General features: G+C 48.0%; 46 protein-coding genes and 1 CRISPR repeat array (1 of these 47 running past the window's edge). Of the genes, 18 read left to right on the top strand and 28 right to left on the bottom strand.

What is annotated here, in order from left to right; all coding sequences use genetic code 11:
• From M0R47_RS05195 to M0R47_RS05150, 10 genes are all read right to left on the bottom strand, one after another.
• Positions 1 to 519, bottom strand: partial view of a PAS domain S-box protein gene (locus M0R47_RS05195; protein WP_292551279.1) — the start only. 1410 nt of this gene lie to the left of the window's left edge; the window shows 519 of its 1929 coding nt (coding positions 1-519); its start codon is at positions 517 to 519; its stop codon lies off the left edge, out of view.
• Between the two features lie 29 nt (positions 520 to 548).
• Positions 549 to 956, bottom strand: a complete 408-nt coding sequence (locus tag M0R47_RS05190) for a PAS domain-containing protein (RefSeq protein WP_292551273.1) — start codon at positions 954 to 956, stop codon at positions 549 to 551.
• Positions 957 to 1263: 307 nt separating this feature from the next.
• Positions 1264 to 2865 (bottom strand): ShlB/FhaC/HecB family hemolysin secretion/activation protein, encoded by a 1602-nt coding sequence (locus M0R47_RS05185; RefSeq protein WP_292551271.1) that lies wholly within the window; start codon positions 2863 to 2865, stop codon positions 1264 to 1266.
• A gap of 75 nt (positions 2866 to 2940) precedes the next feature.
• A complete protein-coding gene (locus M0R47_RS05180; protein ID WP_292551268.1) occupies positions 2941 to 4296 on the bottom strand; it encodes a FecR domain-containing protein in 1356 nt (451 codons plus the stop codon).
• A gap of 32 nt (positions 4297 to 4328) precedes the next feature.
• Positions 4329 to 9038: a filamentous hemagglutinin N-terminal domain-containing protein gene (locus M0R47_RS05175; RefSeq protein WP_292551265.1), complete on the bottom strand. Its 4710-nt coding sequence runs from the start codon at positions 9036 to 9038 to the stop codon at positions 4329 to 4331.
• Between the two features lie 107 nt (positions 9039 to 9145).
• On the bottom strand, positions 9146 to 11380 hold the full coding sequence (locus M0R47_RS05170; protein ID WP_292551262.1) for an adenylate/guanylate cyclase domain-containing protein: 2235 nt from the start codon (positions 11378 to 11380) through the stop codon (positions 9146 to 9148).
• 121 nt (positions 11381 to 11501) lie between these two features.
• Positions 11502 to 13145, bottom strand: coding sequence for an HD family phosphohydrolase (locus tag M0R47_RS05165; protein WP_292551259.1), 1644 nt, complete (start codon positions 13143 to 13145; stop codon positions 11502 to 11504).
• 187 nt (positions 13146 to 13332) lie between these two features.
• Complete coding sequence (locus M0R47_RS05160; RefSeq protein ID WP_292551257.1) at positions 13333 to 14271, bottom strand: histone deacetylase family protein; 939 nt, start codon at positions 14269 to 14271, stop codon at positions 13333 to 13335.
• Positions 14272 to 14351: 80 nt separating this feature from the next.
• Positions 14352 to 15173 carry a winged helix family transcriptional regulator gene (locus M0R47_RS05155; protein ID WP_292551254.1) on the bottom strand — a complete coding sequence of 274 codons (822 nt, stop codon included), beginning with the start codon at positions 15171 to 15173 and terminating at the stop codon, positions 14352 to 14354.
• Between the two features lie 488 nt (positions 15174 to 15661).
• Complete coding sequence (locus M0R47_RS05150; RefSeq protein ID WP_292551252.1) at positions 15662 to 15955, bottom strand: PilZ domain-containing protein; 294 nt, start codon at positions 15953 to 15955, stop codon at positions 15662 to 15664.
• A 545-nt stretch (positions 15956 to 16500) separates the two neighbouring features.
• Between M0R47_RS05150 and M0R47_RS05145 the strand changes: the two genes are divergently transcribed.
• Entirely contained in the window at positions 16501 to 18087 is a 1587-nt protein-coding gene (locus tag M0R47_RS05145; RefSeq protein WP_292551250.1) for a peptide chain release factor 3, read from the top strand.
• Positions 18088 to 18187: 100 nt separating this feature from the next.
• Here M0R47_RS05145 and M0R47_RS05140 read toward each other — a convergent pair whose 3' ends face one another.
• Complete coding sequence (locus tag M0R47_RS05140; protein ID WP_292551247.1) at positions 18188 to 19993, bottom strand: flagellar hook-length control protein FliK; 1806 nt, start codon at positions 19991 to 19993, stop codon at positions 18188 to 18190.
• An 11-nt stretch (positions 19994 to 20004) separates the two neighbouring features.
• Positions 20005 to 20886 carry an HDOD domain-containing protein gene (locus tag M0R47_RS05135; protein ID WP_292551245.1) on the bottom strand — a complete coding sequence of 294 codons (882 nt, stop codon included), beginning with the start codon at positions 20884 to 20886 and terminating at the stop codon, positions 20005 to 20007.
• A 96-nt stretch (positions 20887 to 20982) separates the two neighbouring features.
• On the opposite strand from M0R47_RS05135, the gene prmB reads away from it, so the two are divergent.
• From prmB to lpxK, 6 genes are all read left to right on the top strand, one after another.
• A complete protein-coding gene (prmB, locus tag M0R47_RS05130) occupies positions 20983 to 21912 on the top strand; it encodes a 50S ribosomal protein L3 N(5)-glutamine methyltransferase (RefSeq protein ID WP_292551242.1) in 930 nt (309 codons plus the stop codon).
• Positions 21913 to 21914: 2 nt separating this feature from the next.
• Positions 21915 to 23003, top strand: a complete 1089-nt coding sequence (gene aroC, locus M0R47_RS05125; protein ID WP_292551239.1) for a chorismate synthase — start codon at positions 21915 to 21917, stop codon at positions 23001 to 23003.
• A gap of 115 nt (positions 23004 to 23118) precedes the next feature.
• Positions 23119 to 24279 carry an MFS transporter gene (locus M0R47_RS05120; protein WP_292551236.1) on the top strand — a complete coding sequence of 387 codons (1161 nt, stop codon included), beginning with the start codon at positions 23119 to 23121 and terminating at the stop codon, positions 24277 to 24279.
• 73 nt (positions 24280 to 24352) lie between these two features.
• Complete coding sequence (locus M0R47_RS05115; RefSeq protein WP_292551232.1) at positions 24353 to 24967, top strand: MotA/TolQ/ExbB proton channel family protein; 615 nt, start codon at positions 24353 to 24355, stop codon at positions 24965 to 24967.
• Positions 24967 to 25398: a biopolymer transporter ExbD gene (locus tag M0R47_RS05110; RefSeq protein WP_292551229.1), complete on the top strand. Its 432-nt coding sequence runs from the start codon at positions 24967 to 24969 to the stop codon at positions 25396 to 25398. Before M0R47_RS05115 ends, M0R47_RS05110 begins: the two co-directional genes overlap by 1 nt.
• Before the next feature lies 1 nt (position 25399).
• Positions 25400 to 26398, top strand: coding sequence for a tetraacyldisaccharide 4'-kinase (lpxK, locus tag M0R47_RS05105; RefSeq protein WP_292551227.1), 999 nt, complete (start codon positions 25400 to 25402; stop codon positions 26396 to 26398).
• A gap of 5 nt (positions 26399 to 26403) precedes the next feature.
• Here lpxK and M0R47_RS05100 read toward each other — a convergent pair whose 3' ends face one another.
• The 15 genes from M0R47_RS05100 to M0R47_RS05030 all read right to left on the bottom strand — a co-directional run bounded on the left by M0R47_RS05100 (position 26404) and on the right by M0R47_RS05030 (position 45499).
• Positions 26404 to 26835, bottom strand: a complete 432-nt coding sequence (locus tag M0R47_RS05100; RefSeq protein WP_292551224.1) for a DUF2721 domain-containing protein — start codon at positions 26833 to 26835, stop codon at positions 26404 to 26406.
• Positions 26836 to 28011 (bottom strand): NnrS family protein, encoded by a 1176-nt coding sequence (locus M0R47_RS05095; protein WP_292551222.1) that lies wholly within the window; start codon positions 28009 to 28011, stop codon positions 26836 to 26838. It lies immediately after the preceding gene.
• 53 nt (positions 28012 to 28064) lie between these two features.
• Positions 28065 to 28796: a hypothetical protein gene (locus M0R47_RS05090; protein WP_292551219.1), complete on the bottom strand. Its 732-nt coding sequence runs from the start codon at positions 28794 to 28796 to the stop codon at positions 28065 to 28067.
• Between the two features lie 30 nt (positions 28797 to 28826).
• A complete protein-coding gene (locus tag M0R47_RS05085) occupies positions 28827 to 28997 on the bottom strand; it encodes a rubredoxin (RefSeq protein WP_292551216.1) in 171 nt (56 codons plus the stop codon).
• Positions 28998 to 29055: 58 nt separating this feature from the next.
• Positions 29056 to 30000 (bottom strand): 30S ribosomal protein S6--L-glutamate ligase, encoded by a 945-nt coding sequence (rimK, locus tag M0R47_RS05080; protein ID WP_292551213.1) that lies wholly within the window; start codon positions 29998 to 30000, stop codon positions 29056 to 29058.
• Positions 30001 to 30124: 124 nt separating this feature from the next.
• Positions 30125 to 31114: direct repeats of the CRISPR family, unit length 28 nt; unit sequence TTTCTAAGCTGCCTGTGCGGCAGGGAAC.
• Positions 31115 to 31245: 131 nt separating this feature from the next.
• Positions 31246 to 31830: a type I-F CRISPR-associated endoribonuclease Cas6/Csy4 gene (gene cas6f, locus M0R47_RS05075; RefSeq protein WP_292551210.1), complete on the bottom strand. Its 585-nt coding sequence runs from the start codon at positions 31828 to 31830 to the stop codon at positions 31246 to 31248.
• A 3-nt stretch (positions 31831 to 31833) separates the two neighbouring features.
• Entirely contained in the window at positions 31834 to 32850 is a 1017-nt protein-coding gene (gene csy3 / locus M0R47_RS05070; RefSeq protein ID WP_292551205.1) for a type I-F CRISPR-associated protein Csy3, read from the bottom strand.
• 3 nt (positions 32851 to 32853) lie between these two features.
• Positions 32854 to 33753 (bottom strand): type I-F CRISPR-associated protein Csy2, encoded by a 900-nt coding sequence (gene csy2 / locus M0R47_RS05065; RefSeq protein WP_292551203.1) that lies wholly within the window; start codon positions 33751 to 33753, stop codon positions 32854 to 32856.
• A complete protein-coding gene (locus M0R47_RS05060) occupies positions 33750 to 35150 on the bottom strand; it encodes a type I-F CRISPR-associated protein Csy1 (RefSeq protein ID WP_292551200.1) in 1401 nt (466 codons plus the stop codon). Before M0R47_RS05060 ends, csy2 begins: the two co-directional genes overlap by 4 nt.
• An 11-nt stretch (positions 35151 to 35161) precedes the next feature.
• Complete coding sequence (cas3f, locus tag M0R47_RS05055; RefSeq protein WP_292551197.1) at positions 35162 to 38518, bottom strand: type I-F CRISPR-associated helicase Cas3f; 3357 nt, start codon at positions 38516 to 38518, stop codon at positions 35162 to 35164.
• Positions 38515 to 39462 carry a type I-F CRISPR-associated endonuclease Cas1f gene (cas1f, locus tag M0R47_RS05050; protein WP_292551194.1) on the bottom strand — a complete coding sequence of 316 codons (948 nt, stop codon included), beginning with the start codon at positions 39460 to 39462 and terminating at the stop codon, positions 38515 to 38517. Before cas1f ends, cas3f begins: the two co-directional genes overlap by 4 nt.
• Before the next feature lie 98 nt (positions 39463 to 39560).
• Entirely contained in the window at positions 39561 to 39776 is a 216-nt protein-coding gene (locus tag M0R47_RS05045) for a hypothetical protein (RefSeq protein ID WP_292551191.1), read from the bottom strand.
• 168 nt (positions 39777 to 39944) lie between these two features.
• A complete protein-coding gene (lpdA, locus tag M0R47_RS05040) occupies positions 39945 to 41408 on the bottom strand; it encodes a dihydrolipoyl dehydrogenase (protein WP_292551188.1) in 1464 nt (487 codons plus the stop codon).
• Between the two features lie 4 nt (positions 41409 to 41412).
• The gene (odhB, locus tag M0R47_RS05035; RefSeq protein ID WP_292551185.1) at positions 41413 to 42672 is read right to left on the bottom strand and encodes a 2-oxoglutarate dehydrogenase complex dihydrolipoyllysine-residue succinyltransferase; all 1260 of its coding nucleotides are present in this window, start codon (positions 42670 to 42672) and stop codon (positions 41413 to 41415) included.
• Between the two features lies 1 nt (position 42673).
• On the bottom strand, positions 42674 to 45499 hold the full coding sequence (locus tag M0R47_RS05030; protein WP_292551182.1) for a 2-oxoglutarate dehydrogenase E1 component: 2826 nt from the start codon (positions 45497 to 45499) through the stop codon (positions 42674 to 42676).
• Between the two features lie 157 nt (positions 45500 to 45656).
• Here M0R47_RS05030 and M0R47_RS05025 point away from each other — a divergent pair, with 157 nt between their 5' ends.
• The 11 genes from M0R47_RS05025 (at position 45657) to M0R47_RS04975 (ending at position 57433) form a co-directional block, all read left to right on the top strand.
• Complete coding sequence (locus tag M0R47_RS05025) at positions 45657 to 46418, top strand: DUF2914 domain-containing protein (RefSeq protein WP_292551179.1); 762 nt, start codon at positions 45657 to 45659, stop codon at positions 46416 to 46418.
• An 83-nt stretch (positions 46419 to 46501) separates the two neighbouring features.
• Positions 46502 to 46816 (top strand): H-NS histone family protein, encoded by a 315-nt coding sequence (locus M0R47_RS05020; RefSeq protein ID WP_292551176.1) that lies wholly within the window; start codon positions 46502 to 46504, stop codon positions 46814 to 46816.
• A 638-nt stretch (positions 46817 to 47454) separates the two neighbouring features.
• The gene (locus tag M0R47_RS05015; protein ID WP_292551173.1) at positions 47455 to 48132 is read left to right on the top strand and encodes a cytochrome c oxidase assembly protein; all 678 of its coding nucleotides are present in this window, start codon (positions 47455 to 47457) and stop codon (positions 48130 to 48132) included.
• Positions 48117 to 49271: a c-type cytochrome gene (locus M0R47_RS05010; protein ID WP_292551170.1), complete on the top strand. Its 1155-nt coding sequence runs from the start codon at positions 48117 to 48119 to the stop codon at positions 49269 to 49271. The genes M0R47_RS05015 and M0R47_RS05010 overlap by 16 nt, the downstream gene beginning before the upstream one ends.
• Positions 49268 to 50260: a cytochrome c oxidase subunit II gene (gene coxB, locus M0R47_RS05005; protein WP_292551167.1), complete on the top strand. Its 993-nt coding sequence runs from the start codon at positions 49268 to 49270 to the stop codon at positions 50258 to 50260. Before M0R47_RS05010 ends, coxB begins: the two co-directional genes overlap by 4 nt.
• 5 nt (positions 50261 to 50265) lie before the next feature.
• Positions 50266 to 51321 (top strand): sodium:calcium antiporter, encoded by a 1056-nt coding sequence (locus M0R47_RS05000; RefSeq protein ID WP_292551164.1) that lies wholly within the window; start codon positions 50266 to 50268, stop codon positions 51319 to 51321.
• A complete protein-coding gene (ctaD, locus tag M0R47_RS04995; RefSeq protein ID WP_292551161.1) occupies positions 51321 to 53861 on the top strand; it encodes a cytochrome c oxidase subunit I in 2541 nt (846 codons plus the stop codon). The genes M0R47_RS05000 and ctaD overlap by 1 nt, the downstream gene beginning before the upstream one ends.
• 2 nt (positions 53862 to 53863) lie before the next feature.
• Positions 53864 to 54244, top strand: coding sequence for a hypothetical protein (locus M0R47_RS04990; protein WP_292551158.1), 381 nt, complete (start codon positions 53864 to 53866; stop codon positions 54242 to 54244).
• 402 nt (positions 54245 to 54646) lie between these two features.
• The gene (locus M0R47_RS04985) at positions 54647 to 54880 is read left to right on the top strand and encodes a FeoA family protein (protein WP_292551155.1); all 234 of its coding nucleotides are present in this window, start codon (positions 54647 to 54649) and stop codon (positions 54878 to 54880) included.
• On the top strand, positions 54880 to 57222 hold the full coding sequence (gene feoB, locus M0R47_RS04980; protein WP_292551152.1) for a Fe(2+) transporter permease subunit FeoB: 2343 nt from the start codon (positions 54880 to 54882) through the stop codon (positions 57220 to 57222). The genes M0R47_RS04985 and feoB overlap by 1 nt, the downstream gene beginning before the upstream one ends.
• Positions 57209 to 57433, top strand: a complete 225-nt coding sequence (locus M0R47_RS04975; protein WP_292551149.1) for a FeoC-like transcriptional regulator — start codon at positions 57209 to 57211, stop codon at positions 57431 to 57433. Before feoB ends, M0R47_RS04975 begins: the two co-directional genes overlap by 14 nt.
• 57 nt (positions 57434 to 57490) lie before the next feature.
• Here the strand turns inward: M0R47_RS04975 and M0R47_RS04970 are convergent.
• Positions 57491 to 57671, bottom strand: a 181-nt coding sequence (locus M0R47_RS04970) for a tyrosine-type recombinase/integrase (RefSeq protein WP_292551147.1), incomplete at its 5' end; no start/stop codon positions are given.

Here is a 57671-nt window from a genome sequence, read left to right as displayed (position 1 = left end):
ATGGTTCCATTCGGTAACAATGCCGTATGAATTCATAATGACGATAGCGCTCAAGGAATTTTCAATAATCAAACGGATACGCTTCTCGCTTTCGATAAGCGCATCCTGAAAATGCATCCTGGCAGTAATGTCTCTATCAACTCCTCGCCATTTAATGACTTTGCCCGTTGGGCTGATAATGGGTAAGCCGGTCGATTCGGTCAGTATCTGCCGACCGTCTTTGTGCTGGTAGTGAGACAGCTTCGCATAAAAAGGTTGGTGGCTGCTTGAGTAGCGCTGCTGGTCTACTTTATCCTGGGGCGTTAAAAATTCGGTATAGTGTTTGCCGAGTACCTCATCCGGCCTATAGCCCAGTATCTGAGTAACAGCGTTACTGCTATAGCTATAGTATCCGTCAGGATCTTGCTCCCATAACCATTCGCCGGTCATTTCCGCCATCTGCCGGAAACGTTCTTCACTTTCAACGAACGCCGATTCGGCGCTGAAGCATTCAGAAGAGCTTTCCTGAATCAGTAACACAATGTCGGTTTTGTCAGGTGTCCGGCCGGCTAGGCGGTTAGCGATATTAAGGCCCGAATTTTGTTGTTTGCTTGGGTGACTACTTCAGCGCTAAAGCTTACCGCTCCCAGCTCACGCCCCTCGCCTACATCCCTGTAGGCTAAGCTTACCGTTCTAGGCTCATGCTCCTTGCCTGCATCCCTATAGGCAAAGCTTTGGTTGATGCTTTTATCCACTACATTTGCAAGGGCTGCCTCCCACAGCGGCTTGTCGCTTCCGGCAGCGTAAATAAGGTCAACAGGCTTGCCGATCAGCTCTTGTTCGCTATAGCCTAGAAAAGCGGCAGCGGAAAGGCTGAGTTCTTTAATGTATGGTGCGGCCCCTGAATGATCCAACTCAAGGACAAGAATGTGATGAGAGGGGTGGTGCGTGAATTGGGTAGATTTAATCAAGTTCATCGTCCGCTCAACTGAATTACCGCTAAAGAACAAAATCACTTACTCTGGGCAAGTCCAACTGCCAACTGATGATAGAAAACTCAACATCATTTAGCAATCTATTTAGTGCGGCTGTGCTAGGCGTAGAAGATCTTAGGGTGGCAGCTTCGATGAACTTAAAACCGCCAGCCGCCGCTGATCGGCTGGGCTATGCCGAATCGCGGAGTTTATGGCGGTTTCAAGGGGGCGATCTTTAAGGTAGGCTCAGCAGACACTAATGCCGTACCGAAACGCGGAAGGGAATGAAATTGTGCTGCGCCGTATTCAATCAATACTTAAATACAATATTGGCGTGAATCCGGTTGTTGCCCGCCTTGGTTGTTCCCGCCTCAGCAGTGTCAAGCGCCGTGGCAAAGGCGATATTGCCCATAAAATACTCGCGCCATTGATAGCGCGCACCAATGCCGGTGCCGCTCAGGTTCCAGTCTTTGACTTGTCCCGGCGTTGCGCTTTGCAAGCTACCGTGCCCATAATCGTAAAAGGCAAATAAATTGATTTTTTGCCAAGCGGGCGTAGTGACTTCGAATTTCACAATCTGGCCGCTATCTGCCCCGGTTTCCCGCTGTTCATAGCCTCTGACATCAAAACTGCCGCCAATGCCGAGTTGCTCTCCGGCTATGAGCGGGCTATGACTCTCCTGGCCGCTAAAACTGGTTTGCACCAGCCAGTCTTTAACAAAGACCGAAAAATTGCTGCCAAAGCGCAACAAATCCCAATTTTGCTTGGCATTAAGACGAGCCGCTTGATAGTGTGCCTGGGTATTGTGGCCGCCGAAGTCAGTATTGCCTACCCACTGTATGTAATAACTGGTATGGGTGTTTTGCCAGGGGTATTCGCCTTTATAAAGAATACTAAACGGCGCACTGCGAACATTGGCGCCGACCTGCGTATTCTGAAATTGAATATCATTAATGAAATAGCGGTTATCAATGCCTAAATCCAGGCTGTGCTCGTATTTGCCCAATTTGGGTAAGAATTGCTGGTAATGGATGCCATACATTTCACCCGATCCGGTGACCGTTAGATCGGTCGCTACCGTGCCTGTATTCACCGATGAATTTGCATAATACGCGCTCAGCCAGCCTTTGAGTTTATATATAGGCAAACTGTAGCTACCGCCGTACTGTCGAACGGTGTCGGCATGATCAGGGGAGGTTGAATAACTTCCGTTAACAATATGATCCAATCCCCACAAGTTGCTGTACTGCAATGCGCCGGTCATTCGATAGTCGCCTGAGGTCGGCGTACCGTAATTATTGACAATTAAAGACGCCTGATAAGGCCGGTGCTCGGACACGGCAACATTCGCATCTAATTTATCAGGGCTTTTACTGGGCCTAAAGAGGACTTGCACCTGTTTCGAAGGATGTTTATTGGCTACCTTAATCGCTTCGGACAGCTCCTGCGTATTGGGCGATTCAGACTTACTGAGAACGGGCAGGCTGGCAATAATGTTGTCGCGGGTAAAGTAATTATTGCCTGTCACTTCAGTCTCGCCCAGGCTAAAGGAGATAACTTGCAGTTTTACATCGCCTGTAGACAGCGTTTGTGGAGGCACTATAACGCGATAAAACGGATAGCCCTGTTCCCGAATTATCTGTTCAAGCCCTTTGCTGACTTCCTGCAATTCCTTGAGTGTGTAAGGCTTGTTTTGTAGCGATTTAAAATAGTCGTCAATAAAAGCTTTGGAAAGCGGCGATGAGCCTTCAACTGAGAAATGCTTAACGTTAAACTTGAATTCCGGCGGCGCAGCGGCAGCCAGGCATAAGGCTTGAGGAATTAAGCATAAACCGGTAGTTATTAAAACTGATTTAACCAAGCGGGCACTGAACCAATAAAATCCTTTATTCCTTTTTTGTTGTTTTCTCATGATCTTTTATATTGTGTATCCGAACTATTTTCTGCACTAACCGTGTAAAGGCGTTGAAATATTACGACTTTGCAATCACAAGCAACCTTCAAGTGAGTTGTCAGGTTCATCGCCGTCAAATAAATTTTCCGGACTGTTTTGATTGTTGTTTGGTGTCGTTTCATTTGATTGAATAGGCGATGTCGTAGTTTCGCCATTCTTATTTGTAGAGCCGGTTTCACCTTCTTTTAATTTTGTCGTGTTTTTACTGGAGTTGGAATCAACGGTAGCTCTACCTTTAGTCACGTTAACAGATGTATCTCCTTTGGCCGGCGGCTTTTCTTTAAACACTGATTTAGGATCAGATTTGTTGGTATCCGGTCTGGGTTCATTAGGCTTAGGGGCATTTGGTGGAGTTCGATATACTTGCGGTTGCGAGTTTGCACTAGGTAAGGAGAGGCTAAATCCCTCATTTACATCATGTTCTACCCCGTCGTTGGTTCTGACAAACATGGCATCTTGCCAAGTTGTTTGGTTAAGACTCGTTCCGTCTGTTTCAGTGTCGCCACCGGAACCTCTGATGCCGATAGTGGCAACCGGCGTGTCCAGGCTATAGGCATTATGGTCGTTTTTGCCGATGCTGCCGGTTAGCGCTCGCAGCCCGCCATTGGCCAAACGCAATAAGACCTGATCTTTTTTGCCTTTAATCTGGTAATTATATTGTTTAATATCCAATTCGCTGTTGGCTTGCAGCGTGATTTTTTGCCCATCAGGAAACACTAGGAGCGCATAACTATCTTTTTCGCTCGAAATACTGTCGGAGTTATATAAGGGATTGCCCAGTGACAGGGGGCGTTCTTTTGCATTTTTGTCGGCACGGTTTATGGCGCTCACATCACCTTTAACGTCAACTACACGCGCCACTACGCTCTGTTCGGTTCTCTCCGCATTAGCTGCGGCTTCTTTTTTTCCCTTTTCTTCGCACGCTTGGTCGCAAATGGCTACCGTAAACTCCGATTTTTCGGAGTCGGGCTTAACCGTAGCTGTAGGTGTCTTTATTTGAAAGCGGTCAGGGTTGCCCTTGGCTATGTCACCGGTACTGGCATTGACTCCGCCTTGATGCAGCGCCAACTGTGCGGCTTTGTTGGCAGACTTGCCGTCATAATGATCGATAGTAAAGTTACTGTCCGGGCGAACGGTAACCTTGGCGCCATCGCTAAATTCGATAATGACAAAACTGCGCTCGGTAGTTTGAATATTATCGCCCTGAAAAATTTCCGTGTCTTTACCGAGAATACGAGGCGCAGCCCCGGGCTGTTGCGCGGCGTTGCTGCCTTTTACAAAACTGATATGGCCAACGACTTGAGGATTGGCAAAGGCTGGCAGGGTGACGATAAATAAGCATAGCCATAAGCCATAACTTTTAACAAGTCGTGTTATTTGAATAGGCATGGGGGGTCTACAGAAAGAGGATGAATAGATTATCATTTGGTGCACTGCTTGGAATTTTTGCCTTTTCCTGATGAGTCTGTAGATTCGCCAGCGCTATTGCTCGACTCATCAGCTAACAGTGGCCCACCTAACTGAGGTGTTGTCCCCAGCACTCCGGCAGTAGTTTGACCGATGGAATTTTTAACTGTGTTGACTAAGGTCTCAGTTGTATTGCTCGCGCCTGACGTGCTTGCTCCCGAAGTACCTGTGCCTGCTGTACTCGTGCCGTTATTAAAATATTGCAAATATGAATCTGCATAGCTTCCGCCAAGCGTACCGCCCGTCAGACTAATGCCGTTGGGCGCGGAAATAGGTGCATTAATGGTGAGAGTATCGCCATTATTAGCCGTAAGACCGACACTGCCACCACTGGAAGTAACCGCCCCATTAACGGTAAGGGGAGACATCGCCTTAATCATGATATTACGAGCGGCATTGACGGCCGTTTGTCCAGGGCTAAGGGCCGCCGAGCCCAGCATAAACCCGCCAATATTTTCAACATCAATCCAGCCGTTGGCGGCGTTCAGGTAACTCATTCGGGAAACACCTTCGGAACGTGAATAAATATTGCCCCCGGCACTAATGTCCAGTACGCCGTTATTAAGAGCCAAGTCAGCGAGGTGGACATCCCCGCCGCTGACAATCTTAAGATTGGCGGCCGTAATCGGCGCTGAACTAGCCATTATTGTGCCAATTGATGTGAGGGTAACGTTGCCGCAGTTACCTGTTGCTGAGCAGGTATCGATGCCGACAATGTCGTACTCAAAGTTATAGTAATTATTTGAATGAGTACCGCCGCTCATTTGTACAACGTTGAACCCTTGCCCGTTATTAAAGGTAAAGTTTTGTCCAAGAGTTTCCGCAGCAAGATTGGTGATGTTATTGGCTGCGCTAAGTATGACTTCGCCATTTGCCTCGATCCCCAGATCTTGGACATTAATGGCTGTCGTACTTTGGGTAATACCGCCGTTGCTGATTAAGCCTATGCGAGTCGTTGCCGCATTTCTGTCGGTCAAGGTTGAGACGCCGCTGGTGATGCCGCTAACGAAAATATCCCCTGTGAAATCGCTGCCGATGCCGATTGTAGGCGATAAAATCCGCCACAGCTCGGTTACGCTCAGACAGGTTCCAGGTCCACTGATACATGCCGCACCGACAGTGATTGGGAGATTGTCTGTATAGGGTTGAATGTCTACCAGGCTGCCAATGACCCTACCATGGCCTGCTGCATCCCATACCAGTTTATCTGCTTCCAGTTCCACTTCTGCGGAGCTGGCATTAATGAGACTATTGATGTTTAGGGTAGTGGCCGAAAGATAGATTTCGCCAATTGTCGAAGTAATCCCTCCATTTACCGTAAGAGGCGATGAGGCTCTGATTTCAATATCGTTATATGCGCTGACAGTACCCAAAGTTGTGTCGCTGCTAAAACTCTGAACATCAATAAAGCCGGTAGTTGCACTCAGCTGGCTAATTAAAGGTGCGTTAATATGCAGGCCGCCCGAGCCGGAGATATTGTTATAGGCGCTGATGTTCACATTACCGGCAATGATGTCTGGACTTGTTCCTGAACCGAAAACAGAGCCGCTAAGCGCTTTTAAATTAACCGTGCCCGTACCTGCATTGATTTGCTCGGGTATATGCAGGTCGTCTGAATTTGCGGTTAGCGAAACATTTCCGTTATTGGTAGTAATGCCGCTAACACCATCTACCGTCGTTACCTTAACCATGTTGGCAGAGGTATAAGTAAATTGACCGCCAGGGGTGGTAGCCTTGCCCGAAATTACGCCGGCACCATTAGCTTGGGTTAACGCCACCGCAGCCCCTGTCAAAGTCAGCCCAGGTAAAGGGGCGATTGTTGCCCCAGTTTGCTGGGTAATAGCGCCGCCGGAAGTCAGGTTTAAAGCCTGGGAAATATGGGTCAGTACCAGTGCCGACTTGATGTCGATAGCACCGCTACTGATATCGCCAATGCGCAGAACAGGTGCTGTGATGGTATTTAACTCAGCGTTGCTCAGTTCGAGCGTACTTAATGCATCGCCGGTAGTAGTGGCAGCCAGGTCAATGGCATTGGTGCTTAAGAGACTGACAGAGTTGATGCCATTGATTGTACCTCCCGCCAACGCCATTTTACCGGCCCTGAATATAACATTACCGGCGTTCAAGGCCGCGTTATTGGTGATCATGCCAGCCGATGTGCTCGCGGGAGTGGCAATGTTTGCGTTCCATCCGGCGCCCAAAGTGATATTGCCGTAAGTACTCAGATTACTGATCAGTGTAATTGCGCCCTTCGCCCACCATTCGGTATTACCTGTGTAGGTTGCCGCAGGTATAGTCCAGTCAATGTTGGTCGTTCCGTTGGCGAAGAATTTAGTGTCGGCGAAATTATTTGCCCCGGAAAATGCCAATGTGCCTTGCTGTTCTCTTAATACGATAAGATTATTGGTGCTTACGTTATTGAAAATCACTGTAGGCGAATAGCTTGAAACAGCATTGCCAATCTGAAGCCGGCCAGGGCCGTTGATTGTTGCACCGTCAAACTTGTTTAAGCCGACGTGGTTTTCAGGAATCCAGAGCGTTTTACCACTATCAATATTGATGGTTCCGGTAGCGACATTAAGATGCTGCATGGACAAGCCGTCGTGCAGGTTGAGTATCCCGCCATCGAGTTGTGAGAATTTTGCTTCCCAAGAGGTATTCGAATTGACATTGATCGTGCCGGAATTATTGACAATACCCTCTTGGACGGCCGGGGTGCTGAGGAATGACCAAGTGCCAGTCGTGCCGATGTTCAATACCCCTCCGGCAAGGTTATTAAAAGTCGATGCCGAGGTTAGATAAGGGCGGATGGCTGACTGGCCCAACATATTAATGGTTCCGTTATTTTCCCAGATCTTTCCGCCTGCTAGTTGAGCTTCAAAACCAGTTCCTTGACCATTTAAGTTCAGGGTTGCACCATTCTCTACTATGACCTTTCCATTGCCCGGATTGAACACTGTGATCAGGCTTCCGGTGGTACCGGTGCCGTAAGTTTGTATGGTCGTATTGCTGGAAGAGAGAAATTTAATATCATTGAATGCATTAAAAGTCAGTGTGGTTGATAACGCATCGGCTGAATTTTTGCTTAATACAATCGCGCCATTAGACCCGTCAAATAGAATATTACCGGCTCCGGCTGACCCCGTGTTTGCCGTAGTTAGAGTAACATTGGTATAGCCGCTAAGCGCTTGATTAATCGTATAATCGGATATTATAGAGTTTGCCGAATCCGACGGCGGCGCAAAGGGTGTGACGCTGTAAATATTCGCATCAGCCCCTGAGCTAGTGGCATGAATAATTTGAATGTTGTTCGGGTCAAGTAGCCAAGTGCCTGCTGCGCCATTCGCGGCTGATGCGTTAACACGGATGCCTTCGACATCCAGGTACTGGTGTCCGGAGGTTTCAATGAAGCCGCCATTGCCGGAAAGCGTCCCGCCTTTGGCGCTAACCGAACCATATGCTCGCGTCGTGTTATCCGCCCAAGCGATGACTTTGCCGCCGTTGCCCCGAGTCGTGGCGTCGGCTTTAAGCGTAGTATTCTGGCCCACGTAAGTCATTTTGGCATTATGAACATCAGCATTTTTACCTTGATAATCACCGCCGATTAAAACCTGTCCGCCGCCATTTGCACCGCTGGCGTCAACTTGTGCCTGATCCAGTACGCCAACCTGCTCACCGAGCAGTTCTATGTTGCCGCCTTTACCGGTCTGAGTGGCCTGGGCTTCTATCCTGCCTTCTGCCAATGTGGTGCCGGTCTTGCTGTCGACGTGGATAGTCCCGGCATCGCCCTGGCTGTTATTGGCCGATATAACGCTGCCGGAGGCCAGCGTTATATCCTGTTGCGCGACCAGCTGGACATTGCCTTGTTTATCGATCTGGACACTGTCGGCATTGATTTCGCCGCTGTGTTTGATGGTGCTGGCAAACACGTTGATTGCGCCGCCTTCGGTTAACAGTTTGCCTAGGTTAAGTACGCTATCGGCGGGCGCCTGGATTTGAAAACGAATATCAGGGTCGTCCAGGTTGGTAATGGTCAGCTCCTGCCCGGCCGCCAGGGTAATGGAGCCGCCATCGCTTTTGATAATGCCGTTGTTTTGGATTTGCGGGGCAATCAGAATAATATTGCCGTCTTTTCCGGCACGAATAATGCCTTCGTTAAGGATGTTTCCGGCGTTGGAACCTGCCATGAAATGGTAGTTTCCACTAAGAAAATCCTGGTCGCTCAGGTTAAGACTGGAAGCCACCAAGCCTTGGGTGTCGATCATTGAGCCTGCGCCGAATACGATACCGTTCGGGTTGATCAGGAAGACTTTGCCGTTGGAAGTCAATTGTCCCAAAATTTCACTGGGGTTTTGGCCGATAATGCGGTTGAGCACCGCGCTCTGGCCGTTTTGTTGAATAAACTGGGTCAGTTCATTTTGGGCAATGCTGAAGTTTTGCCAGTTGATAATTGCGTTGGGACTGTTGGTAATGGCCGTCACGCCCGGCGTGGCGGTATCGATGCTGACTTGCCCGCTGACGATTTGCGCACCCTCCGGGTTGGCATAAGAAAAAGCAGGGTAGAGCGCCGCTAAAATAGCCAGGTTGAGTGCGCGACGCAACGGCGGGACTCCGTTAAACAATGACTGATTCAGGGCCGGCTGTTTTTTGCGATAGGCTTTCATTGTAATAAGTCCACTTTAAATTTTGTAATTGTTTTCTTACATTATATCGTCAATTAAACCAATTCCTTAACCCTGACAGCTAAAAATGTGATCTAACTGCCAGAGTGCTACTTACTGGTGTGGGTAAATGCACCATCCCAGTCATTTTCAGGAGGCGATTCAAGGTAATAGGCTATCCGGTCAAGGTAAATCGGGTACAACTTGTCATGTGGATGTTGCTCGGCTAATTGCCCAAAAATAAGTTGAGCCGAGGCCCACTGTTGCTGGCGATAGTCGCGCAGGCCCTGATTTAATAGATTGAGAGTCTGCAATTGTTCGGGGCTGATGTCGGCTGTCACGCCTAACGGCTCATAAATAGCAATGGGCTTGTGTTTGCCCTTGACGCGTACTTTGTCGAGTTCCCGGTAAATAAACTCAGGAGCCGCCTGAAGGGTGCTCTCACTGACTATCATTTTTACGCCGTATTGCTTGGTGAGTCCTTCCAGCCGTGAACCCAAATTGACGGCATCGCCCATCACCGTGTAAGCAATACGAAACTGCGATCCCATATTGCCCACACTCATTTTTCCGGTATTGATGCCTATGCCAATGTCGATTTCCGGCCAGCCTTTGGCTTTAAAGTCCTGCTGGATGGCCGTCAACGCTTGCAAGATTGCCAGGCCTGCCTTTACGGCATAGCCGGCGTGTTGCGGGTTGTGCATCGGCGCACCCCAAAACGCCATGATCGCATCGCCGATATATTTGTCGATGGTGCCTTTTGACTCGTGGATAACGTGGGTTACCGGCGTTAGAATGTCGTTAATCAGCTCGCATAATTCCTGCGGCTCCATGCCTTCGGAAATAGTCGTGAATCCCCTGACATCGGAGAATAGTACTGTCATTTCCCGACTTTCGCCTTTTAGTGAAAATTCTTCATCCGACTGGCTCATTTGCTCGACCAATTCAGGCGGAATGTACTGGCCGAACATGTTGCCCATTTGTTTTTTCTTGCGGCTTTCGAAGAAAAAGCCGAAAAATATCTGGATGCCGTACAGTAATGTCAATAAGGTGATGGGGGTTGCCAGCATGGTATCGATATTCCAAGCCGTCCAGCAGTAAAAATTGAAGGCGATGCCGCCGACAAGTAACGCGCTGAATACAATGGCGGATAAAAACACCGGCAAGCGGGGGAATACCAAGACTGCGATGAGGCAGATGAATAGTAATTCAGCTAATTCAGCCCCAAGGATATTGCTGGGCCTGGATTTGATGGTTTGATCGAGTAAGCCGCTGAGTATATTGGCATGCACTTCTACCCCGGGATAGATATTTTGTACTGGCGTTACTCGTAAGTCGAGCAACCCTGCCGCTGACGTGCCAATAATAACAATCTTGTCTTTTAATTTCTCGACATCGACAACACCATTAAGCACGTCGGTTGCTGAAACATAGGGAAAGCTTCCTTGTCTGCCCCGATAGGGCACCAACAGGGTGCTGCTTTGATCGACCGGGATTTGAAAGCCTTCAATGTCCAGGCCTTCCAGTTGGCTATCGATGTTATCTTTGCCATAGCCATTTCCGGTAATGAATTTTACCTCGGGCTTGCCCAGCAAGGTTCTGTACAATGCCAGCGACAACGCTTCATAAACCTGGTTTTTATAATTAATTAATAGCGGTAATCTACGATAAACCCCGTCCTCGTCAACATTGGGGTTATTGAAAAAACCGCCCGACATTGCCGCTGCTTGCAGTTTCGGCAGGTTAGCGGTATAGCTTTTTTCCTCGAACAGTAAAGGGCTGAACGGGTATTCATCTGCGGCCGCCAAAGGGGCTGGCAACATACCCACCTCCGGCGTCTTTTCGGTTCTATGGCTGGCAAAATAACCCAGCACCACAGGCCGATTTTCGAGACTTTTGGCAAACACGTCATCGTAAGACAATTTCGGACGCACCGTTTCCAGTGTCCATAAGAATTCAGCATCTTTTTGTAGCGGCCCGGCTGCCAGTTTTTCCAATAACTCAACGCCTCCGCTGGTATCCGGTTCTGAGAAAACCACGTCGAAGCCCAACAACTTAACGTTGTAATAATCAAACATCATATCGACCAAATAAGCCAATTTATCCCTGCGCCAAGGCCAGCGGCCTTCTTTGGCAAGACTTTCCTCGTCAATATCAATAATGACAATGCGCGGATCGACGGTGTTAGCAACCGTTGCGCTCAAGCGCAAGTCATACAAGATATTTTCCATGCGCTGTAGGGTTGGAATGTGCAGCCAGTGTGCAATGTGCGCCATGAACAGCAGCGTGATCAGAACACATGCCAGATGACGATAAAATTTAAGCCATTTATTACTGAATTTCATCAGAGAAGCCAAGTTGATCAGGATTAGTGGGGCGTAGGAGCGGGGAGGGGAATATTTAACTGGCGCACGCACAGGGTTATATTGGCGTTTCCTTTCTCCCTGCGGTAATAATTTTTCTTATTTAGTCAACGTCGATTTGGTATGCATCCAGAAACTTTTCGGCATATTTTTTATAGATCTTATGCTCAATAAAGGCATCATAAAGATCGGGATCAATATGCTTATCTTCTTTCATTTTATTTAAGATAGCCAAAGCGTCGGAAAGTTTTTTTCCTGATTTATAAGGCCGGTCTTTTGCGGTTAATGCTTCGAAGACATCGGCAATGGCCATTGCCCGTGCCGGGATGGACATTTGGTCTCGCATAAGCCCCTTCGGATAGCCTTTTCCGTCCATGCGCTCATGGTGACCGCCGGCATACTCGACGACGTTTTGTAAATGCTTGGGGAACTTAATGGCTTCCAGCATGGCGATGGTCACGTTGATATGATTGTTGATGATTTTTCGCTCTTCGGAGGTCAGCGTGCCCCGGAATATGCTTAAGTTGTAGAGTTCTTCATCACTTAATAACGGGACAGCGACATTGTTGGATGTCCAAGTAAGTTTTTGCAGCGATTTGAGGCGGGCAATGTGTTCATCCGACATCGCTTCGCCGCCGGTGTTGCATTCGCGAACAAACGCCATGTCATCATCCAACTGGGCGATATTGGCTTGATAAGCTTGCTCCAACTCGGGCGATGAGGTGTTCTTGTTTTCCAACTCAGCGAGTTGCTGTTTGAGCAGCGCGATTTCCTGATCGCGCTTTAATATTTCAAAACGCGCTTCCACCAAATGAATGCGGTCGAAAATAGCTTCCAGCTTTGTGGCCTTGTCTATGACGTACTCGGGCGTGATAATCTTGCCGCAATCATGTAACCAACTCGCGATTGTAAGTTCGTAGTGATCTGCTTCGCTAAGTTTGAAATCCTGCAAATAGCCGTGATTGGTATCGCTTGCTGCCTGCGCCAGCATTAGCGTCAACTCCGGAACGCGGCGGCAATGTCCGCCGGTGTAAGGAGATTTTTCATCAACTGCGGTCGCTATTAATTTGACCAGCGACTCAAACATGTTTTCCAGGTCGGTAATAAGCTGCTGCTTTGTTAGCACGGTTGCCGCTTGTGAGGCCAATGCTTCAGCAAAACGTTGTGAAACTGAATCGAATTTGATGATTTCTTGGGTTTCAGGATCAATGGCATTGATTAGTTGCAAGATGCCGATGATCTCGCCTTGATGATTAGTCAAGGGAATGGAAAGGAAGGATTTTGAGCGGTAATCGTTTTTTTTGTCGAAAGACTTAGTCCCGGAAAAATCGAAATGAACCGCATCGTAGGCATCATCAATATTGATAGTTTTATTGTTGTGATACGAGTAACAGACGACATTTTTAAGGTTAGGTTGACCATTTTCCAGATAGAGCGGGATATTCGGAATATTAATAGAGTCTCCTCCGCCTCCCAGAAAAATACCAAGGCTGTCGGAACGGATGATTTCTATTTTAATAGAGTCACCGTCGACTCGATATATTGTTCCTCCGTCTGAGTTGGTAATGGATTTTGCTCCCAGCAGAATCTTTTCCAATAATTTCGCAGTATCTTTTTCAGAGGAAAGTGCAATACCAATGTCAGTTAGTTTTTCGACTTGGCTGATAATTTTTTGTAAGTCGGCAGAAAGCCCTTTATCAATAGCATCGATTTTTTTAAACTGGACGGTGTTGTTTAGCGTAGTCATGTAACTAAGTACTGCAATTTAGAAAGTATTGCCTAACTATAGTTCATGTAAGTTGATGACGCAAAAATAGATTATTAATTATCTACGTTAAGTTGATACGTTTAAATGTCCAGATAATCCGGGTAAACGTTTTATATAAAGCTTTGGAGAGAAATGCTGACTTATACAAAATATTAGGGTAATTCGGCTATTTAATGTCCAGACCGGTCATTAATGCCTTAACGTGAATAGCAACGCTGGCAGCTAATGCCTTAAGATTATAGCCTCCTTCTAAAGCTGAAATAATCCGGCCTTTACAGCAACTGTCTGCAATGACCATGAGTTCTTGCGTGACCCATTTAAAATCATCTTCAACCAACCTGATCGAAGCTAACGGATCATCTTTATGTGCATCGAAACCCGCTGAAATCAGCAATAAATCGGGTTTGAAATTTTTCAGCGCAGGCAAAATAAGGCGGTTGTATTTTTGCCTGAACTCTATACCGGAGTCACCCGCCGCCAGCGGCACGTTGATAATATTACCGGCACCGGTTTCAGTAGGATATCCGGTACCCGGATAATGCGGCATTTCATGACTGGAGGCATAAAGCACGTTAGGCTGATGGTAAAAAGCTGCCTGCGTACCGTTGCCATGATGGACATCAAAGTCAACAATAGCGACACGTTCGAGTTGGTAGTGTTGACGCGCGTAATTAGCTGCAATCGCTATATTGTTAAATAGGCAAAATCCCATTGCCTGCTGGGGTTCGGCATGGTGACCGGGTGGGCGTATGGCGCAGAACGCATTGTCAGCCTTGCCGGCCAAGACTTGATCAACTGCATCGCAAACAGCGCCAACTGCACGAAAGGCGGCTAGTCTTGATCCAGAAGACAGCACGGTATCCTGATCATAATGATGTTCGCCTTGTTGGGGGATGGCTTTAAGAATGGCGTCAATATGCGCCTGGGGATGAACCAGTCTGATTTGCTCTTCTGTACCGAGTGGCGGCGAGCGCCGGATTAAAGCCGAGAACTCCGGTGCGGCCAATGCTTTTTCTATACTTCTAAGTCGGTCTGCGCATTCAGGGTGGTCAATACCTGTTTCATGAAAAAGAAAATCAGGGTGGCTGTAATAAAATGTCTTCACAAAGCCTCACTCTGAAATCCGACAGTAAAAAACAATATTATCTTGGACTCATCCTATTCCAAAAGATGGTTGGCCAAACGCTAGTTTACTTTACCAGGCGCAACCACATTCAATTTGTATCCAAAACCTTTTACAGTCAAAATCCATTGAGGGTTATTTGGATCTTCTTCAATTTTTTTTCTTAATAGGTGCATGTACTGATACAGATCCGATTTGGTTGCCCGGTTATTTTCAGGCCAGAGATGGTTGATAATTTCGTGAGTCATAAACACCCGGTCAATATCTTTCGCCAACAATTCAAAAAGTTCATATTCCTTTCGGGTTAAATTCAACAATTTTCCGTTAAACAGGACGGATTTGGAGCGCTGATCGATGTGGAAAGGTTCGATCATGAAACAGTGCTCATTAGAGGATAAATTTTTGATCGGTTGATTATGATAGGCGGCTTCATTTTGCTGCTCAGACGTTATCATCCTGCGATCAATAACGGCTCGTCGTTCATGATTTCTTTTTTCCTGAATAAATCGATGATGGAGTTTGAATTTGTTATGCAAGTAATCTTTTAGTTGATTGACGTCAAGCGGGGCATCTAAAGTTGCGTCTAACCAGCAAGTTACCTCTTTTGGTAGACTGGGAGCTTTATTGCTGTCACGTAAATAACATACCGGAATTTGATGATTAACACTCATGTCCCGAATCAAGTCAAAGTTGTTTTTTTGATCTTGTGCCAAACTGTCAGTAAGAATGACTATGTTTGGCCGTATCTGAATCATTTTATTGATCGATTCCCTGTCTGCGGTCGATTCGAAAAACTTATAACGATGTGCTTGACAATACCCTTTTAATAATCCCTGATGGTAAGGGTCGTCACTAATCAATCCGATCCGGAAATTTGTGTTCATATGGTTCCTCGTAAAATCCATGAAGATGAACAGACGCCAAGTCTGAAGAGACAACAAGAAAATAATTCGTTTATAAAAGACAAAAGTCTTGACACATAAAAGCTACAACAAATTAGCAAGTTACAATAAGATTATCCCGTCACAACTTAATGCATAAGAAGGCTAATTTCCATTAGTAATAGTGCGTATCTATAAATTCACTCATCATAATTCAAGGTTCTTTGTGAATTAATGGCTGTTTTTGGGGTAGCCGTATCGATTACTAATTGCCTGTTAAAAAACGTTATTGTCGGCTAACTTCTATTGGTTGGTCTGTGCTTTCATGTATGGTTGGTTATTGAAGCCATAATTCACAACCATTATTTCTGTAATCCGGTTTGGCGTCTGGATAGGCATTCGAAATATGCTTTGGCATTCGTGAAAAGGGAAGATAGCGGCATTATCCGTCAGTCCCCCTATGCGGCTTGAAGTGTCGTATTGACTTCTAATTACCATTCCAGTGTTGTGAAATTAACGGCAACCTCCCATCCATCAGCGGATTTATTCACACGTACCACTCTGCCTTCACAGCGAATACGAGTCATATTCTTGCCCATTTTTTGCATGAGGATGAAACACCGCAACATTGAATCCGATTCAATTTCATTAGCTGTAGTAAAGCAGACCCCCGCAGTACTCAGATCGCGCGTTATCCCCGTCCCTGAATCAAGTTCAACAGTATAAAAAGTAGGATAGCGTCCGGCTAACCGGTTTTCTTTGATTTGATTCAGGTCTTGTTTCATATCAATAGTGATTCCTTAATATTAAGAAAAAGTCTGCTGCATAATTTCTACGGATAATTAACAACTTATTTATCAATTATAAAAAGCTCATATAGTTACCAAAAGATGGCGCAACAACCCAAAAGGCATCGTTTGTCTGGTTGTTTATGATCCTAAAAATTCGTTAAGAAATTATTAAGAATTAATTAGGATAAAATTAAGAAATTATTAAGAATAAATTAGGATAGAAAATCCTATGCAAGCAATCAATAAGTGCTCTTACCTATCAGATGGCTGCCTTGGACTTCATTAGCAGTCGGTTTATTCGGCATTGAGAAAGACTGAGTCTTACTTATTTTATGTAAATTAGGTAAAATCAGCAGGTTGAAGCTACCTTGTGTTTTTAAGAACCTGCTCAGGTTTAGTTAGATCTACCGGTAATATCTACTACCCGCCAACAGGATTTTTGTACATCATTGATAAAAGCCCTCAATCATCCATTCGTCCCAAGTAACAATGGGTGCTTTTTTGTTGCGTACTTCGCGTACCTATTTTTTCCATAAAACATGTCGATTACTGAAATAAGCTCCGAAACTAAACGCCGTAGAACCTTCGCCATTATCTCTCACCCTGACGCGGGTAAAACCACCATCACTGAAAAACTGTTGCTGTTCGGAGGCGCAATTCAGCTTGCAGGCTCGGTAAAAGGCCGTAAAGCGGCGCGTCATGCAACTTCCGACTGGATGGAAATGGAAAAGGAGCGGGGTATTTCGGTGACCACGTCGGTCATGCAGTTTGAGCATAAAGACAGCATTATCAACCTGCTCGATACGCCGGGTCATGAAGACTTTTCGGAAGATACCTACCGTACCTTGACCGCAGTCGATTCGGCACTGATGGTCATAGACGTTGCCAAAGGCGTTGAAGACAGAACTATCAACTTGATGGAAGTGTGCCGCCTGCGCACTACGCCGATTCTGACCTTTATTAACAAGCTGGACAGGGAAGGGCGGGAACCTATTGAATTAATGGACGAAGTCGAGAATGTCCTGAACATCAAATGCGCACCGATGACCTGGCCCATCGGCATGGGCAAACGCTTTAAGGGGGTTTATCATCTGTATAAGGATGAAATCCATTTGTTCAGCGCCCAGCACGGCGGCAGAATCGCCCAGGCTGAAATTATCAAGGGTTTGGATAATCCAAAGCTGGATGAACTGCTGGACGATCAGGCCCAGGAACTCAGGGATGAAATCGATTTAGTCAAAGGCGCGAGCCATGAGTTCGATCTTGAAGATTACCTGGCCGGCAACCTGACGCCGGTTTTCTTCGGTTCGGCCATCAACAATTTCGGCATTATCGAATTGCTCGATGCATTCGCTGAATACGCCCCGCCACCCAGGCCCCGCGAAGCAGAGCAACGCACGGTGTTACCGGATGAGCCTAACTTTACCGGCTTTGTTTTTAAAGTGCAGGCCAATATGGACCCGTCCCATCGAGACCGGATCGCATTTTTAAGGGTGTGCTCCGGTAAATTCGACAAGGGCATGAAGATTCATCATGTGCGTATCGGCAAAAATATTCAGGTTGCTAACGCGATTACCTTTCAGGCCGACACGAGAAAAAGCGTCGAAGAAGCCTATCCAGGCGACATCATCGGCCTGCATAACCACGGCACCATTCAGGTCGGCGACACCTTTACCCAGGGTGAAACGCTTAAATACGGCGGCATTCCGTATTTTGCGCCGGAATTGTTCCGTCGGGTGGTGTTAAAGGATCCGTTAAGAGCCAAAGCCCTGCAAAAAGGGCTGGTGCAGTTGACCGAGGAAGGCGCCACCCAGTTGTTTAAGCCGTTAAAAAATAATGACCTTATTTTAGGCGCGGTCGGTGTGTTGCAGTTTGATGTCACCGCGTTCAGGCTTAAAAGCGAATATAACGTTGAATGCGTTTATGACGCAATCCCCATCTCAGCCGTGCGTTGGGTAAGCGCGGATAAGCCGGCTAAATTGGAAGAGTTCAAGAAAAAGGCTTTTGACAATCTGGCCGAAGACGGCGGCGGTTACCTGGTTTATGTCGCCAACAGCCGGGTCAATCTGCAACTGACCGAAGAGCGCTGGCCGGATATTAAATTCAGCGCAACGCGGGAGTTGTAAGTTTTTCTAGGAGTCCTTTGGTGTTAACACTGTCGGATGTAGTGGTTCAAACTTATATCTGACAGTTACTGTTTTTTAAAGGGCTTCCACAAAGAAGCCTCTAAGCATTATCGTCAAACAGTTTTTTTTGAACCAATTGATGAGCATGCGTCGATTGCGTTTTTTGAGCTTCATCATGGGCGTCCATGTGCCCTGTTTTAAGGCCTGATTCCTCAAGCTGGTTTTTCAGGTAATCCATATTGTGTTTGATCAACTCTGTCGTTTGCGTGTTCCGGCTTTTAAAAAAGGTATTAATCACATTGTCCCGGTAGGATGCGATGCAATGGATCGTATCCAGTCCCGGCGGCGTAAGGGTGATATTAACCGACCAGTTGCCGTTGCCGGACTGCGCGTTGTTTTCCTTGTCGCGCTGCACTTCAATTCTGACCGATTCCGCCTGTTGCCTGTCCATGAATGGAATGTCGATGATCCATAGCTGCTTTGGGCTGTCTTCCTTGGGCAGAGACATCAATTGATCGAGGGCTAGCTTGGCAACGGTGTTTTCAGTTTTATGTTGCAGATTTTTTAGCAGGTCAAGATCGGCCTGATTTGATGGCTGCTCGCCTTGGTGGGTGATTTCCTGCTTTAAGGCTTGAATAAATTTAAGCAAGTTGGCTTTGAAGTCCGCGGTCATTGATCCTGTATCGCTTAAAGCGCCTGTCTCCCCGGCATTTGCCGGATTTAACTTTAATTCCGCTTCGGGAACCGGTTTCGAATTGGCCGCCGGCTGTTCAAGATTTGGGCGGTTAAGAGAGGGTTGTTTTTGCGTCAGGTTCTGCAATATTTCAGCGGCAATGCGTTGCAATGATTGAGGTACGCTTTCGTTTTTTATCAGTTGAGGCAGCTCTTTAATTAATTCGGTTTGAGACATCGCAGGCGGCAACTTGGCCTCAAGAAACAATCCCGAATTGACAATCGCTTGCTTAAGTCCTTGGCTAGAAATCAACTGTTCTTTGGGCGGCAGGTTCTGGACTATTTTCGCGGCAATATCCTTTAGCGCCTGGGGCACGCTTTCATTTTTCATCAGCTGCGGCAAATCTTTTATCAGTTGATTTAAAAAGATTGGCGATGCTTCATGCCGCGGCAGGAACTGCTTTATAAATTCAGCCACTTTGGCTTCAGGAATGTTGTTACCGGCAGGAATAATCTTAAATTCGGGCGTGGTTCCTGTTTTGACGATTTCCAGGTTCAGGCTTTGCCCGATTTTTAAATCCGAAGTTGCGTTAGCCAGTTGGCTTCGATCAATATTGAGAGGGCCAACTTGTTTAGTGCCGATCTCCGCCGAGTTAAATACTTGTAATTGGATTTTGTTGCCGATAATGCTGATTATTTTTGCTTCTAATAGCTGCTTTACAGGCAGTGAGAGGGGAGTGCCGTCCTTTTGGATTATGGAGCTTGCCCCATTTCTGGCGGTGGTTGGCTGCATCAGATTCCTCGGCAACTGCTCCCTGCGTTGCTCTACCTCGGCAACCGCTCCTGCATCTGTGTAGTCGTCCTGCATCCTTGCTGTCGTGCTGGTCGCAACACTTCCACCATCCCTGGCAGTCGATATTAGCTTTAGGCGCATATCAACCGTTTGGCTTTTTAGCTCGGGCGGAGGCTCAATAACTTTGAATTCTATGACAGGGGCGACCTGAGTCACCTGGATTTTTAAATCCTGCCCTGAGCTTAGCGAAATCGGCCGGTTGCTTTGGACAGTAACGTCTTTGCCGCTCAATGATAAAGTTACAGCGTTTTTTACCGCTTGTATATCGGCTTCTATCACTTTTACGTCAAGCTGTTGGCCGACTTTCAGGTTTAAAGTGTTTTCCAGCAGTCTGTTGGCAGCGAATAGCGGTTGGGTATTTATTGATGAGTTAATATCCATTTAAGATTATCTTATTCCAGCATTTTCCGGACATTCCCTATCTCATCTTTTACGGCATCCAGCATATTAATCGCATCATCTGCATCCAAATGTCCGGCTAGTTTTCTATAGGCGGGCAGGTCGTTTATTTTGGGTATCTTTTTAATATCAACTTTGCCGATAAAGCTATATATCTGCGAGATCATCACGATATCTGCGTAGCTGGATGGGTTATCGTTATTGCGAAACCAATTTTCGGCATTAATCACTACATCTTCAAAATCGCTGGGAAAATCCCATTGACGAATAATTTGTACGCCTATGGCTGCGCGTAATTCTTTTACCGTTTCCACAAGGTCTTTAGGATTGGCAATAACATCGGGATGATTGTCGGCATAAGTCAAAATAGGCACAATACCAATATCATGCACCAACCCGGCCAGCATGGCCCGGTCAGGGTCAAAGCCTGGAATTTTATGTGCGAAGACAGCGCTGATGGAGGCAATGTAACTGCTGTGCTCCCAGAGCTCTGCCATCTTTTTACGAATAACCGGCGACTTGGCGCTAAATACCGATTTTAATGCAAACGCGGTAATAATGTCTTGGGCCGCTTTTAATCCCAGTCGGGTCATCGCTTCCGGGCAGCTTTCAATCTTTTTTCGTCCTGCATATAAAGAGCTGTTGGATATCTGTATCAGCCTGGCTGTAATTGATGGGTCAATCTGGACTATCCGGGCTATTGAAGAGATATTCGAGTTATCGACATTAATTGCGCGACGAATCTTAAAACACGCATCGGGAATAGTCGGCAATACCAGGTTATTGGTTTGCATATTCTGATAACAGTCCATTAAGAGTTTGTTTTTAGCCAAACTTGCGGCAATATTATTAAGATTGTTGTTGGTTTGGCTCATGTCGCGACTATTTAATATTCAAACAAGCTCGCAAAGTTTAGTTTAAAATCTCTTGTTTCGTCGAACCGTATTGCATCTATCTTATTTTGTCCCGCAATGAAAACAACGCCATCTGAAGTTTTAACAACTTTATCAACCATTCGCGACTACATCCGCTGGGCCGCCAGCCGTTTTACCGAGGCCAACGTATGTTTTGGCCATGGCACTGCATCTGCGCTGGATGAAGCGGCCGCACTGGTTTTACATACCGTTCATCAGCCCTATAATCTGTCGGATGCCTATCTGCAAAGCGTGCTGACGCCAACCGAGCGCCAAGCCGTAATTTATATGATAGACAGGCGCATCAATGAACGCATACCGGCCGCCTATCTGACGCATGAGGCTATTTTTGCAGGCCTGTCATTCTATGTTGATGAGCGGGTACTGGTGCCGAGATCGCCTATTGCCGAATTGATCGAACAGCGCTTCTCGCCTTGGGTGGATGAAGAACGCGTCGTCCGCATCCTGGACTTGTGTACCGGCAGCGCCTGCATCGCCATAGCCTGCGCTTATGCCTTTCCCGATGCCAACGTTGATGCAGTGGACCTGTCGACCGATGCGCTGGCGGTCGCCGAACTGAATGTTGCCAAGCACCAGTTGGAAGATGTGGTAACGCTTTACCAGTCGGACTTGTTTAATGAACTGCCCGAATTTCGCTATGATGTCATCGTCAGTAATCCACCCTATGTATGCCTCGAAGAATGGGAGCAGTTACCCGCAGAATTTCGCGCCGAGCCGGATATGGGCTTTAAGGGGGGACACACAGGGTTGGATATCGTGTTGCGCATTTTGGTTGATGCCGACCGCTATCTGGCAGAGCAGGGGATTTTGATTGTGGAAGTGGGCAGCAGTGCGGAAACCTTGCAGAATGCTTTCCCTGATGTACCTTTTTACTGGCTGGATTTCGAGCGCGGCGGCGATGGCGTATTTTTGCTGACAGCGGAACAGGTCAGCCAATATAACGAATTATTTTTAGCGGCTTTATAACTATGTCTGGAAACTCAATAGGAAAATTATTTACCGTTACTTCGTTTGGCGAAAGCCACGGTCCCGCAATAGGCTGCATCGTCGATGGCTGCCCTCCGGGCATGGCGTTGACCGAAGCGGATTTACAGGAGGACCTGGATCGCAGGAAGCCGGGCACTTCGCGTCACACGACTCAAAGGCGTGAAGTCGATGAAGTCAAAATTTTGTCCGGCGTATTTGAAGGCAAAACCACCGGTACGCCGATTGGCTTGTTAATCGAGAATACCGACCAGCGCTCCAAGGATTATTCCAAAATAGCCGACACGTTCAGGCCCGGCCATGCGGATTATACCTATCAGCATAAATACGGCATTCGGGATTATAGGGGCGGCGGACGCTCATCGGCTCGCGAGACAGCCATGCGTGTTGCGGCGGGCGGCATTGCCAAAAAATACCTGAAAGAACAGGCCGGCATAGAAATACGCGGCTATCTATCGCAACTGGGGCCGATAAAAATAGAAAAAGTCGATTGGACGATTATCGACAGCAATCCTTTTTTCTGCCCCGATGCCGATAAAGTTGCTGAAATGGAAACTTACATGGATGCGTTGCGAAAGGAAGGCGAGTCTATCGGAGCAAGAATTGAAGTTGTGGCAACCAACGTCCCGCCAGGGTTGGGTGAGCCTATCTTCGACCGGCTTGATGCCGATCTGGCCCATGCCTTGATGAGCATCAATGCGGTCAAAGGCGTGGAAATCGGCGACGGTTTCGATTGCATCAACAGCAAAGGCACGCAGTTTCGCGATGAAATCACCCCGGACGGTTTTTTAAGTAACCATGCCGGCGGCATCTTAGGCGGTATTTCCAGCGGTCAGAATGTTACTGCCAGTATCGCCTTGAAGCCGACCTCCAGCCTACGGCTGCCGGGCAGAAGTATTAATCTGCAAGGCGAGGCGATTGACGTCGTTACCGAAGGTCGACACGACCCTTGCGTGGGTATACGCGCAACGCCGATTGCCGAAGCGATGATGGCGATAGTGCTTATGGATCATTTATTGCGGCACCGTGCGCAAAACTTGAACGTTCAATCGGGACTGCCGGTTTTAAGATAAGCGGATAATCATTACCAATAACCAAAGCCGGAAACTTTGGAGCGGGCACATCCCAAACCTTCCAGGTTTTTAAAACCTGGAAGGTTTCACTTACACCGTTTAGATGAATAATTCGATGTCTATCCCTTACTGGCGGCTGTCCGGTTTTTACTTTTTTTATTTCGCAACAGTAGGCACTTTTCTTCCTTATTGGAGCCTCTATTTAAAAGACAGCGGCTTTAACCCTGTTCAAATCGGCGAACTTTTTGCGCTGCTGGGCGGCACCAGAATTATTGCCCCGATGCTATGCGGCTGGATTGCCGATCATACCGGAAGACATTTACGGATTATTCGCATAACCTCTTTTTTGACCGCTTTGCTGTTTGCCGGTTTTTTATATGCCAAAGGCTATTTTTGGTTTGCCTGGATAACGATAGCTTTCGGCATGTTTTGGAACTCCACGTTGCCGCAATTCGAAGCGGTAACCTTGTATCATTTAAAAGATCAAGCGCATCGCTATAGCCGGATAAGATTGTGGGGATCTATCGGTTTTATCGTTGCGGTGCTGGGCGTAGGCCAGTTGCTGGATTATCAGCCCTTGCTCATAATCCCGATAGCGGTCGCCATTTCGATGACGCTAATATGGCTGGTCAGCTTAGTGACGCCGTCAATTCAGGTTCCGCATCATGAAACGGCCGCCGTCGGCATCATGCAAATCATGAAAAGCATTGAACTATGGGCTTTTCTGGTTGTTTATTTACTGCTCCAGCTTGCCCATTCGCCTTACTATGTCTTTTATTCGATTTACCTTAAACATTACCAATATACGGCAAGCCTGACCGGTTTCTTGTGGGCGCTGGCTGTTTTTGCCGAGATTGTTTTATTCATCTACATGCGCCAAGTGTTGAAGCGTTTTTCCCTGCGGGCGATTTTATTGACCAGTATCCTGTTATCGGTTGTCCGTTGGTTAATAATCGGTTGGGGCGTCGATTATTTTTGGCTATTGCTGTTTGCTCAATTATTACACGCCGCAACATTTGGCGGGGCGCATGTCGCCGCGATTCACTTGGTTCATTTGTATTTCGGCGACCGGCATCAGGGTAAAGGCCAAGCGCTATACGCCAGCCTGACTTTTGGTTTGGGCGGAATGATAGGTAGTTACTACAGCGGCTATTATTGGGAGTCCTTCGGCGCAGAGTTCGTCTATTCAATGGCGACAGCTTTTTGTTGTATTGCTTTTATCATCGCCTATATCTGGGTTGGGCGGGAAAGTTCTCGAAACAGAGCCGTCTCCTAGTGCCCCGTGTGGGTATAGGTTAAAATAATGCCGGGTTAGGTTAACCCGGTCTGTAATTTTTTTGGGAAATGATGTGTTTGAAATTATAAAAAGCGGTGGCTGGATGATGCTGCCGATCATGCTGTGTTCCATAGGCGCCATGGGCATTATTGCGGAACGCTTTTGGTCTTTACGAAGAAAGAAAATTTTGCCGCCAGAGCTGGTTTCGCAGGTATGGCGATTATCCCGTGACAACAAAATTGATGACGCCACCCTGCGGCACTTGAAAAACAGCTCGCCGCTCGGTCGTATTTTGGCCGCAGGTCTTGCCAATAGCCATCATGGCAGGAAATTCATGAAAGAATGCATTGAAGAGACCGGCCGCAGGGTCGTGCATGACATGGAACGCTTTCTTAATACCTTGGGGACTATCGCCGCTGTCAGCCCATTGCTGGGTTTATTAGGCACCGTATTCGGCATGATCGATATTTTTGCCTCGCTTTTACAGCATGGGGCCGGTAATCCTTCTGTCTTGGCCGGTGGTATTTCTGTGGCGCTGATTACGACAGCGGCGGGTTTGACCGTGGCTATTCCTAGCCTGATTTTTCATCGCTATTTTGAAAGGCTGGTTGACGAATATGTCGTTACGATGGAAGAGGAAGCGTTAAAACTGGTTGATATTTTGCACGAAGACCGGAAGTTGTCCTGATGAAGTTTCAACGAAAAAAACGAGAAAATGTCGACATCACGTTGATCTCAATGATCGACGTGCTATTTGTGTTGCTGTTGTTCTTCATGGTCTCGACAACCTTTAGTCATTATACGGAAGTCAATATCAAGCTTCCCGAAGCGGAAGGATCGCCGGCTGAGGAACATCCTAAAACAGTTTCCCTTGTAATCGATGCCGACGGTATTTACTCGCTGCTTGGCGCTGACGGCCAGCCTCATCAATTAATCGATCAAAGCAGGGCAGGCTTAAAACAGGAATTGGGCAAGCTTGCGGTCAATTCAAAAGATGTTCCTTTTATTATCAATGCCGATGACAAAACGCCAAACAAAGCGGTCATGACTGCGTTGGATATTGCCGGTCAGGTAGGATTCAGCCATATCACTTTTGCGACACTGCATCCGGCCGAATAGCATGAAAAAAACCTTATCCCGATGGCTGGTGGACATTTGGTATAAAGACCCGTTTATCGGCGTGTGGTTGATGCCGTTGGGCTTTTTATTCAGCGATTTCGTTAAATTCAGGAAATTCCTGTACCGAATCGGCGTGTTAAAAAAGCACACCCTGCCGGTTCCTGTCATCGTGATAGGCAACATTACCGTCGGCGGCACCGGCAAAACGCCGCTGATTATCTGGTTGGCCGAATTGCTTAAAAATGAGGGCTTCAAGCCCGGCATTATCAGCAGAGGCTACGGCGGACAAGCTGAAATCTGGCCGCAATGGGTAGTCGCAGACAGCACAGCCGAAAATGTCGGTGATGAGGCTTTGTTGATTGCCAGGCAGACCGGCTGCCCGATGGCGGTAAGTCCGATACGGGCAGATGCCGCGAAGCTGCTGCTTGAGAGATCTGATTGCAATGTCATTTTATCCGACGACGGCCTGCAACATTATGCGTTGAACAGGGATATTGAAATTGCCGTGATCGACGGGGAAAGGCGCTTCGGCAACGGTTATTGCCTGCCGGCAGGGCCGCTCCGAGAACCGATAGAACGATTGCAGAGCGTCGATTTTGTCGTCGTGAACGGAGAAAAATCGGAAGACAACGAGTTTTCGATGAAAATCACCGGAAACACCGCAGTCAATCTGGCCAACGGAGATCAAAAGTCATTGCAGGAATTCAATGCAACTGGCTGTCATGCCTTGGCGGGCATCGGCAATCCCGACCGTTTTTTTAAACTGCTGGAGTCAGCCGGTTTGAACTGTAAAACCCACAGTTTCCAGGACCATTATAAATTTCGGCACAGCGACATCTCGTTCCCAGGCTCAGCGCCGGTATTAATGACCGAGAAGGATGCGGTAAAGTGCATGGCATTTGCAGGAGATCAGCATTGGTACATTCCAGTAAAAGCTGTTCCTGAAGCGGGTTTTTCCGAACACTTATTAAGCTTATTACGCGAAAAAATGAACAAGTAGAATAATTATTTTATTCGCTCAATATGAATCATCGTTGCGCGTAAAGAAGCCAGCACATCGATAAACAAGCAAACCATTGAACTGAAAATAAACAACACGCTGAGCACGACAAATAAAATCAGGATTTCAGTGCTGATGATCTGATCGGTAAATCGCAACGCTATTGAGCCCAGCATAAATACACCGCTGCTGATCGCACTACATAAAAGCAGGGCGAAACTCCACTTGAGCACTTGGCAGCGGTACACCATGGTATTGAGTTCCTTTTCCAGTTTTTCGCTTTTTTGACTGGTTTTCAGGTCGTCGTAAATATCTCTAACCCGGCCTATTGCATGGGTATAACGGGCGTTTAAGGTCAATACAAAAATGCCGATACTGGAAAACAAGACCAGGGAACCGGTTATCAGTTCAACAATCCCCTCAAGCTTGGGCAGCACTTAACCTTCCTGACCGTCAACTCTGGCACTGGTTAAAATAGGGGCGTAAACAAAAATAAACAGGGAAAATGCCGCCAGCCAGGAAAGCGTTGATAGGTAAAGCAAGTTTTCGTACCAGGTCGGCATCGCTATCGGTAATAACACCCGGAACAATGCGGCGACATTAATCAGCACGAACGCTATAGCTATAGCATTGGAAGCCTTTAGCGCCCGGCCGGTGTGGCCTAGCGATACTCTCGCCATCATCCCTAATGTTAATATGCCGATCCCGCCCAACGTAAAAGCATGCAATGCCAAGGTCGGCAGCACTACCGAATAGGCCGACAGTGCGGTCAATATAAAGCCCAGAATGATCCAGCCGTAACCGGCATAAAGTACCCATAACAAAGGTACGTACCAGATGCGTCGCACATACCAGCCGGCAAGTCTGGCGATGTTAACGGCAATGGCAATTACCGCCGCCAAGGCTAACAGCGTTCCTGAAATATCGAATAATTGCAGAGCAAATACGATGACGGCTGACGCGACAGACAAGCTGTCCAGCAACGGGTTTCTGATGATCAGCGTTCCGGGGATTCCCCGCTCGGTAAAGAAAGGAAAGACGCGCCCGGCGATGATCAATATTAAGATGATAATAGTCGCAACAACCAGCTGGATGCCGGCTGTTGCGCTGTTGTCCTGCAAGCCCAACATTTCAGCATGAATCAAGCCGTTACCCAGAGCCAACAGCAATAACAGGCCGATAAAAAATAGATTTTTAAACTGTTGTGCCTGAATGATCGGCTTGCTGACTTGATAAGCCAGAATAGGTAAAAATGAAAAATCCACCAGTGCGATCAACGCATCAGGCAATGCGCCTGCATAGAACGGCAGAATGCGTCCGTAAAGCCATAACAGGCATAAGCTAGCTAGTTGGTCGCCGGTTATGGTCGGTTTTCCGGTCCAGTTTTTAACCGCCGTTAATAAAAAACCTGCAATGACCGCTACGGCATAACCCAACAACATTTCGTGAGCATGCCAGTAGTTGTTAGGATAATAGTGTTCGGACGTTAACGTGCCGCTGTATATGGCATTCCAGAAGACAATCAGGACCAGCGCCGCAAGGCCTGCCAAAGCAAAAAAGGCTCTAAATCCAAGTGCAAAAAGCGGGTAGTCAAAAATAGGTTGTGATTTCATTGCGAGGTTTCCGTCCAATTCAGCTCAGCATTCGATAATGCCGCTAATTATACTCATTTATCTCTTAAAAGAGCTTTTTGTGTTTCCAGCATGATTTTTTTTATTTGCTTCAGCACTTGCTGTTGCTGCTCTAAAGGCAGATTGGCAAATTCCTGCTCGAATTCGTCCAGGCTATAAGGGGATTCACCGGCTGCGTTATCGGACACACTAAGGCCGCAATCGGCAGCAACGTGTTTAATAGGTTCGGCGGCGCTTTCCAATGGCAGGGCTGCGGACAAGACCTTGCGTATCATGGTGTTGACACGGATAAAAATGGACTGCCCGGACAGCATGTCATCAATGATGCGTTTGGCATGTTCTTCCGTATAGCCTCTTCGCTTTGAGTCCGGAAAGGCCTTCATTTGAATCTTAACGGCAGGATTTTTATCGATTTGATATTCAAAATCAAAAGCTCTACCTTGCGAGGCAATTAAACTATCGGCATCAATAACCACTTGTAAGGCATTATTCTTGCAGACGATTTCCAGCCTGACATTGTCGTAAAGACCGCGAGTCGGCAGTGGTGCCCGGGCAAAACTATAGGTTCGATTGCTTAATTTGTCGGTTTCCTGGTGATAGCTCCAGGTATTGGCAGCGATTGCGCTAAAGGGACAAAAAATCAGCAGCGCCAAAATAAACCGTTTAGGGACTTTGGGCGGCAAGTGACCGGATGATGCCACCGCTTTTTGCTCACGCCTTTTACCACCATCACTGCAGAAGATACGAAATGCGCGGCTATGTTTCATTTTTAATGCCCTCTAGCCCAAAAGAACAGATCATTCGACCAATTTAAAAAAACTCTTTGGAGCGCCGCATATTGGGCAGGCCCAGCTATCGGGAATATCCGCCCAGCGGGTTCCCGGTGCAATACCGCTGTCGGGATCGCCTTTGGCTTCATCATAAGTATGTTCACATTCCAAGCAATGATATTTTTTAAAATCCGACATAGTGTGCCTCTTAAGCTAATTGAAAGGGTGGTATGCGTGCGTTAAATCGGCTGCACGGTTAACCTTTACCGCGAGTGCGGGTTCTCGTACTGGTATTGGTAGGCGATTTGTCCTTTGAAATTTCCAGTGTCTCAAAGCGTTTTTCAATAAATTGAATAATTAAATCTGCAATATCCTTGCCGCTGGCCGCTTCAATGCCCTGCAATCCGGGTGATGAATTAACCTCCATGATGACAGGGCCGTGATTCGATCGCAGCATGTCGACGCCACACACGTTCAGTCCCATGATTTTGGCGGCACGCACTGCGGTAGAGCGCTCTTCAGGCGTTAAGCGTACTAAAGCGGCAGACCCGCCGCGATGCAGATTGGAACGGAACTCACCTGGTATTGCTTGCCGTTTCATCGCGGCTACGACTTTGCCGTCGACTACAAAACAGCGAATGTCGCTGCCGCCGGCTTCCTTGATAAACTCCTGGACCATGATATTGGCTTTCAGCCCCATGAAAGCCTGAATAACGCTCTCTGCGGCATTGTGGGTTTCCGCCAGAACCACGCCGATGCCTTGCGTGCCTTCCAGCAATTTAATCACCAGCGGAGCGCCGCCAACCTGGGCAATCAAGTCCTCAATATCATCAGGATTGTTGGCAAAACCGGTTACCGGCAGGCCGATGCCTTTTCTGGCAAGCAACTGAGTCGATCTTAATTTATCACGGGAGCGCGATATGGCTACAGATTCATTCAAAGGGAACACATTCATCATTTCAAACTGCCTTAAAACCGCAGTCCCGTAGAAAGTGACCGAAGCGCCAATTCTGGGAATAACGGCATCGAATCCCGTTAAGTCTTCACCCCGGTAATGGATAGAAGGATTGTGCGAGGTAATGTTCATATAGCAACGCAATACATCCAAAACCCGTACCTTATGACCCCGTGCTTCTGCGGCTTTGACCAATCGAGAGGTCGAATACAGTTTGGGGTTACGGGACAAAATAGCTATTTTCATAAAGACTTATAAATTCTCGATTAGTACATTTGAGATAAACGCATATTTTGACATGAAATAAGGCAGGATGCTTTAGAAATGGGGTATGAAATTGATGTTGTCGGCTGGGTACAAAGAACTTAAATTTCTAAGCTGCCTGTACGGCAGGGAACTCGCTGGGCGTCACGCAAATGCACGGCCTGATTTTCTAAGCTGCCTGTGCGGCAGGGAACGGGTTAAACCAGGGTGATGTTTTCAACCAGGGCTTTCTAAGCTGCCTGTGCGGCAGGGAACACTACTACCGATGTATCCGCAAGCCGAAATCCTTTCTAAGCTGCCTGTGCGGCAGGGAACAAACCTACCAGGATCGACTTTGTGCGCGTTATTTTCTAAGCTGCCTGTGCGGCAGGGAACGCCCTGAGTGTCTGTGTTACGTGTCGATATCCTTTCTAAGCTGCCTGTGCGGCAGGGAACTAGGATTCACGGCAATCATGCCGCCTATTTCTTTTCTAAGCTGCCTGTGCGGCAGGGAACATGACCGCAACTATCATGAAATGGGCGGACTTTTTCTAAGCTGCCTGTGCGGCAGGGAACTTCTCGGGTCAGGTCGACGTCGCCTCAGTAATTTTCTAAGCTGCCTGTGCGGCAGGGAACGGCAATCAAGCCGCTCTTGTTCAAGTTCTTTTTTTCTAAGCTGCCTGTGCGGCAGGGAACAATGCTTGATATGGAAAGGCTTGTCATCGGTCTTTCTAAGCTGCCTGTGCGGCAGGGAACGCATTGCGCCGGTCCGGCCCTTCCTTGATGATTTTCTAAGCTGCCTGTGCGGCAGGGAACGCGCCTGGGCGGAGGAAAACCATGAATACAGCTTTCTAAGCTGCCTGTGCGGCAGGGAACTGGGCATGCCTGGCGAAGAAATGGCTATGCAATTTCTAAGCTGCCTGTGCGGCAGGGAACCCTCTTCGCTGATGCCGAACACTAACGGTTCATTTCTAAGCTGCCTGTGCGGCAGGGAACTGGAAACTTCTGGAATCGGTGAATGCTTAATATTTTCTAAGCTGCCTGTGCGGCAGGGAACGACAAAGCCGACAAGGCCGAAACGCAGATATGTTTCTAAGCTGCCTGTGCGGCAGGGAACTGATTTTAAAAAGCTTTAAAGCCAGTTGCATAGCAGTTTACAGGAGATTTAGCTTGGTTTACCCATCCCCAAAAACACATTATACAACTAGCTGATTTCTATATATTTTTAAAAAGCGTCAAAAATTTTGGTCAAAATTCGGGTACGCTGGCTACGGCACTTAAGCCATAGCTGCTGAATGTCGACCCTGACGGTTCTGCGACCACGGTTTTTTTAATCCATAAGCAAAACGCCTGATCACCACTCAAACTTTTTAGACGGATAAAAGGAGTTGCTATGGTTTTACTTGTCATGGCGCTATAACGCTCCAATGCAGCGTCATAGTCCACACTGTGTCGTTTGGCATAACGTCTGGCTAAACGCTCGTTACTGGTTTTGGGTTGTTCGCGCTGATAAGTGGCGTATCCCGTGAGTTTTTCCGGCACCGGGCGAATGCCGGTGCAATGCACATAATCACTCAGGCGCGATAACCACTTGGCGGCGTTGAATTGATTGAGGGTTGCTTCATCCTTAGCCAATAGCCGCACTTTACCACCCAACAGGCTGTGTTTTTCGCCGATAACATAGTCAGGAAACGATAGGCCAATCGGCACGCGGCCTTGCTCGTCTTGGATTTCGACTAAGCCTAAGTGGATTTGCTGGAATACTTTGGACCAGAGGAAATTTATCCCGACTTCAGGATTAGGTAATAAGGTGATTTCTAAATAAAACCCCATGACCTAGTCCTTGCCGCTTTGTCCAAATACGCCGCCACGTAACAAAACCGCCATCACATAATGTTCTTGCGTTTTGTCGGCAAGACTTTCACCTAAGGCGAAACGGTCAAACAGCGTGTAAAAATCGGCTTTATCTTTCGGCGTACGGTAGGCTTTGCCCAAGTTGGTGACTGAGCCGTAAGGTTCAATGGCTATCGGGCCGATATTGGCTGTTGCATAGTCGGGATACCAGGTATCTATGGTGCGTAGGGCGTTGCCGATTTTTTGCGAGTGCATCGCGGCCACATCATTGACGTGATACAAGATTTTACTTTTGTCGCCTTTGCCTTTATCCAGCACCAGTTCTTCGCTTGGATAAACTTCTTGGGCTTTACCGACCAGGGCATAGGCATCAACGACAATTAGCAGATACGGCAATTTACCGCTAAGCGCAGCGGCGATTTTATCGGTCAGCGTTTGCAGGTCCGGATTGTTCGATTCAAAATCGCGTAGGGAAAATTCCGCGGCGTTAAATGTTAACGGTTGGTCATCGCCGGTATTAACAACGACTTCGATTTTTTCCGCGCCCACCCGGTTGCGCCACAAATAGCGGCCATTGGCGATATTAATGGCATAGCGTTTCGCCAGTTCGGTAAAGCCTTGCTGTTCAATATAGGTTTGAGCTACTTTGGGATAAGATTCATTAAAAGCTGCGCCGTTACAGGCGGAGGGTTTATCGACACCACCAAGAATCTTAAGGGTAAAGTTAAGATACAGTGTGTCCTGGTTTTCGCCTAGCGCACAGGCATCGACTTTTTGCAGATTGGGCTTTTCAACTTCGGTGTTGAGCTTTAAAGGGTCGTTCTGTATCGCCGGTTTTAAGCGATTTGAAATGGTTCCGCGCACCGATTTTTCATTCAATTTTAAAGCGGTTGGTTTTGCCTGGTGGCGTTCGGCCCAGTTTGTGCCGTACAGGTAACCGTCCGAGGGAACCAGTTTTTTCTCAAAAGCCAATACTGTTGCGTCATGTTTAGCAGCCATTTTTTAATCTCCGATAAGGTTTGATGAGGAAAGGTTTTGGCAAAGGTATAAATTTTGTTCGGGTTCAACACGGTATTGCCAGAGCATGTTGTCGAGGTCTTTAATGCGATAAGGCATCACAAATTCGCCCAGCGTGACCACGCTTTCGGCAAACCGGTGCGGTGTGCTGTTGTCCCGTTGATGTTTGGCGGTTCCCGGTTCGGAAATGCCTTGAAAGCCGGTCGCAATCGGCACTAACCATCCGGGCGTAAGACGTGAGCTTGTCCAGGTCGCGTTGCCTTCATCATCTTGCGTGGAGCGGTGCATGACTTTCAGGTGATCGAGCAAAGCCTCTAATGCGTCTTTGTTTTCATCCTGCATGGCTTTAATCATTAAGTCGCGGCGCTCAATCAGCACATAGCCGAGCATTAATTTGCCCAGCACTTTTTTAACGGCTTGCTCGTCTTCTTCATCAACCGGAATGGCTTCGACCGCTTGGACAGATAACACATCGCCGCCGGCTAGTTTCATGCAAAGCAATTGGTTATTGACCAGGGTTTTAAATTGTTCAAGGTCATCGCTGTCCAAGCCGCGATATTCAATCAATAGCGAGACTTCTAAATGACAGCGGGCTTCTTCGATAAACGCCGGGCGGCTGCCGTCTTTGTCCAAAGGATTGGCGGTGCCGACGATGGAATTAACAAAATCGCCTCGGCCTTTGTAAGTCTGTAAATCAAATTGATGGCAGCTGACCGCAACGCCGGTTAATGTCACATCCGTCAAACCTTGCTGTTGGATATGGCGCTGTAGCGCATGAACCGCGCCCAGCCATGCGGTCACCGCCGGAAAGCCTATGGTGTAGGGGCTGCTCATGGCGTTGGCGTTGTGGATTTTGATATGAGGTATTAATAAAAATCGTCTCATTTGAAAAACTCCCGGTCGCTGCTGACAGCTTGTTCCACGATGCCGCGAATCTCGCGTAATTCGTGGTCGCTGAGTTTGATGTAGGTTTCTTTGAATGAATATTCGTAAGCTTGCAGTATCCAACGGGAAAAACCGCGAGTAATGCTATCAATCCAGTCGTCTTCATTTTCTCGATGCAGTCGATGTGCATCGTCTAGCCAAATGCGTTGAGCAAGTGGTAAAGATTGGTAATGTTCTGCTTCAGACCAGCCTTCGTCGGTTGCTCTAATTCTAAAGGCGCGTTGTAACACTTGGTCGATAATATACTTAAGCGTATTACTGATGCCTTCCCGAATATGAACATTATTAACAGGCGCTACGATGAGGTTATGCAGCGTTTGAAAACTTTCTTTAAACTGGCTAGAGCGTAGGCTATTTTTGAAAAAGTCGTCGATAGGTAGGCGTAAATCTCGACGCTTCAGATTGGGTGGTAAACTAGGCAGTAAATAAGCGATACCCTTATTTCTTACATTCAGATAGCTAACATTACCCATCTTTGTAAATTCAGTATGGCTGAAGCCAATTTCTGTTAAGCCAAAGACTTCATCAAATCCATCTGAGTGAAATTTATTATCTTTTTTCAATGTTCTGATTGGCTGCCCTTCGAACCACCGATTAAAATCATCAATACGATTTTTTACTTCGTACATCAGCATTGAAGGCGTTATTACAGAAAGTAAATGGTATTCTTCATTCTCTGACGAGACAGGAAAATAAACCTGCCTAATGAGATCGTGCGTTGTTTGCTCTATGCTTTCCCCATAAAATATTTCTATGCACTTGCCTTTAAAAGATAAATATTCAATGTTAACTCCATTAATAAATTCTATTAATTCAACACAATCATTTTCGAATTGATTAATTAACTGGCTTCCGTCGCTAAGCGATTTTTCCAACAAAGAATATAATTCAAAAACCAATGTATTCGTTGCCGCATCACCCGAAACATCAATCTTTACATCTAATTGAGCATTCCCTGTTTTTAGATAACCATCATTCATGGGTTCACCATAAAATAGGAATGAGGATGCCCCCTTAATTTTAGGATTGGTAAATTTAGCTGGATGAGTAGTTACATTTGGTTTTGCTTTGCTGAATACCTTATGAAACCATGCGTTAAGTTCATATTTTTCATCGGCTTCTGGTTGAAATTTGATCCTGGCTTTAGCAACTGATTGGTCATATTTCTGCTTTTCTTGAGCTAATTTTTCATTTTCGGATTCCCTGCCTTTTTGCTTTTCCAGCAATTGTTCATATTTTGTTTTTTTATCTCTGGTTTCTTGCGAAATTCTTTTATCCAAGAATTCCGCTTTTTGGTCTTCTAAAAACTGCCTAATAATTATGCTTATTTCACTCATTTGTTCTTCCTCTAATTGATAGACAGCAACCCAAACTGATCTGAATAAACCAGCGATTGGTTATCCCTATCAGGTATTGTGATTTCTCCAAACCGCCTGGATTTTATTTTCATGATTTGCTCTTCTTGGTTTTGGTTTTCCACGTTATCTAATTCAAAAAGTTTGCGTAGCGCAGTTTCATAGTCTCTTTCCAGCCATAACTTTGTACGCATCTCGTCTGCCATTGGCACAGCCCTAACGATGTTGTTCATATCTTCGCGAGGAATAAACTCGCCTCGCTCGGTCTTCTCACAAAATACCGCCCCATCCTCTTGCCAAACCAAATACAACGTAATGTCCGGGCTGCTTTCGCGAAACCGGTTCAACTGTTGCGGCAAGGCCGTTAGCCACCAGCATTCCGTCAGCCATGCCTGTAAACACTGCGGGCCTTTCTCTGCGTATTGGGTCAGGCTGTTATTCATGGCCTGATGTTCAAGGTCTGCCAATTGCTGCTTGGGACGCAAGGTTTCCGGCTGTTGAATGCGGGGAACGGCATTGATCCCTGTATTTAAAACAGTCTCATCGACTAATTGGCTCAGGTCGTGGGAAGCCAGTCTCAGGCTTTTTAAAGTCTCGTACCCTGGACGACAATAGGCCGGCCTGCCGTCTTTGCGCAAGGCTCTGAGGTTATATTGCATGACGGCAATATTCGGCTGTTCGACACCGGTTTGCCGATGTCGCCGGACGCGTCCCGATAACTGGATAATTGAACGGTAAGAGGACGGTTCGACGATTGCCCAATCAAAATCGTGGTCCCGGCCGACTTCTTCGACCGGCGTTGCCACCAGGATAAACAAAACATGACTCGCATCTGTGGTATCCAGGTGATTTCTAATAATGGGGTTATTAAAAGCCGCAGGCATTTCGCCCGGCTGTTCTTTGCGTTTTAGCACTTGATCCAGGTGCTTTTCCTGTTCGTGGCGGAGTAACAGCACTTGGCGGCTGTGGTAAGCCATGACTTTAGGCGCAAAATCAGTGTCCCAATCGGCTTGTAACAGGTATTGGCTTAATTCGATGCAGGGCGGAATGTTCGCCATGCGCACCAAACCGAACGACACTTTTTTGCCTGTTGTGCCGTCAATAGTATGATGCTGTTGATGCAACTGGCTGGCGACGTATTTGATTCTGTCGAAATACTGTTGCTGGATGGATTCTTGGGCGGCTTTTTCGGCAAACAAATCATCGCAACGCACAATATAAGCCTTCCGCCTGACGGCTTGCTTGTGGAGATCGCCCACCCGTTTGCCGATAAATTGCCGGTGAAAGGCTTGGTACTGCCTGCTGCGGGCTAATGAATCGTTTTTATCGAGACTTTGAACCAGTGTGCCGAATTCATCGACCCAGGCGCAGGCTATGTGCGGATGCGCTTGTTTAAAGTGGCTGTGCAAACTCCAGCCTTCTTGGTAGGCATTAAAAAAACCTTCCGCCAGGGCGGGCGGTATCGTCGCCGAGGAAATCATTACTTTACGGCCCAGCATTCCGGCTAAGTGAATTAAGCGGCCGATGGCGATCAAGTCCTTGCCGTCAAAATCATCGACTTCATCAATGACTAAATCGGAAGACAGCAATCTGAGGCAAGGCAAAATATATTTACCGCCCCGTGTCGTTTCTGTGGCGGCAATAATATGGTCGATGGTGCAAGCCAAAACCGGTTTGTATAAAAACGCTTTGTGTTTTTCGGCGAGTTTGGGGTTGTATTTGGGAATAACGGCATCCAGAAAATCGGCGGTGGGTGCGTTTGCGTAATCCAACTCTTCATCCAGCAGCAATTCCAGCGACTCCGAACCTGAGTCTTCATAACCGGGTTGTTCATCGGTTTGTTTGGCTTTTTCGTGTAGTTCCTTGACGGCCGACGAGCCGATTAAAACGGCCAGTTCATCGCTTTTTAAAGCGATCCGGTCGCGGTATTCGTCTCCTGTTTGCAAGGTCAAAGTGCGCAAGCCAAGCGCCAGAATGTAACGCAAGCTTTCGCCGTCGTCGGATAAGGCCCGCATGATTTTGGCGTTGGCAATGGTCTTGCCGCATCCGGTACTGGCCATGTTGACTACAAACCAGCCATAGCCTTTGTCGTTAAAGGGTTCATGTTGGCTTTTGAAACGGATAAGGTTTTCAACCGCTTTGTCTTGCCATTCATAACCTTTAGGACTTTTTTGTTTCAAGCTCTTAATGTCATAAGCGGTTTCCATTTCTGATGTGAAGCGGGACAGGGTTTGGCTGACTTTCAACGCTTGGCCGCTAACATGTACCAAATGTTCATCGAGTTTTTGTTTTAACCCCTGCTTATCGGTGTTGGCGTACAGGGTAAGGGTACTGCTCCAGTATTGGTCGGCAGAGCAAGATGAATAGTAGTGATCACCCAACATCAAGCAAAGCCGAGCGTGGTGCAACAGCAACCGGTAAGCGCCATTTTCAAGGAGTTGCTGTATTTGCGGTTGGGCTTGCAGCAGCTTGGCTGACCATTTTTTTACTTGCTTTAGCCAAGGCGCCGATTGGCTGAGCAAGCCTTCCGGAAACTCGAAACAGGCTTTTAAACGGTCTTGATAATCAGCGTCATTGATTCCGTTTTGATAGCCCCAATTGGCGCCGATGCTTTTGAGCATGCTTTGTAAGTCTGTTTTAGGGTCGCCGTGACGGTCTTTAAGATTTTCTTCTTTTAGTAAACAAGGCAAACGATGGTGGGTCACAATTAACCAGCCCACTAATTGAGCAATGGGAGGCAGGTCTTCTAAAGGCCTAATTTGATCGAATTTGCATGGCTTGCTGGCAATAAAAGTTTTGAAGCCATGATCATCAAAGTTACCGCTTGCCAAAAGCTGTAGCCAGCCCTCATCGGTATTACCCGATTGCTGGACAAGCGCATTTAATAACAAGCACGAAATCCATTCATGACGTAGAGGATCGCCTTGTTTGGTGGATTTTTTGAGCTTGTTTTGAAATAGCGCAGTGGCTTTGCCCCAGTCATGCAGTAATGCAGCTACGGCAGCCAAAGCTTTGATCAATGGCAAGTAAGTCCAATTATTTTCATACCGACTATTCATGATGTTTTTTTGTGTGCTATTCACCGGCACAATCCCTTCGGCATTAAAACACTTGCGATTCCCCACAATCCAAACCAACTCACTCCGGCTTCTGGAGCGTATCCAGTGGCAAGCCACGGCGGTATTCTTGGTAGCGGTTTTGCGTAACAGGGTTTTGACGGCGATCAAACCGTCTTCGGTGATGATGGTTTGCCAAGTGTTGTCGCCGATGCGGTTGGCGAAGGCATCCAAAACGCGGCGGGTGCGGTTAAGAGCTTTTTTTTCGCATTGGCTGACAAAGGTGACCATCATGCCCAGTCATCCCGCATTGCTTGTTGCTTTACCTGTTCAAACATAAAGTCCAACGCTTTATGCTCGGTGAATTTTTGCAAAATTTGCTGGCGAAACTCCTGTTCGGTGGCTTTTTCTTTGGCGCTGATAAAGGCCCAGGGCAGGACGATGGCATCTTTGATCAGGTCGGCGACATCGAACACTAAGGCTCCGCGCCGGGTTTTGCCGTGCATGACGGCGAAACCGTGCGGGATGCCCAGCACCCAAAGCGTGGTGGCGGCTAATCCGTAGGCCAAATAGTTGCCGTGGTTTAAAAAGCCGTTGGCAAGATCGGTGGCTTCGCGTTCGCGGACAAAGTCGCCCAGTTGAGTGGCTTTGGCGGCGTAGCGGTACAGTTGTTTGGTGAGCAAAGCTTCCCGCTGCAACAGATCCCCGACTTTTAAGGCGCTTTGGACTTGAGCGGTATAGCCAGTTAAGGCGGAGCTGATTTCCAGGTCAGCCGCTAAAAAATTCTCGGCTTTTAAATCGCGGTCTTTTTCCCAGATGCGTTGTAAATAACCGACCCGTGCTTGCTGAAAGGTTTTGGCGACATTAAGCCGTTTGGCTTCATCAAACCAGAAGCCCAGCCATGATTGCACGTATTCGGTGGGGCGGTACTCGCTTTGTGGGGTAAGCCATTCTATTTCGCTGCCGGAGAACAGCGGCGAACTTCCGCCGCCACAAAAGCCAACTAACACTCCGGCACTCGCGAGCATGCGCATAGCTGCCTGGGTGATGGAGGTGCCGGTGCCTAATAGGATGACGGTGGTATTGGCAATGGGGATATTCCAGTAGTAATTTTGCTCTTTGGCTTCTGTCAGATAGAGTACGCGGCCATCCTTTTGCATGACCCGGCATTTTTCCAAATAGTAGATGTTCGCGCGTTTTGAATGCAGTATGGCTTTTAAATCAGTTAATTGTTCCATAATCCTACGGTAGTTGATCTTTCTTGAGCCAATGCAATCGGCATTGTGTTCTTTTATCGTTTTATGGGTAGTGGGGAAAACGCCGTTATTTTTTAGAGTTACAATTTGCCGGTTTCACTGAGTTGTTTTTCACGTTTAGCCAGCTTTTCATCATGCTCGGCTTTTTTTCTTACGCATAACGCGCCTTCGCGCGGGACTGGATTGCCTGCTTGGCTTTGGCAATCAATGCTAGAAGGTCTGGCGCCGCTTGAGTTTTTTGGTGCGGCCATGTTTTCGGGAAGCGGTGTGTTATCGGTTGCTTCAGCCAGTTTCATCAAGGTGTCGATTTTCTGTTTGAATCGGGCTTCAAGCTGAATGGCGTAATTCCAACTCAGGGTTTTATATTTGCCGTCCAGGCTTGCTGTGTGCAGTTTAAACAGAGGAATTGGGTGGTCATTTTTGTTTTTAATTCAGTGTTTTACACTGTTAAATCCGACAGGCTCCTAGTATTTGCTTTTGTTTTTAAGATCAAGCGCCGCGCCATGCAGGGCTTTGGCGAAAGTGGGATGCGCATGGATGATTCTGGCCAGGTCTTCGCTACTGGCGGAAAATTCCATCGCCAACACGGCTTCAGCAATCATTTCGGAAGCTTGTGCGCCAATAATATGAATGCCGAGCAGGGCATCGGTTTGTGCATGCGCGATAATTTTTACCATGCCATCTGTTTGGCCTGAAGCTTGGGCGCGAGCAGTGGACTCTAACGGAAATGTACCCACCTTAATGGATTCGCCCATCCCTCTTAACGCTTGTTCGGTTTGGCCTACCCAGGCAATTTCCGGATCGGTAAAAACCACGCTGGGCAAAAGATCGTAATTGACAGGGTTATGACGACCGGCAATTTGTTCGGCGACAAACAGGCCTTCTTCTACGCCTTTATGGGCAATCATGGGCCCGAGCAAGGTTAGGTCGCCTATTGCGTAAACGCCGGGCAGGGTGGTGCGGCAGTTTTCATCGACGTGAACATAGCCGTTTTCATCGAGCAATAAATCGGCTTCCGCAGCAGCCAGATTTTCGGTATTGGGTTTTCGACCGGATGAGACAATCAGTTTATCGACACGCAGGGCATGAGTGCCTTCACTATCCTGGTATTCTACAGTGACTTTCTTGCCGCTTTTTTTGGCTGAAATAACCCGTGCGCCCAAGCGCAGCTCCAGCCCTTGCTTGCTGTAAATCCGGTAGGCTTCCCGCGAAATTTGCTGGTCGGCCAGGCTTAAGAATGATTCCTGCGCTTCCAGCAGAATGGTTTCAGCGCCGAGTCTGTTCCAAATGCCTGCCAGTTCGAGACCTATAATGCCCGCCCCGATAATAGCCAGTCTCTTGGGGACTGCATCGAGATTCAAAGCCTTACTGGTATCAATAATAAACTCGTTATCTATCGGTGCGCAGGACAGATCGATAGGGGAGGAGCCTGTGGCCAGGATAATATGCTTGGCTTCGATGACCGATACAGACGAATGGTCGGCCGGCGTGATTTCCACCAGTCGCTCATTGAGCAGTTTGGCCTCTGCCTGAATGCAGGTAACTTTATGATGAGCAAACGCATCAGCGATTTGTTGGCTGAGTGCGCCAATAATATTGTTTTTCCGCTGCATCATCTGAGCAATATCCACGGAAACGGTTTCGACTTGAATGCCGTGTTCTTTCAGGTTTTCAGAAATCGACTGATAAATCTTTGCCGATTCCAGCAGAGCGATAGACGCGACGCATCCGGCGTTGAGATAAGTGCCGCCCAGACTGCTCCGGCCTTTTTTGTCATGCCAGTTATCGATACAAGCGGTTTTTAAGCCTAACTGGGCGCACCGGATGGCGCTGGAATAGCCCGCTGGTCCTGCGCCGATGACAATTACGTCAAACGACAGCATGGATGCCGGGGGCGGGCTGGGAACAATTGCTGATTTTTTTGCCATCGTCTTATATGTTAAGCAACAGGTGAGCGGGCGATTCCAGGCATTCTTTGATGGTGACTAAAAACTGCACGGCTTCGCGGCCGTCAACCAGTCGATGATCGTACGATAAAGCCAGATACATGATCGGCCTGATAACGATCTGGCCGTTTTCAACCACCGGTCGCTCCTTGATGGCATGCATGCCCAAGATGGCGCATTGCGGCGGATTGAGTATCGGTGTGGACAGCATGGAGCCGAAAATGCCGCCGTTGGTAATGGTGAAAGTGCCGCCTTTCAAGTCATCGTAAGTTAAGGTGCCGGATCGGGTCTTTGCGCCGAAATCGACGATGCTTTGTTCGATGCCGGCAAAATCGAGTTGATCCGCATCGCGCAGTACCGGCACGATCAGGCCGCGTTCGGTACTGACCGCTATGCCGATGTCATAGTAGCCGTGATAGATAATATCGTTGTCGTCAATGGAGGCGTTGATGGCCGGGAAGCGTTTTAAAGCCTCGATGGACGCCTTGACGAAAAACGACATAAAGCCCAGTTTGACGTGGTGCTTTTTCTCAAAGCGCTCCTTGTACTGGTTGCGAAGATCGATCACGTTCTGCATGTTGACTTCATTGAACGTGGTCAGCATCGCTGCATTTTGCTGGGCTTGCAGCAGGCGCTCGGCAACTTTGGCCCTGAGCCGGGTCATCGGAACACGCTGTTCCGGTCGCAGGTTTGAAATTCCACGACTTTCAGCCTCGTCTTTTGATACAGCGGGAGATGGGGCGGGTTTTTCGGTTTCTTTGGGCGCTTCCTGCTGGGCTTTGTCGGACGGGACTATCAGCTGAGCTTCCTGCAAGGTTTTTTTGTGCAAATAATCCATGACATCGGTTTTTGTCAGACGACCATCTTTTCCAGTGCCTTTAATAATGGAAGGGTCCAGCGCATTTTCAGCAATTAACCGGCGCACCGAAGGGCTTAGCGGAATGTTCGCTTCTTCCTCTTCATCAGGTTCGGGGCTGGTCTCCGTTGTTTTTTGGCCTTCTGCTACGGCTTGAGGCTCCAGCAAAGCCAGTATCTCGCCGCCGACTACAACGGCACCGTCTTCCTTAAGTATTTTACTAAGGACGCCGGATTCCGGGGCAGGAACTTCAAGCACCACTTTGTCCGTTTCAAGGTCGACGAGGTTTTCATTCTTGATAACGGTATCGCCGGGCTGTTTATGCCAAGTGATCAGTGTTGCATCGGAAACGGATTCGGGTAGATTGGGAACTAGGACTTCAATACTCATGTTATTTTCCTGAAAGTTTGCCGTAAAGTGCCGAGTGAACGACTGCTTTTTGTTGTTCTATATGGACTCGGAAATTACCGACAGCCGGCGCGGCCGATGCTTCTCGTCCGGCATAAGTCATGCTGATTCTGGAGCCGAGATTATCGTTAAAGTGATGCCTTGATTGATACCAGGCGCCTTGATTTTGGGGCTCTTCCTGACACCAGATAAATTCTTTGAGCTGCGGGTATTTTCCGACTTCCGCCTTAAATAATTCTTCGGGAAAAGGATAGAGTTGCTCGATGCGGGCAATGGCGACATGTTTGAGGTCGTCCTGACGCCGGGCTTCCAACAGGTCGTAATAGACTTTGCCCGCACACATGACAAGACGCGTCACTTTCTTGGGATTGATATCGTCCTGCTCGCCAATGACCGGCAGGAATTGGCCGTCAGTCAAGTCTTCCAGTGTCGAAACCGCCAGTTTATGACGCAGCAAGCTCTTGGGGCTCATGATGATCAACGGTTTTCGATACGGGCGCAGCATCTGGCGGCGCAGCAGATGAAATATTTGCGCAGGCGTCGTCGGGCTGCAAACCTGCATATTATGTTCGGCACACAGTTGCAGATAACGTTCCAGACGGGCGGAGGAGTGTTCCGGCCCCTGGCCTTCAAAACCGTGCGGCAGAAGCATCACCAGGTTGCACATGCGTCCCCATTTAGTTTCGCCGGAACTGATGAATTGGTCGATAACCACTTGCGCGCCATTGGCAAAATCGCCGAATTGCGCTTCCCAGATGACCAGGGTATTCGGCATTGTCGTGCTGTAACCGTATTCGAAACCCAACACGCCCGCTTCGGAAAGCAGCGAGTCGAATATCTGCGCGATGCCCTGGTCTTTGTCCAAATGTTTAAGCGGCGTATAGGTTTTATTATGCAGTTGGTTATGCAAAACGGCATGACGATGCACAAAGGTGCCGCGCCCGACATCCTGCCCGGTCAAGCGAATATTATATTTTTCCATCAACAGCGTGGCGTAAGCCATGTTTTCGGCAAAACCCCAGTCCAGCGGCATGGCTCCGGCCGCCATTTTACGGCGGTTGTCCATGACCTTGGCGACTCTTGAGTGCATTTCAAAACCGGTTGGCAAGCGCTGCATCCTGTCGTTGCAATAGCGCAGGCGATCTATGGAAACCGAGGTGTTGCAGGGCGATTTCCAGTTTGTGCCCAGAAATTTATTCCATTGATTAGTGTACTGGTAAGGGCCGTCGGCCAGGATAGGCCGGGAAACAACTTCGCCGGCTTCCAATAATTTTTGATAATTTTGTTCCAGCTCGGAAGCCTGTTTATCAGTGACCAGCCCGGCTTTAATAAGCTGCTCGGCATAAATTTTCCGAGTAGTCTTCAGTTTGCGGATTTTTTTGTACATCAAGGGCTGGGTCGCTGAAGGTTCGTCAGCTTCATTATGCCCCAGCCTGCGATAGCAAATAAGGTCGATGACCACATCCTTGTTAAAGGTCATCCGGTAATCGATCGCCAGTTTGGTGACAAAGATAACGGCTTCGGGATCGTCGCCATTAACATGAAAAACCGGCGCCTGGATCATGCTGGCCACATCGGTGCAATAGAGTGTTGAACGCGCGTCTTTGGGATTGCTGGTGGTAAAACCGATTTGGTTGTTGATCACAATATGCACGGTGCCGCCGGTAGTAAAAGCGCGGGTTTGCGACATATTCAAGGTTTCCATGACAATGCCTTGCCCGGAAAAAGCCGCATCGCCATGAATTAGAATCGGGATGACTGTGTTTTTGCCGTTTTTTCCTGCCCTGTCCTGACGGGCCTTGACCGAACCCTCGACAACCGGATTGATGATTTCCAAATGTGAAGGGTTGAATGCCAGCGTGATATGTACAGGGCCGCCGGGTGTACCGATGTCGGATGAAAAACCCATGTGATATTTTACATCGCCGGTACTGACACCCGGAGAAAGCGGCGAAGTGCCGGCAAATTCATTAAACAGGCTGGCAGGACTCTTGCCGAGAATGTTGACCAGTACATTTAACCGGCCTCGATGGGCCATGCCGATCACAATCTCTTGAACACCTTTTGTACCGAGTCCTTGAATTAATTCGTCCAGAATCGGAATCAGCGATTCGCCGCCTTCCAGGGAAAAACGTTTTTGGCCGACGAAGCGATTGTGCAAATAGTTTTCTATGCCTTCAGCGGCAGTCAGTAACTTTAGCAACTCCTGTTTTTTTTCAGGCTCCAGCTCCAAGTTGTGTTTTGAGCTTTCCAAGCGGTTAATTATCCAGCGCCTGATTTGGGTATCGACTATATGCATGTATTCAGAGCCGATACTGCCGCAGTAAATTTCCTGCAAATTGGCGATAATATCGCGTAGAGGCAGCCGCTCAGTGCCATAAAGCGCGCCGGTGTCGAACAGGGTGTCCATGTCAGGTTCGGAAAGACCGTAATAAGCGGGGTCCATATCCGGAGGAGGGGGCGTGCTTTTGCCCAAGGGATTGTTGGCGGCAATCTGGTGGCCGCGAACCCGGTAGTGGTTAATAAGCCGGGCAACAGCCGACTGCTTTTTTACGCTTTCTTCGGTAAAGCCTTGCAACTTCGCCAATCGGCCTTGGGATTTAAGCGCGAGCTGCGCAAAACGATCTACGACAGGGCTATGAGGTGTCTCAAAATCCGCGCCATCGTGAATTTCGCTGAATTTATTCTGCCAGCTGGGCTCGACTGAGTCAGGGTCTTCCAGGAACCGTTCATACAAGTCCTCAACAAAACCGGCGTTGCTACCATAGAGAGAAGAAGAATCTTGAAAAAGTTTAAGCAGCTTACTCATCGTGAATGTCCAATTTATTCTGTAAGGATTTTGTCTTTATCTGAACTCTTAAGTAGCATAGTACCAAGATTTAACGCATTCGCTGACTAAAATATGCGATATTGAACCTAGAAAGACAACCCATAGTTTTCACCCAAAGCACGGTCCATATGATTTTATGACAGACAAAAGAAACATTGTAATTAAAGTTAAATATCCGGTACCCGGAAAAGAAGTAGAAAACTTTACGCCCAAAATGGTAACCGAGTGGAATATTAAAAGAATATTACTTGCCGCCGGCGTGCTGGTTTTTATTCTAGCGATGCTGTTTTATGTTATTAATAAATATCCGCAAGAAAACGATCCTGATAATGCAGAGCTTGCAATTAATACTATCCAAGAAAAGGAAACGCCGCCGGTTGAAGTTAAAGAGCCTGAAATAAAAAACCAGGAAATATCCCAACCAATAGTTGCTAAAACTAACGCCAAAATTAAGCCGGAAAACGAATCCTCTAAGAAAAATAAGCCAATTTCCAATACTGCGGTTAAACAGGAGGTAAAAAAACGATCTTCTAAAAAAGTTATTAAAGACCTTGGGTATTCAAAGCTTAATCATAATGTGACAAGGGCAGTGCTGACCTACGGTATTAACAACAAAGAACCTACAGGCGAAATAGCGAAAGCTGTGAATGTTGGTAAAAAAAATCCGACATGGGTTTATTATTTCACTGAATTAAAATCAATGAATGGCAATAAGGTTTACCATGAATGGTTGAAAAATGGTGTGCTTGATTCCAAACGGGAGTTGATTATATCGGGTGACGCTTGGCGGACATCAAGCCGCAAGTTACTGGCCGACTCTGCAAAAGGTAATTGGACTGTAAGGTTAGTTGATGAGCATGGACAAGTATTAAATGAAAAGTCTTTTAAGGTTGATTAATGCTGTACGTTATATATCTAATATATTTATAATTAGGATAATGGTATAGTTAATATAGCTTTTTCTTATTTTAAGGACTCAAAATGACCGAATATCAAAATCTTTCTGAACATGAACTGCAAGCCGTTATTGAAAATGCAGAAAAAGCATTAAAAAATAAACAGGCTAATAAACGCAAAGAAGTTATAGCTCAGATTAAAGAATTGGCGGCATCCATTGATGTATCTGTAGAAATACATGAACCTGAGAAGGCGTCTACTCGCAAAGGCTCAAAGGTTGCTATTAAATATCGTCATCCTGATGATCTTAACAAAACCTGGACGGGTCGCGGAGTGGCACCCAAGTGGATGCAAGAATTACTGAGCGCGGGGCATGATCGCTCCGAGTTTGAAGTGTAGCGTTTGCAATATATCCAACAATATACGATGAAACGCATCGAGCGTTTCATCGTGCGCATAAAACCCCTGCATAAGCCGCTGTAAAAACGCGCGAAATTCTATCCGCATACAGCACATCTAAACTGACTCCAGCGAATTTCTTGCCTGGCTTCGATGACATAATCGTTTAGTAAATGGCTATGGCTTTACTGTCTATTTCAATTACCTGAAACCACTATTTTACTTTTCAGATTTACGGATAGTGTTGTTTCCGGTTGATGCTTTTCTACCGATGAGCTTGAGATAAGTGCGGTACCGTACAGACAGCAACGTACTGCCGGACATACTCTTTATCTACCTTATATAGAGCAAATACTTTCAAGCGGGCGTAATTATTATTCAAATAGTCTCCGCCGCTTATCGATATCTAGTTAAGGAGAAAAAACGATTAAATAGCTTACGAGCCGACAGAAACGGTATCAGTTGCTTTTATGCATCAGCTAAAACAGGTTTTTATATGGCGGGGATAAATTAATGACCTTAATTCAAATAATCTTCACCTTATCGTTGTTGGCAGTGTTGCCGCTTGCATTCTCTTTGCCAAACGAAAAACTTGAAAAAACCTTTGTCTGGTGGAGTGCTGCCAAGAGAATCCGCAAATGCAAGCTAATGTATTAAAGTCATACGCCTTTATGGAATTGACGGCCTTGGCCATATTGGCTTTGTTGGCGTTTTGCTATGCCGAAATTGCAGGCATCTTTTCGCGTCATATGATTATACATATCGCGCTGATGACTGTTGCAGCACCGGCTTTGGCAAGCTTGCTGCTAAAGAGGCGGCACTCATCTACCCAACCTTCCAGTGTTTCAACCCTGTTCGCGGCAATCGCCATACAAACGACTTTGTTGTTTGCATGGCATTCTCCGCCTGGCATCGGTCTGGCGATGGACGGCCATGCCGGTGCCTTATTCATGCAGGCAACGCTGCTTTTGTCAGCTTTGTGGTTTTGGCTGGCTGTATTCAATCAGACCGGCAAACATTTGTGGCGTGGAGTCTTTGCCCTGTTGTTGACCGGCAAGCTGTTTTGCTTGATGGCTATATTATTGGTATTTGCACCGCGTGTGCTTTACGGCATGTCGGCCGCCAATATGCCTATGACGATTGAGCTGGCCGACCAACAGTTCGCCGGACTGCTGATGGTTACCGTTTGCCCCCTTACTTATGTGCTCGCTGCGGTTGTGCTGATTTGCCGTTGGTTCCAGACGCTGTGTGATTCGCAAAGTGATGCTGCACTATCGGCAGCCTGCCCGGAAAGCAGTTCATGTCAAAACCGGTAAAAAGGCTTTTACGTAAACTTCTTCCATGGACGCCTGCACTTTTAGCCGGAGGCATTGTGCTGGTTCTGGCTATCGCATATTCCGGCATTTTCAACATCGCAGCCAGTGCAGGACATCCGGCGTGGCTTGAGTGGCTTTTAATGCTGGGCAAGGAACGTTCGGTTATTGTCAACAGCAAGCCTGTTGATGTCCCGGAACTGGATTTTGCCGAGCTGGTGCCGCTCGGCGCTGCGCACTTTCAAGGTGGATGCGCTACTTGCCACAGAATGCCAGGACAATTGCTCAATCCGGTCTATGACCAAATGCTGCCGCCGCCTCCTGATCTGACGATTCATGCGCCAATGTGGACACGTGAACAACTGTTCTGGATGGTGCGCAATGGCATCCAATTCACCGGCATGCCGTCTTGGAGCGGGCATGATCGCGATGACGAAGTTTGGGCGGTAGTTGCGTTTCTGGAGGTGTTGCCGTCGATGAAGAAAGAGGATTACCTGAAATATGCAAACGGTAACGTCAGCGATAAAATTAAAGTTAAAAACTATCCCGCTAGCCGGTTAGCAAGTGAGGGCAGGCCCAGGATTAATCCCAACGCATGTGATCGTTGCCATGACACCGGTGATTCGCCGCCGACAAGCCCTTACGTGCCTCGCCTTGGCGGTCAGGATAATGCTTATTTGAAACGGGCATTACACGAATATCATAGCGATCTGCGACAAAGCGGCTTTATGGAGCCTATTGCTGTCGAACTCGATGATGAACATATTAATAGCTTGGCGAACTATTACGCATCGTTAACGGTTCCTGCTGCTAAAACCGCCCAGAGTCCGCCCTTGACAGGGTTCGAGCTGGGTCGGCAGCTGGTGGAACATGGCGACCTGTCGCGCAAGATTCCGGCTTGCCTGTCATGCCACGGAGCTAATAAACGTTCGGATTATCCTCGTCTTGCCGGACAATCCGAGCAATATATCAGGCAGCAATTGCAGGTTTTGCAACGAGGCGTCCGCGCAAAAACACCGCACGGCGCGATTATGACCGCCATTGCGCAGCGCTTGACCGAGCAGCAGGCAGAAGCCGCGGCAGCCTTTTTCGCGAACCAATCACCGGCTGGACTGAAAGCAGAAGAGGGCTTGCGACAATGAGACCCGCCATTAATAGTTTTCACAAAACATTTTGCGTTATGGCCCTGCTGTCCATAACAAGCTGTGACGGTCAGCAATCGGTATTTACAGATTTAGGCCCGGTTTCATCGCAGATTACGCTGCTGATGTGGATCATGTTTATCGGGGCGGCTTTGATAACGGTTTTTATATGCGTGTTGATGGCGGTTTCAATAGCCGGTCCTACCGGTTGGCGGCAAAAACTTACTACTGAGAAAAATATTATTTGGGGAGGAATTGTTTTTCCGGTAGTGACTTTAACCGCTCTTTTGATTTACGGTTTTATGGTTTTTAAAGCCGGAGGCACATTGGCGCAAGCCGAAAATCCTGTGCGTATTTCTGTGGTAGGGGAGCAATGGTGGTGGCGGGTTATCTATCGACACGGCGACGGCCGGATTACGGAAAGCGCCAATGAATTGCGCATTCCTACAGGCCGGCCTATTGAAATCGAGCTATCGACAGCGGATGTGATTCACAGCTTCTGGATACCCGCGTACGCGGGCAAGGTCGACATGATTCCGGGGCGCACCAATCTCCTGCATTTTGTTGCCGACAAGCCAGGCATCGTGACTGGACAATGCGCAGAATATTGCGGCGGTGCGCACGCGCTGATGTCGTTTTATACCGTGGCGATGACGCCTTCCGACTACGATGCCTGGCTCGCCAAAGAACGGGCGAACGCTAAGCCTGCACTGGATAGCCAAGGCGAGCAGGTTTTTTTATCCAGTGGATGTGGTGGTTGCCATACGGTTCGAGGCACTCAGGCGAACGGGAAAATAGGGCCGGATTTAACTCATGCCGGCAGCAGGCAGTCGCTCGGTGCGGGCATTCTACCCAATACGACGGAAGGCTTTGCCAAGTGGATTAGTCAGCACAAAACCATTAAACCGGACAACTTGATGCCGCCTTTTGATATTTTTTCTGAAAGCGAGCTTCAGTCCTTGTCGGCTTACCTAAACAGCCTGGAGTAATCGCGATGTTTAATGCTGATGAATCTAGCCTGGCTGGTAACCTGATGATATTTACAGCGGCGGCTTGTGCGGTGTGGATCGCTGGCACAAAAATCACTGCCTATGCCGATGAGCTGGCTGAGCGCTTTGAGCTTAGCCATGCGCTGCTCGGTCTGCTGCTGCTCGCAGGAATTACTTCGCTGCCGGAAATTGCGACCAGTTTTACTGCGGCTCACGCCGATCATGCTCCGCTGGCCGTCAATAATATGCTCGGAGGGATCGCAATGCAGGTGGCGGTACTGGCTGTCGCCGACTTTTTTTTCGGCGAGCGGGCTTTGACTTCAGTGGTTCCTAATCCTGTGGTCATGTTGCAAAGCGCATTTAATATTTGCCTGTTAACCTTTGTCGCCATGGCGATCATTGTCGGCGACGTTCCGTTTTTAGGTGCCGGGGTTTGGTCGTGGGGAATATTCGCGGCTTGCGCATACAGTTTTATCAAAATCAGTAAAGCCGAGCAGCGTCTACCGTGGGTTATCAACAATCCCGACGATATGGTGTTTGGCAGTAGCGATAGAGGAAAGAACGCGCGGTCTCTTGAAGGCGATAGTTCGGTTTGGCTGATCTCGAAAATAGTCATCAGTGCTCTGGTCATCCTGTTTGCGGGTTATACCTTGGCGACTGTCGGAGATGTCATTGCCCGGCAAAGCGGATTAGGGGAGTCATTTGTCGGATTTGCCTTGATGTCAGCCGCAACATCGTTGCCGGAAGCGAGCATGGTGTTCGCCAGTGTGCGTCGCGGCCTCTACACCATGGCTATATCCGGGATTTTGGGCACCAATCCTTTCAACGTGGCGCTAATATTCGGCGTTGACATGATAGCGCCTGGAGCACCGGTGTTATCTGACATGGGCGATTTTTCCGCAATCGGTACGCTGCTGGGTTTAGCCGTCACCGGCTTTTTTTTAATGGGGCTGATAGAGCGTGCCGACCGGACAATTTGGCGTATGGGCGTGGACTCAGCGGCGGTTCTTATCGTTTATACCGGCGGCATGGTTTTGCTTTATTCGATAAGGGGGAGTTAGTGAAAAAAATAACCGAACAAGAGGCCGCTCTACCTAATTCTTTACCGCGCCCCGAAGGTGAAGAGGAACAACTGCTGCGCATTTGGTATGCCCCGACCGGGTGGAGGTGGTTTACAGCGGTCAACAACACAACGGTGGGCTTGCTTTATCTTGGCGCCGCCTTTGTGTTTTTTGTTCTCGCCGGTTTGGTCGCTTTAGTGATGCGCACGCAATTGGCCGTACCGGAGAATCATCTGGTCAGCCAGGATTTATACAACCAGCTTTTTACGGTACACGGCACGACCATGATGTTCCTGTTCGCGGTACCGGCCATGGAGGCATTGGGAGTGTTGCTGCTGCCGCAAATGCTGGCGGCCAGGGATTTACCGTTTCCGCGATTGAGCGCGTTTGCCATTTGGGCTTATATCATTGGCGGCGGGGTATTTTTCAGCACCATCTTTTACGACCTGGCACCCAAAGGCGGCTGGTTTATGTATCCGCCTTTGACATTGACCGAGTACTCTCCAGGCGATAACGCCGATTTCTGGCTTCTGGGCATAGGGTTTATTGAAATCTCGGCCATCGCCGGGGCGATTGAGATTATTGTCGGCATTTTGCGGACCCGGCCGCCGGGGATGAGCCTCGATAAATTGCCTATTTTCGGCTGGTCCATGCTGGTCTTCGCCGGCATGATTGTGGTGGCGTTTCCGGCGGTAATTCTCGCAACGATGTTTTTGGAAATCGAGCGCTCTTTTAGCTGGCCTTTTTTTACGGCTGCGGGCGGCGGCGATCCGTTGCTATGGCAACATCTGTTCTGGTTTTTCGGTCATCCGGAAGTGTACATTATCTTCCTGCCGGCGGCCGGTCTGGTCTCGATGATTGTGCCGACCATGGCGCGCACCCCTCTGGTCGGTTACAAGCTGATTGTCGTCGCGTTGATTGCCACCGGTTTTTTCAGTTTCGGCTTGTGGGTGCATCATATGTTCGCGACCGGCATTCCTTCCCTCAGCCTGGCCTTTTTCTCTGCGGCGAGCATGGCCGTAGCGGTGCCGTCCGGTATCCAGGTTTTTGCCTGGATCGCTACCATCGCCTCGGCCAAGGGCCGGTTTCAGTTGAATACCCCGTCGCTTTTCGTGCTGGGTATGCTGTTTATTTTTACTGTCGGCGGGCTGACCGGCGTGATGGTCGCGATGGTGCCGTTCGATTGGCAGGCGCACGATACGCATTTTATCGTCGCTCATCTGCATTACGTCTTAGTAGGCGGCATGGTATTTCCGCTGTTTGCCACCTTTTATTATTGGGCGCCGATGGTCAGTACGCGCATGCTGTCCGAGCGGCTCGGGAAGTGGTCTTTCTGGCTGATGTTTATCGGCTTTAACCTGACTTTCCTGCACATGCATATTACCGGGCTGATCGGCATGCCGCGCCGTGTGTGGACATATTCGGAGGCATCGGGGTGGGGGCCTTATAACTTTGTATCGACGGTGGGCGCTTATATCATCGGTGCCGGAGTGCTGGTTTTTATCATCGACATGATGCGCAACTTTCGGGTCGGAAAGCACGGCATGAGCAATCCCTGGCAAGCCGGAACCCTTGAATGGCTGCCTACGGATGTGTATTCGACCCGCTCCATTCCCCATGTGACCAGCCTCGAGCCCCTGTGGGACCAACCCAACCTGGCGGAGCAGGTCGAGGCGGGACAGCATTATTTGCCCAATGCTCCAACCGGCTGGCGAGAAACCATTGTCACCTCACCCATTGAAGCCAAACCGCAATATGTCATTCAAATGCTGGGGCCAGGCTGGATGCATTTTTTCGCCGCTGTTTTTACCGCCGCCTGTTTTCTTTTGCTGACTATCAAGGTGGTTGTGCCTGCGCTGGTTTGCGGTGTGCTGGCTATTGTTTGCTTTCTGGTTTGGGCGTGGGAACTCGACAAAGGCCCTGCCAAGGGACCAATAGATATCGGCGCAGGGTTTAAGCTTCCGGTGTATGTGACCGGCCCGGTCGGTCATGGTTGGTGGGCAATGGTTATCCTGATGCTCGTCGCCGGCTCGCTTTATTTCGCCTATTTATTTTCTTATCTATACACATGGACGGTATCGCCTGGGGTTTGGCCCTCCGATGCGGCGAGCCTGCCCCGATTGCAGTGGCCGGTCGTCAGTGCAGTGCTGTTTATTGCCAGCGCCGCATTTTTTGCTGTCGCAAAGGGGACACTCCCGGAACCGGGTGAAAAGAGTTTATTGACGCCGCTGCTGGTATTGCTCGGCGCGCTATTGGGCGTATTTGCAGTGTACATGGAAATCTGGTGCCAATGGCAGACGGGGCTCCGTCCCACAGAATCAAGCTATGGGGCATTGGTGTATATGGCCGGTGTTTTAGACGGCGAGCTGATTTTTGCGGTGCTGATGATGTCGCTGTTCGTTATCGCACGGCATTTTACCGGTAAGCTGGACCGGGTGCGTTTTGCCAGCCTGGAAAACACTAATTTGCTGATTTATTACACTGTAGTTCAAGCACTTATTGGTATTTTTATGATTCACGGCTTTCCGAGAATGATTTAATTATGGCAACATCAAAGCAAGTATTTTCTGATAAATTTATCGGCATAGCGCTGCTCTCTCTAGCCGGTCCTTTGATTTGGGTAGTGCATTTTGCTGTTGTGTACGGGGTTCAACATGTTGCCTGTGTCGCACTCCTTAACAACGCCGATTTTTGGGTGGCGACTTCTATTATTGTGATGACGGTTGTGGCGCTGCTGGCGTTGTTGGCGTTAATCTTCAAACCTGATATTTTGCAGCGTCTGAGCAGAAACCGGATTCAAGAAGAACGCATCATAGTATTTTTATCGGGAGTTATGCGTACGTTGGCGTTTTTATCTATTTTGGGCGTTTTATGGTCAGGAATTTCTTTATTTTTTCTACCCGCATGCGGTTCAGTCACGTAAACCGGAATATTCACATTGCTCGATGAATGGTTGAGCTGTTCATCACGCTAATTTTTGTTAAGCTTCTCATGGATTAATTGCAGTCTTTTTTCGATACAATCTTCCTTTAGGACAAGCAACAGCTTGCTCCTTCTTTGCCCACCCTTCGTTAAAATTGCTTGGCTGTCGTGTCACCTCTCATGTCCATAAAGACTTGATTTTCATTACGGTAATATCTCTTCGCCGGTGGGCTAAATACCCAGTGCAATATTGCCCGCGCGGCATATTTTTTCTGCAATTAAAACACCCATTTAAAAATACGGAAATTGCTTGGTATTATGATATAGTTATTTTAATGAGAATGATTACTGATAACTTTTAGGTCGGTGGTTTTTTAATGCATTTTATTTCAATGGTCAATTTATGACATTAAGCCTAAAAAATTTGGCGGCAGGCGATTTGGGAAAGATTGTTGGCTTTGACCAATCAGGCAAAGCTTACCGAAAACGTTTGTTGGCTATGGGCTTAACGCCGGGAACCGTGTTTAGTGTGACCCGTTTTGCCCCGATGGGGGATCCGGTTGAAATTAAATTGCGTGGATTTTCGTTAACCCTGCGTAAGGATGAAGCGGCAATATTGTTGATAGAGAAACTCTGATGAAAACTGATTTTACAGTTGGCGTTGTCGGCAATCCAAATTGTGGCAAGACGACATTGTTTAATGCGCTGACCGGTGCCAAACAGCATGTGGGTAACTGGCCCGGCGTTACGGTCGAGAAAAAAACCGGAGAATACAGCTCCGATCATCAACGGGTCGACTTGGTTGATCTTCCGGGCACTTATTCTCTGGAAGCCGCCGACGACCAAGTTTCCTTGGATGAAAAAGTCGCCCGTGATTATGTCGCTTCCAAGCAGGCCGATTTAATCATCAACATTGTCGATGCTTCCAATTTGGAGCGAAACCTGTATTTGACCTCGCAACTTATTGAGATGCGGGTGCCGATGATTTTAGTGCTGAACATGATGGATGCCGTTAAACAGCGCGGCATTAAAATTGATGTTGAGTTTCTTGAGCAGTTTTTAGGCTGTCCTGTTATCCCGATTACTGCCTCAGTCAAGGGCGGCATCGGCACATTAAAGTCGGCAATTAACAGTGCTGCGATCACCAAGCCGATACCTTCGGTAAAAATCAGTTATACCTCGGCGCTGGAGCAAGCTATCGATGATATTTCACCGTTGCTGGTTGAGACCGCTCAACAGCATCACTGTGACCTGCGCTGGCTGGCCATACGCTTGCTGGAAGACGACACGCTGGCAAAACAGTTTGCCGGAACCGCCTTGTTGCCGACAGCTACGCAATTACAGCGCAGGGTGGAAGACCAAACGGATGATGAAATCGATATCCTTGCCGCCGATGCCCGTTATGGCTTTGTCAATGAACTGACTAGTAGCGCAGTCTGCAAACTACATGAAGTGAGCCGTCACACGACCGATAAAATCGATACTATTGTCTTGAACCGTTTCTTGGGCATCCCGGTTTTCCTGCTGGTTATGTACGCGATGTTTATGTTTACCATCAATATCGGTAGCGCCTTTGTCGATTTTTTCGACCAAGCCGTCGGTGCCTTATTGGTTGATGGCTTAAGTCAAGCGCTCACCGGTTTGAGTTGGCCCGAATGGCTGGTTGTATTAATCACCAAGGGAGTAGGGGGCGGCATTCAGGTGGTCGCTACCTTTATCCCCATCGTCGGTTTTTTGTTTTTGTTTTTATCGGCGCTGGAAGATTCCGGGTACATGTCCAGGGCGGCATTCGTGATGGACCGGTTTATGCGCATGATCGGCTTGCCCGGCAAGTCGTTTGTGCCGATGATTGTCGGTTTCGGTTGTAATGTGCCGGCGATTATGGCGACGCGGACGCTGGAAAGCCAGCGCGACCGGATATTGACCAACCTGATGAACCCGTTCATGTCCTGCGGTGCCAGACTGCCGGTTTATGCCTTATTTGCCGCCGCATTTTTTCCGGTCGGCGGCCAGAATCTGGTCTTTGGCTTGTATTTATTGGGCATCGCGATCGCGGTATTGACCGGTTTAATCATGCGCCATACCTTGTTTAAAGGCGAATCGACTCCCTTTATTATGGAATTGCCTGCCTACCACATGCCGACCCTGCGCGGCGTTTTTATCAGAACCTGGGACCGGCTCAAGTCGTTTTTGTTCAATGCAGGGAAGGTGATAGTACCGATGGTGTTAGTACTGAACTTTCTTAATGCACTGGGCACAGACGGTACGTTCGGACAGGAAAACAGCAACAAATCGGTCTTAAGCGAGATCGGCCGCAGCCTGACACCGGCGTTTAAACCGATGGGCATAGAAAAAGACAACTGGCCGGCAACGGTAGGCATTTTTACCGGCGTGTTAGCCAAAGAAGCGGTGGTGGGAACCTTGGACGCTTTATACAGCCAGCTTGCAGCGACCGATAGCACTGATAAAGCGCCGTTTAATCTTGAGCAGGCTTTAACCGATGCTTGTTTAACTGTGCCTAAGAACCTGCGAGACGTCGCGGACAAGCTGGTGGACCCCTTAGGCCTGAATATTGGTTCCGTGGATGATGTAGCGGCGGCAGCCAGTGAGCAGGAAGTCAATGCCGGCACCTTTGCCGCGATGCAGCAAAGCTTCGACGGCAAGGCCGGGGCTTTCGCCTATTTGCTGTTTATCTTGCTGTATGCACCTTGCGTTGCGGCAACGGCGGCCATCTACCGGGAAACCAACTTGAACTGGACTATGTTTGTAGTCTTCTGGACAACCGGCATTGCTTACATGACCGCAACTGTTTTTTATCAAGCGATGACCTATAGCTTGCATCCCGAGTATTCCTTGGTTTGGATAGCCGGCCCCATCTTTGCGTTTTTAACCGTATTGTTTGGACTGTGGCTGCTAGGCAAAAATGCGGATGTAACAGGCTTGAAGCAAAGCCGGGAGTCTTTAAGTGATCCTGTCTGATTTGAGAGATTATTTAAAGAAACAGCGCCGGGTAGCCTTGGCGGATCTGACCAATCACTTTGACATGGATGCTGACGCCTTGAGGGGCATGCTGGGCAAATGGATCAGCAAAGGTAAAGTGCGTAAACTCCCTTTAACATCCTCTTGCGGCACAAGCTGCTGTCAATGCGATACAGCTTTGACGGAGATTTATGAATGGGTTGATGAGTGAACAGCTTGGAATGCTATATATTCGCTTAACGGTTACCAAAATGCCGCATTTATAGTGTCAGAGTTGATCCAACGGGCTTAACACACCCCTGCCGCCTTTATTCAATACATGGGTATAAATCATTGTTGTGGAGACATCGCTATGCCCCAACAATTCCTGCACCGTACGGATGTCGTAACCCGCTTCCAGCAAATGTGTCGCAAATGAATGCCGCAAGGTATGCGGCGTGGCCGGTTTG

The organism is Methylobacter sp., assembly GCF_023227905.1.
GTDB lineage: Bacteria > Pseudomonadota > Gammaproteobacteria > Methylococcales > Methylomonadaceae > Methylobacter_A.
This window is presented reverse-complemented; position numbering and strand designations above follow the sequence as displayed.

Bases quoted from the DNA above. Each gene is read 5' to 3' on its own strand.
- cas6f (WP_292551210.1), bottom strand. From the start codon at position 31,830: ATGGGGTTTTATTTAGAAATCACCTTATTACCTAATCCTGAAGTCGGG.
- cas3f (WP_292551197.1), bottom strand. From the start codon at position 38,518: ATGATGGTCACCTTTGTCAGCCAATGCGAAAAAAAAGCTCTTAACCGC.
- M0R47_RS04990 (WP_292551158.1), top strand. From the start codon at position 53,864: ATGGCAACATCAAAGCAAGTATTTTCTGATAAATTTATCGGCATAGCG.
- M0R47_RS05135 (WP_292551245.1), bottom strand. From the start codon at position 20,886: ATGAGCCAAACCAACAACAATCTTAATAATATTGCCGCAAGTTTGGCT.
- M0R47_RS05110 (WP_292551229.1), top strand. From the start codon at position 24,967: ATGAAGTTTCAACGAAAAAAACGAGAAAATGTCGACATCACGTTGATC.
- M0R47_RS05090 (WP_292551219.1), bottom strand. From the start codon at position 28,796: ATGAAACATAGCCGCGCATTTCGTATCTTCTGCAGTGATGGTGGTAAA.
- csy3 (WP_292551205.1), bottom strand. From the start codon at position 32,850: ATGGCTGCTAAACATGACGCAACAGTATTGGCTTTTGAGAAAAAACTG.
- M0R47_RS05185 (WP_292551271.1), bottom strand. From the start codon at position 2,865: ATGAGAAAACAACAAAAAAGGAATAAAGGATTTTATTGGTTCAGTGCC.
- M0R47_RS05015 (WP_292551173.1), top strand. From the start codon at position 47,455: ATGCAAGCTAATGTATTAAAGTCATACGCCTTTATGGAATTGACGGCC.
- lpdA (WP_292551188.1), bottom strand. From the start codon at position 41,408: ATGGCAAAAAAATCAGCAATTGTTCCCAGCCCGCCCCCGGCATCCATG.
- feoB (WP_292551152.1), top strand. From the start codon at position 54,880: ATGAAAACTGATTTTACAGTTGGCGTTGTCGGCAATCCAAATTGTGGC.
- M0R47_RS05150 (WP_292551252.1), bottom strand. From the start codon at position 15,955: ATGAAACAAGACCTGAATCAAATCAAAGAAAACCGGTTAGCCGGACGC.
- M0R47_RS05165 (WP_292551259.1), bottom strand. From the start codon at position 13,145: ATGACTACGCTAAACAACACCGTCCAGTTTAAAAAAATCGATGCTATT.
- M0R47_RS05140 (WP_292551247.1), bottom strand. From the start codon at position 19,993: ATGGATATTAACTCATCAATAAATACCCAACCGCTATTCGCTGCCAAC.
- aroC (WP_292551239.1), top strand. From the start codon at position 21,915: ATGTCTGGAAACTCAATAGGAAAATTATTTACCGTTACTTCGTTTGGC.
- M0R47_RS05085 (WP_292551216.1), bottom strand. From the start codon at position 28,997: ATGTCGGATTTTAAAAAATATCATTGCTTGGAATGTGAACATACTTAT.
- lpxK (WP_292551227.1), top strand. From the start codon at position 25,400: ATGAAAAAAACCTTATCCCGATGGCTGGTGGACATTTGGTATAAAGAC.
- M0R47_RS05190 (WP_292551273.1), bottom strand. From the start codon at position 956: ATGAACTTGATTAAATCTACCCAATTCACGCACCACCCCTCTCATCAC.
- csy2 (WP_292551203.1), bottom strand. From the start codon at position 33,753: ATGAGACGATTTTTATTAATACCTCATATCAAAATCCACAACGCCAAC.
- rimK (WP_292551213.1), bottom strand. From the start codon at position 30,000: ATGAAAATAGCTATTTTGTCCCGTAACCCCAAACTGTATTCGACCTCT.
- M0R47_RS05010 (WP_292551170.1), top strand. From the start codon at position 48,117: ATGTCAAAACCGGTAAAAAGGCTTTTACGTAAACTTCTTCCATGGACG.
- M0R47_RS05145 (WP_292551250.1), top strand. From the start codon at position 16,501: ATGTCGATTACTGAAATAAGCTCCGAAACTAAACGCCGTAGAACCTTC.
- cas1f (WP_292551194.1), bottom strand. From the start codon at position 39,462: ATGGAACAATTAACTGATTTAAAAGCCATACTGCATTCAAAACGCGCG.
- M0R47_RS05000 (WP_292551164.1), top strand. From the start codon at position 50,266: ATGTTTAATGCTGATGAATCTAGCCTGGCTGGTAACCTGATGATATTT.
- M0R47_RS05095 (WP_292551222.1), bottom strand. From the start codon at position 28,011: ATGAAATCACAACCTATTTTTGACTACCCGCTTTTTGCACTTGGATTT.
- M0R47_RS05030 (WP_292551182.1), bottom strand. From the start codon at position 45,499: ATGAGTAAGCTGCTTAAACTTTTTCAAGATTCTTCTTCTCTCTATGGT.
- M0R47_RS05175 (WP_292551265.1), bottom strand. From the start codon at position 9,038: ATGAAAGCCTATCGCAAAAAACAGCCGGCCCTGAATCAGTCATTGTTT.
- coxB (WP_292551167.1), top strand. From the start codon at position 49,268: ATGAGACCCGCCATTAATAGTTTTCACAAAACATTTTGCGTTATGGCC.
- M0R47_RS05025 (WP_292551179.1), top strand. From the start codon at position 45,657: ATGACAGACAAAAGAAACATTGTAATTAAAGTTAAATATCCGGTACCC.
- M0R47_RS05180 (WP_292551268.1), bottom strand. From the start codon at position 4,296: ATGCCTATTCAAATAACACGACTTGTTAAAAGTTATGGCTTATGGCTA.
- M0R47_RS05170 (WP_292551262.1), bottom strand. From the start codon at position 11,380: ATGAAATTCAGTAATAAATGGCTTAAATTTTATCGTCATCTGGCATGT.
- odhB (WP_292551185.1), bottom strand. From the start codon at position 42,672: ATGAGTATTGAAGTCCTAGTTCCCAATCTACCCGAATCCGTTTCCGAT.
- prmB (WP_292551242.1), top strand. From the start codon at position 20,983: ATGAAAACAACGCCATCTGAAGTTTTAACAACTTTATCAACCATTCGC.
- M0R47_RS05045 (WP_292551191.1), bottom strand. From the start codon at position 39,776: ATGAAACTGGCTGAAGCAACCGATAACACACCGCTTCCCGAAAACATG.
- M0R47_RS05155 (WP_292551254.1), bottom strand. From the start codon at position 15,173: ATGAACACAAATTTCCGGATCGGATTGATTAGTGACGACCCTTACCAT.
- M0R47_RS05060 (WP_292551200.1), bottom strand. From the start codon at position 35,150: ATGAGTGAAATAAGCATAATTATTAGGCAGTTTTTAGAAGACCAAAAA.
- M0R47_RS05020 (WP_292551176.1), top strand. From the start codon at position 46,502: ATGACCGAATATCAAAATCTTTCTGAACATGAACTGCAAGCCGTTATT.
- M0R47_RS04985 (WP_292551155.1), top strand. From the start codon at position 54,647: ATGACATTAAGCCTAAAAAATTTGGCGGCAGGCGATTTGGGAAAGATT.
- M0R47_RS05120 (WP_292551236.1), top strand. From the start codon at position 23,119: ATGTCTATCCCTTACTGGCGGCTGTCCGGTTTTTACTTTTTTTATTTC.